34 protein-coding genes are annotated in these 40,781 nt (G+C 37.5%); 24 read left to right on the top strand and 10 right to left on the bottom strand.

The window, feature by feature from the left end:
* Positions 1 to 261 precede the first annotated feature (261 nt).
* The 8 genes from KAS42_01310 to KAS42_01275 all read left to right on the top strand — a co-directional run bounded on the left by KAS42_01310 (position 262) and on the right by KAS42_01275 (position 8,920).
* Positions 262 to 474 (top strand): hypothetical protein, encoded by a 213-nt coding sequence (locus tag KAS42_01310; protein ID MCK4904871.1) that lies wholly within the window; start codon positions 262 to 264, stop codon positions 472 to 474.
* A 132-nt stretch (positions 475 to 606) separates the two neighbouring features.
* On the top strand, positions 607 to 1,521 hold the full coding sequence (locus KAS42_01305; GenBank protein MCK4904870.1) for a hypothetical protein: 915 nt from the start codon (positions 607 to 609) through the stop codon (positions 1,519 to 1,521).
* A gap of 61 nt (positions 1,522 to 1,582) precedes the next feature.
* A complete protein-coding gene (locus KAS42_01300) occupies positions 1,583 to 2,992 on the top strand; it encodes a DUF1573 domain-containing protein (protein ID MCK4904869.1) in 1,410 nt (469 codons plus the stop codon).
* Between the two features lie 212 nt (positions 2,993 to 3,204).
* Entirely contained in the window at positions 3,205 to 4,143 is a 939-nt protein-coding gene (gene fmt, locus KAS42_01295; GenBank protein ID MCK4904868.1) for a methionyl-tRNA formyltransferase, read from the top strand.
* Entirely contained in the window at positions 4,140 to 5,162 is a 1,023-nt protein-coding gene (locus tag KAS42_01290) for an alcohol dehydrogenase catalytic domain-containing protein (protein MCK4904867.1), read from the top strand. The genes fmt and KAS42_01290 overlap by 4 nt, the downstream gene beginning before the upstream one ends.
* A gap of 330 nt (positions 5,163 to 5,492) precedes the next feature.
* Positions 5,493 to 6,377: an ATP phosphoribosyltransferase gene (locus tag KAS42_01285; GenBank protein MCK4904866.1), complete on the top strand. Its 885-nt coding sequence runs from the start codon at positions 5,493 to 5,495 to the stop codon at positions 6,375 to 6,377.
* Between the two features lie 180 nt (positions 6,378 to 6,557).
* Complete coding sequence (locus KAS42_01280) at positions 6,558 to 8,267, top strand: tetratricopeptide repeat protein (protein MCK4904865.1); 1,710 nt, start codon at positions 6,558 to 6,560, stop codon at positions 8,265 to 8,267.
* Positions 8,264 to 8,920 (top strand): HAD family phosphatase, encoded by a 657-nt coding sequence (locus KAS42_01275; protein MCK4904864.1) that lies wholly within the window; start codon positions 8,264 to 8,266, stop codon positions 8,918 to 8,920. The genes KAS42_01280 and KAS42_01275 overlap by 4 nt, the downstream gene beginning before the upstream one ends.
* 1 nt (position 8,921) lies before the next feature.
* Here KAS42_01275 and KAS42_01270 read toward each other — a convergent pair whose 3' ends face one another.
* The 10 genes from KAS42_01270 to KAS42_01225 form a co-directional block, all read right to left on the bottom strand.
* The gene (locus KAS42_01270; GenBank protein ID MCK4904863.1) at positions 8,922 to 9,260 is read right to left on the bottom strand and encodes a DUF86 domain-containing protein; all 339 of its coding nucleotides are present in this window, start codon (positions 9,258 to 9,260) and stop codon (positions 8,922 to 8,924) included.
* Positions 9,257 to 9,556, bottom strand: coding sequence for a nucleotidyltransferase domain-containing protein (locus KAS42_01265; GenBank protein MCK4904862.1), 300 nt, complete (start codon positions 9,554 to 9,556; stop codon positions 9,257 to 9,259). Before KAS42_01265 ends, KAS42_01270 begins: the two co-directional genes overlap by 4 nt.
* 1,083 nt (positions 9,557 to 10,639) lie before the next feature.
* Entirely contained in the window at positions 10,640 to 12,115 is a 1,476-nt protein-coding gene (locus tag KAS42_01260; GenBank protein MCK4904861.1) for a hypothetical protein, read from the bottom strand.
* A gap of 16 nt (positions 12,116 to 12,131) precedes the next feature.
* Positions 12,132 to 13,430: a hypothetical protein gene (locus KAS42_01255; protein MCK4904860.1), complete on the bottom strand. Its 1,299-nt coding sequence runs from the start codon at positions 13,428 to 13,430 to the stop codon at positions 12,132 to 12,134.
* Positions 13,427 to 18,340 (bottom strand): right-handed parallel beta-helix repeat-containing protein, encoded by a 4,914-nt coding sequence (locus KAS42_01250; GenBank protein MCK4904859.1) that lies wholly within the window; start codon positions 18,338 to 18,340, stop codon positions 13,427 to 13,429. The genes KAS42_01255 and KAS42_01250 overlap by 4 nt, the downstream gene beginning before the upstream one ends.
* 51 nt (positions 18,341 to 18,391) lie before the next feature.
* Entirely contained in the window at positions 18,392 to 19,258 is an 867-nt protein-coding gene (locus KAS42_01245) for a prepilin-type N-terminal cleavage/methylation domain-containing protein (GenBank protein ID MCK4904858.1), read from the bottom strand.
* 66 nt (positions 19,259 to 19,324) lie between these two features.
* Positions 19,325 to 20,077: a type III pantothenate kinase gene (locus KAS42_01240; protein MCK4904857.1), complete on the bottom strand. Its 753-nt coding sequence runs from the start codon at positions 20,075 to 20,077 to the stop codon at positions 19,325 to 19,327.
* A 39-nt stretch (positions 20,078 to 20,116) separates the two neighbouring features.
* Positions 20,117 to 20,761, bottom strand: a complete 645-nt coding sequence (locus KAS42_01235; protein MCK4904856.1) for a biotin--[acetyl-CoA-carboxylase] ligase — start codon at positions 20,759 to 20,761, stop codon at positions 20,117 to 20,119.
* Positions 20,762 to 20,935: 174 nt separating this feature from the next.
* Positions 20,936 to 21,940 carry a carboxylating nicotinate-nucleotide diphosphorylase gene (gene nadC, locus KAS42_01230; GenBank protein ID MCK4904855.1) on the bottom strand — a complete coding sequence of 335 codons (1,005 nt, stop codon included), beginning with the start codon at positions 21,938 to 21,940 and terminating at the stop codon, positions 20,936 to 20,938.
* Positions 21,941 to 21,979: 39 nt separating this feature from the next.
* On the bottom strand, positions 21,980 to 22,903 hold the full coding sequence (locus tag KAS42_01225) for a serine/threonine protein kinase (GenBank protein ID MCK4904854.1): 924 nt from the start codon (positions 22,901 to 22,903) through the stop codon (positions 21,980 to 21,982).
* 163 nt (positions 22,904 to 23,066) lie between these two features.
* Between KAS42_01225 and KAS42_01220 the strand changes: the two genes are divergently transcribed.
* The 16 genes from KAS42_01220 (at position 23,067) to KAS42_01145 (ending at position 40,642) form a co-directional block, all read left to right on the top strand.
* On the top strand, positions 23,067 to 23,213 hold the full coding sequence (locus tag KAS42_01220) for a hypothetical protein (protein MCK4904853.1): 147 nt from the start codon (positions 23,067 to 23,069) through the stop codon (positions 23,211 to 23,213).
* A 220-nt stretch (positions 23,214 to 23,433) separates the two neighbouring features.
* Positions 23,434 to 23,850 carry a MarR family transcriptional regulator gene (locus KAS42_01215; protein MCK4904852.1) on the top strand — a complete coding sequence of 139 codons (417 nt, stop codon included), beginning with the start codon at positions 23,434 to 23,436 and terminating at the stop codon, positions 23,848 to 23,850.
* Positions 23,847 to 25,121 carry a TolC family protein gene (locus KAS42_01210; protein MCK4904851.1) on the top strand — a complete coding sequence of 425 codons (1,275 nt, stop codon included), beginning with the start codon at positions 23,847 to 23,849 and terminating at the stop codon, positions 25,119 to 25,121. The genes KAS42_01215 and KAS42_01210 overlap by 4 nt, the downstream gene beginning before the upstream one ends.
* A 243-nt stretch (positions 25,122 to 25,364) precedes the next feature.
* The gene (locus tag KAS42_01205; GenBank protein MCK4904850.1) at positions 25,365 to 26,507 is read left to right on the top strand and encodes an efflux RND transporter periplasmic adaptor subunit; all 1,143 of its coding nucleotides are present in this window, start codon (positions 25,365 to 25,367) and stop codon (positions 26,505 to 26,507) included.
* A gap of 154 nt (positions 26,508 to 26,661) precedes the next feature.
* Entirely contained in the window at positions 26,662 to 28,413 is a 1,752-nt protein-coding gene (locus tag KAS42_01200; GenBank protein ID MCK4904849.1) for an efflux RND transporter permease subunit, read from the top strand.
* Between the two features lie 6 nt (positions 28,414 to 28,419).
* On the top strand, positions 28,420 to 29,724 hold the full coding sequence (locus tag KAS42_01195) for an efflux RND transporter permease subunit (GenBank protein ID MCK4904848.1): 1,305 nt from the start codon (positions 28,420 to 28,422) through the stop codon (positions 29,722 to 29,724).
* A 219-nt stretch (positions 29,725 to 29,943) separates the two neighbouring features.
* Positions 29,944 to 30,549 (top strand): TetR/AcrR family transcriptional regulator, encoded by a 606-nt coding sequence (locus KAS42_01190; protein ID MCK4904847.1) that lies wholly within the window; start codon positions 29,944 to 29,946, stop codon positions 30,547 to 30,549.
* Between the two features lie 29 nt (positions 30,550 to 30,578).
* Positions 30,579 to 32,000, top strand: coding sequence for a TolC family protein (locus tag KAS42_01185; GenBank protein MCK4904846.1), 1,422 nt, complete (start codon positions 30,579 to 30,581; stop codon positions 31,998 to 32,000).
* A gap of 2 nt (positions 32,001 to 32,002) precedes the next feature.
* Positions 32,003 to 32,926, top strand: coding sequence for an efflux RND transporter periplasmic adaptor subunit (locus tag KAS42_01180; GenBank protein MCK4904845.1), 924 nt, complete (start codon positions 32,003 to 32,005; stop codon positions 32,924 to 32,926).
* Complete coding sequence (locus tag KAS42_01175; protein ID MCK4904844.1) at positions 32,923 to 36,045, top strand: efflux RND transporter permease subunit; 3,123 nt, start codon at positions 32,923 to 32,925, stop codon at positions 36,043 to 36,045. Before KAS42_01180 ends, KAS42_01175 begins: the two co-directional genes overlap by 4 nt.
* A gap of 265 nt (positions 36,046 to 36,310) precedes the next feature.
* Positions 36,311 to 36,895 (top strand): 1-acyl-sn-glycerol-3-phosphate acyltransferase, encoded by a 585-nt coding sequence (locus tag KAS42_01170; protein ID MCK4904843.1) that lies wholly within the window; start codon positions 36,311 to 36,313, stop codon positions 36,893 to 36,895.
* Positions 36,896 to 37,579: a glycosyltransferase gene (locus tag KAS42_01165; protein MCK4904842.1), complete on the top strand. Its 684-nt coding sequence runs from the start codon at positions 36,896 to 36,898 to the stop codon at positions 37,577 to 37,579.
* Positions 37,580 to 37,697: 118 nt separating this feature from the next.
* Positions 37,698 to 37,871, top strand: coding sequence for a hypothetical protein (locus KAS42_01160; GenBank protein MCK4904841.1), 174 nt, complete (start codon positions 37,698 to 37,700; stop codon positions 37,869 to 37,871).
* Positions 37,872 to 37,881: 10 nt separating this feature from the next.
* Positions 37,882 to 39,033 carry a patatin-like phospholipase family protein gene (locus KAS42_01155; GenBank protein MCK4904840.1) on the top strand — a complete coding sequence of 384 codons (1,152 nt, stop codon included), beginning with the start codon at positions 37,882 to 37,884 and terminating at the stop codon, positions 39,031 to 39,033.
* Between the two features lie 161 nt (positions 39,034 to 39,194).
* Positions 39,195 to 39,677, top strand: a complete 483-nt coding sequence (locus tag KAS42_01150; GenBank protein MCK4904839.1) for a tetratricopeptide repeat protein — start codon at positions 39,195 to 39,197, stop codon at positions 39,675 to 39,677.
* Between the two features lie 77 nt (positions 39,678 to 39,754).
* Positions 39,755 to 40,642, top strand: coding sequence for a hypothetical protein (locus KAS42_01145; protein ID MCK4904838.1), 888 nt, complete (start codon positions 39,755 to 39,757; stop codon positions 40,640 to 40,642).
* Positions 40,643 to 40,781: the final 139 nt, after the last annotated feature.

The following is a 40,781-nucleotide window of genomic DNA, read 5'->3' as shown; positions in this document are numbered from 1 at the left end:
AGATATAGAGTAGTAGAGGCGTTAGAGAAAATAGGGGGGAGTATAATACTCCTAAATTAAGGAGGCGGAGAATGAAGAAGCTAATGATAGTTAGTTTGTTAGCCGTAGTGTTGCTTCTGGGATTGGGTTTGTATTTAAGTAAAATTACAACTCTAAACGCTGGCATTTTATCTGTTAAGGAGATGAGCCTAGTCAAAGCTGGATGCATTCAGTGTAACCCTTGGGAGGAGTGTAATATAGGCGGTACAAGGTGTCGGCCAGATGGACAAAGGTGTACATCTTCGGTCAGTGCCGAAGTGTTTTGCTCTTGGCCAGCAGTTTCAGAGTATGGGACTGCTTTGGAAAATGAAGGACAACAATGTGTCTATTGCCCAACTTCTGGCTCGGGCAGAAGTTGTGTTTTTAGTTTATCATACTGTCCAGAAGATACATGCTCGTATGGTGCCTTTATCTCATGTGGGGATAGGACAGTAGGAATGTGTGAAGGAGGTGGTTGTTCATACCCCAACTATAGCGGTAGTTGTGGTTATCTTTCTACATGCAGCTAAGACATAAAATATTGGAGAAGTTAAGGAACCATTAAAGTAACAGGAAAGACGGGATAAAATGTCAAAATTTCAGAGTATAAAGGTATCTATTTTTTGGGTGGTGGTGGTGATTCTTTTTGCTCCCAGTATAGTAGCGGAAGATGTTGTTACTGTCAATGATATTGCTATGGGGATGAAATACCATCGCTCTCTAATAAAGGACATTAAATTAAATTATAGAATTGAAACTGACCTTGGCAAAAAGCCTGAATACGGAACACAAAAAGATACTAAAGAATTTAACTGGGCGCTTAAAGGTGAGAAAGAATTTTCATGGTCGAAAACCCTATATGAAGATGATGCAACTCTTGAAGAAACATTTGCTTATGATGGGGAAGTAGCTACAAGTTGGTATCATCCAAATAAAAAGGATGACCCTGGTTCAGGAAGAATAATGCTAGGTAATGAATTCCCAAGAGGTATCCTTACTCCCAAGTGTTTGGTTTTTACTATTTCCACCGAACCGTTATATTGGGACGAAGTTCTGCTTAACGGAACTGCTGAAATATTAGGAAAAGGAAAAGTCAACGGACATGAGTGCTATGTTGTGGAAGGGGAAACCAGACCTAGCCGAACATCTGTTAAATACAAAGTTTGGATTGATACTAGTAGAGGTTTTAGCCCTCTAAAATTTGAGGTGTTTATGCCCGAAAAAGGAGTAATAGTATCCTGTGATTCAATTGAATTAAAGCAATTTGCAGATGGTATTTGGTTCCCTATAAAAGGAATTGGTCGCCCAGGAGAAATCCATCCTGTTAAAGGAGCACAGTATATTTTGATAGTCGATGAAAAGAGTGTAGAAATAAACACAGGTATTCCTGATGATTTCTTTCATCTTAAATGGAAAGAAGGCGTAACTGTTTGGGATGAAATACAAGACAAGGCAATAGAGATTGGTGGAGAACCTTGCTCTGGTGGAGAGCCTTGTCCTTAATATCCGCCGACAAAGACGCAGGGGGGGGGCTCCAGATAGTAGTTCTTCTTATATAAATATTGTGAAAATAAAATCATTTCTCTTAATAATTTTTTTGTTATTTTTAATTTCTTTCTCCTTCCTTTCAGCTCAAGCCGAAGTTAAATCAGACCTTCTCTGTGGTCCTAATAGTCTTTTAGTGGTCTGTCAAAAATTAGGAGTGGAAACTAATCTTGATGAACTGAAAAAACTATCTGACTATGACGATAAAAAAGGCACAACAATGGCTGGACTTGCTAAAGCAGCAGAAGCAAAAGGGCTCTATGCAGTAGGAATGAAGCTAAGTCTTGATGACATTGCTAAGCTAAAGATACCCATAATTGCTTATCTCCGGAACAATCATTGTCTTGTAATAGATGGGTTTGAAGGAGGTAATCTAAGAATAATAGACCCACCCAAAGAACCTCGTTTGGTATCCAAAAAAGATTTTACTGATACTTATTCCGGCTTTTCTCTTTTAATTTCCAAAGGTAAAATTCCACTTCCTAAAATAGAGACAAAAAAACCGGATATAAGATTTGATGTTTATATTTATAATTTTGATGTAATTGAACAGTCGAAGAATAATACATTAAACTATATTTTTAAATTCAAAAATGCAGGCAAGGAAGATTTAATAATTTCCAAGGTGAAAGCATGCTGTGGGGCAAATGCTACCCTTCTTTCAGAAAAAAACATTCCGCCTCAAGGGGAAGGCGAGATAAAAGCAACTGTTAATATTAGGGGTAGAACAGGCGAGCAAAATTATGGTATACATGTTTATTGTAATGACCCGGTAACTCCAGTAGTCATACTTCAAGTAAAAGGAACAATTAAGAGAGAACTTCATGTCTCACGTAAAAATATTGATTTTGGATATGTTAAAAAAGAAGCTGTGGCAATCAGGAAGTTCTATATTATCGGACCTGAAGATAGAGAACTAAAAATTATTAAAATAGAGTCCTCTTCTGATTATCTTTATACCAACTTTTATAAGAGTACAAATGAAAATTATGAAGGTTGGGAGGTGAAGGTTAATATTAGTCCTGATATTCCTATTGGTGAATTCAAGGGGAAGCTGATTATATATACTGATGATAAAAAACACCCCAAAATAGAAATTTCCGTTACGGGAAATATCAAAGGTGATATAGAACTGCGTCCTGATATGTTCTTTTTTGGGTTTGTAAAGCGAGAAGAAACATCTTCGTGCAAAGTAACTATATTCACAACAAGCAAGGAACCTTTGAAGATAGAGAAAATAGAAAGTTCTCTGCAGTTTGTTTCAGTAGCCATAAATCCTAAGGTCGAAGGCAAGGAATATGAAATAACTGCTACTCTAAAGGATAATGCACCGGTAGGTAGCATAAAAGGAAACATAACTATCTACACCAACAACCTTACTCAACCTAAAATAGAAATCCCTGTTTATGGTTTGGTAAAACCCCGCTAGAAGTAATCCCAGCACAATCGAAATGCTTGTAATCCCTTGTTAGCAGAGGTAAATGTGATACAGACTTCTAACGGAGCAAGAGAATAATTGCTGTTCTGTCACTATACCCTTAATTGCAATCTCCCTAAAAGTTTCTTAAAATGTCATAAGTGAAAGTTTTTGATATTACAAAGATATAAAAACAACAATCAGGCAGGATTTATAAAACGCCGATGAAAATAATATTTTTTGGTTCTGATAATTTTTCCCTTCCCTCGTTAAGACTGTTATCTGAAAAGAAGGAAGACATAGATATCTTAAGTGTCATTACCCAACCTGACAGAAAAAAAGGCAGGGGATTAAAGGTTATTCCGTTGGAAATAAAAACTGTCGCCTTAGAACTTGGCATTAACGTTTATCAGCCCGAAAAACTCAAAGATGAAGCGATATCTTACATAAAATCGCTTGCACCCGAATTAATAGTTGTTGTAGCTTACGGCGGAATACTGCCGAAGGCAATATTAGAAATTCCTACCCGAGGATGTGTTAACCTGCATTCTTCTTTCCTGCCGGATTTGAGAGGAGCCGGCACGGTTCCCTGCAGTATTATCCGCGGATATAAATATACGGGCGTTACCACTATGTATATGAACGAAAAAGTGGATGAGGGAGATATCATTGATCAAAAAAAAGTAGAAATAAGCCGGGAAGACACATCTGCAACACTTTCTGCGAAATTATCTAAAGAAGGTGCGGAACTATTGTATTCCACTTTGCAAAATATTAAAGAAAATAAAGTGGTTGCTACCAGACAAGACGATAGCAAAGCAACTTATGCTCCTTTGTTAAAAAAAGAAGACGGATTGATAGATTGGGATAAAAGCGCTGAAGAAATTTTTAATCTTGTCCGGGGGCTAAATCCATGGCCGTCTGCTTGCACACATTTAAACGGGAAAATGTTCAAAATACATAAAGCACAGATACTTCAACTTGGCGATGCAAAAATAAATTCAGGGGAAATAATAGAAGTTGATAAAAACAATCTTGTTGTTGCAACAGGCGAGGGAGACTTAAGTCTTTTAGAAGTACAAATTGAAGGCAAAAGGAAAATGAGCATACAGGATTTTTTACAAGGGCATAAATTAGAAAAAGGGATGAGGTTTTCAGAATGAAAGCGGCAGTTCTTTGCGGTGTAAAAGATATAAGGTTGGAAGAGGTAGAAAAACCTTCCATAAGCGATATGGAAGTTCTGGTAAAAATTAAAGTTGCCCTAACCTGCGGGACCGATGCCAAAGTATATCAAAGGGGTGGACATTCCAAAATGTTAAGTGTTCCTTCCGTATTTGGGCACGAATGGGCGGGTATCGTAGAAGAAGTAGGAAGTCATATAAAGAATTTTAAAAAAGGCGATAGAGTTGTTGCTGCAAATTCTGCTCCCTGTTTTAAATGTTATTACTGCAAAATAAATCAATTTTCTTTATGTGAACACCTAACTTTTTTAAACGGAGCTTATGCGGAATACATAAAAGTTCCCGAAGCAATTGTAGAAACGAATATGTTCAAAATTCCTGCGGATATCACATACGAAGAAGCAGCATTTTTGGAACCGCTTTCTTGTGTTGTTCACGGAGTTGAAGAAATAGGCGTAAAAAAAGGTGACAAAGTAGTTATAAGCGGAGCAGGTCCTATTGGGCTTCTTTTCCTTATTGTTTTAAAAAATATCGGGGTAAAAGTCATAGTAACGGAAAAAAATGAAAAAAGGTTGAAAGTTGCGGAAAAGTTAGGATGCGATAAGGGATTTTTGATTAAAGAAAACGATGATTTTATTACAGAGGTTAAAAGATTTTTTGACAAAGGAGCGGATATAGCGATAGAGGCAACGGGTATTCCTAAAGCGTGGGAAGATAGCGTTAAAATGGTAAGAGGAGGTGGTAGGGTTCTATTTTTTGGAGGTTGCAGACAAGTCGAGAAAATAGAATTGGATACCGAACTTGTGCATTATTCCCAAATTACGATGAAAGGTGTCTTTCATCATACTCCTGTCCATGTAAAAAAAGCGTATGATTTAATTGCAGAAAAAAAGCTAAACTTGTCGCGTTTAATTACGGATAAAATTCCGTTGGATAAAGTTTTAGATGCGTTTGAAAAAATAATAAAAGGTGAAGGCATAAAAATCGCTGTGATACCCTAATCCAGACCGAAGACCGAAGACTAAGAGAATTTCCAATATCCAATTACCAATTTCTAATGAATACCTAATTAAAAAATGCTCAATGATAAAATGCGTAAGATTTTTAAGAAATTTGACATTAGACATTTCATTAGGAATTAGATATTAGTAATTAGGAATTTAAGCAGAGTAGAGCAAAACATGTAGTTGCCGATTTATCGACGAGGTTTATTGTTATCTGTAGTGGCAGAGTTTACTCTGCAAACAAAAAAAGCAAAGCAAGCTTTGTCACTACCAAAGACTGTTGATGGTCTATAGTTAATAGTTTATGGTTTATGATAAAATATCACCATGAAATTAAAACTTGGAATACCAAAAGGTAGTTTGCAGGAAGCGACGATTAAACTTTTTGCGAAAGCCGGATTTAATATGATAGTAGGCAGGCGTTCTTATTTTCCGTCAATAGATGATGTGGAAATTGAACCTATGCTTATAAGGGCGCAGGAAATCCCGAAATATGTTGCAAGCGGCGTTATAGATGCAGGGCTTACAGGTATGGATTGGGTAAAAGAAAACAAAGCAAAAGTAGTAGAAATTTGTGAACTGATATATGCAAAAGAAGGATTCAAACCTGTGCGCTGGGTGCTTGCTGTTCCCAACGATTCAAAAATTAAAAGCGTTAAAGATTTGCAGGGTAAACGAATAGCCACCGAGCTTGTGGAAGTTACGAAAGAATATCTTAAGAAAAACAAAGTCAAGGCTGAAGTTGAATTTTCGTGGGGCGCGACCGAAGTCAAACCCCCCTATTTAGCCGATGCTATTGTGGAGCTTACCGAAACGGGAGCTTCGCTAAGAGCTAGTAACTTAAGAATAGTTGAAACTATTCTGGAATCTACCACCAGGCTTATCGCAAACAAGAAATCTTATGCTGATAAACAGAAAAAAGCCAAAATAGACAATATTGCGTTACTGCTCAAAGGCGCCCTGAATGCTGAAGACAAAGTGGGGTTAAAAATGAACATTCCTAAATCCAAGTTGAGCAATATAACCTCTATTTTTTCTAAAATGGGAATAAATCCTACTATGTCTAGACTTGCTTTAGAAGGGCCTGCTACTTTTTGGTTTGCTATCGAGGTAGTAATAGAAGAAAAGAAGGTGAGAGACCTTATCCCACAGCTTAAAAAAGTGGGTGCCACAGACATTGTAGAATATCCGTTGAATAAAGTTGTTCCTTAATCGGAACATAGTTCCGATTACCCCGCGACGTAAACCATCGGAAAAATTTCCCAAAAGGATATTTTTCCGACACTCTGCGGGGTTGATTCAATAAGGGACTTCCGTACTTTAGCACTGGGAAATTAATCTCTAACGGGGTAAACATTTAAGCAATTTTCCATTTCTTGTATAATCCGTACTATGAATAAAATAGCCCGATACTCCGTTTTTTTGTTCATTTTTTTTCTGGGTAATATCATTTTTCCGCAGCATAGCTATTCTGCTTCAAAAGGAACTTCTTGCGCTTACGCCCATTTCTTAAATGCTCAATTAGAAAGAGTAAAAGGTAATAGCGAAAAAGTTATTCAGGAATACGAAAAAGCTATCCAGTGCGATCCTTCCTCGTTTTATTTGCGAAAAAAGTTGATAACGCTATTTATCAGCCACAATAAAATGGAATCGGCAAGGGATTTATTGGAAGAAACTTTAAAACGGTTCCCGGATGAAGAAGATTTGGAATTGATTCTGGCGCAAATATATAAAAGCGAAGGCAAAAACAAAAATGCTTTTAAGATTGCAGAGAGGATTTTAAAAAGAAATCCGCAGAATCAAAAAGTCAATTATTTACTTTTTACGCTTTTTTTAAACGATAAGAAGTGGGAAACAGCCGAAAAATACGCCCAAAAAATGATAGAGCTTATAGACAGCGAAGAGGCTGATGACCTGAAAAGAATTTATCTTTTAATCGGGATGGAATATGCGAGAGTTAAAAATTTTGCGGAGGGGTTAGGGTATTTAAAGCAAGCGCAGGTTCTTTATCCTGATGATGTGGAGTTATACGCGGCGCTTGGAACTTTTTACGAAGCAGACGAACAACTTGAAGAAGCTTTAGAAGAATATAAGAAAGCGTTTGAGCTTTCGCCTCTTTCTCTTGCTCTTCATTATAAGTTGGGCGAAATATATAGCCGTTTGGACAATGTGAATGAGGCGATTTTTATATACGAGAAAGCTCTGCAAATAAATAACAGCGATTATGTAAGCGCGACAAATTTAGCCCAACTGTATTATAGGAAAGGAGAGTACTCAAAGGGGCTAAAAGTTTTGCAAGATTATCCTATTAAAGATGCCCGCATCTATTATCTTTTGGGAACGTTATTAGTACAACTTAACAGTATGGATAAAGCGGAAGAAAATTTAAAAAAATCCATTCAACTTATGCCGAATTCTTATGTTTCTTATTTTCTCCTCATTCACGTATATGGTGAGCAAGAGAAAAAAGATGAGGCGCTGGCTTTGTTAAATGATGCTTTAGAAAAATCTTTGCTTGCCAAAGACAGGATAAATCTGTTATTTGGAATAGTCCATTTGCAATTTAAAAATTATAACGAAGCAATAAATTATTTAAGAAAAGCGCACGAATTTAATCCTGATGACGATTTTATTGCATTTCAGCTTGCGGCTTCTTACGAGCAAAACAAAAATTGGTTTAGAGCGGTTTATTGTTTAAGGAAAACAATAAAAATGAACCCCGAAAACGCCGAAGCGTTAAACTATCTGGGTTATATGTTTGCTGAAAAAGGCATAAACCTTAACGAAGCTATTTTTCTAATAGAGAAAGCATTAAAAATAGAACCTGACAATGGCTATTTCGTCGATTCTCTGGGGTGGGTTTATTATCAAAAAGGGATTATTGATAAAGCGCTTTTTGAACTTAGTAGAGCCATTGAACTTTTGCAAAAATATAATACAGATGATTCCATAATAAGAGAACACCTCGGAGACGCATATTACAAAAAAGGAAATTTTGCGGAAGCAAAAAAACAATGGGAAATATCCGTTTCTCTTGATTCTACGAGGGAAGAGGTTAAAAAGAAGCTGGAAGAGTTAGAGAACAAATTGATAGTAAAATGATAAAAGCGGTTATTTTTGATATGGACGGGGTGATAGTCAATACGGAAGGTGCCACTGCTGGGGCTACTGTCGATATGTTTAGACAACTCTATGGCATAGAAGTAACGAAAAAAGATTTCCTGCCATTTGTCGGTACCGGAACCAAAAAATATATTATGGGCGTGGCTGAAAAATACAATGTATCCATTAATATGGGAAAAGCGATGAAAAAGAGAGAGGAAAATTTCCGTGAGATTGCCCTTGCTGGCGGTATAAAACCTTTCCAGGGAGTTGTTGCACTCATAAAAGAAGTGAAAAGAGTAGGACTTAAAACCGCAATCGCAACATCTTCTCATAGGTCGATTTTAGAGATAACTTTAAAGGGGGCAGGTATAGATATAAGGGATTTTGACGCAATTACTACCGCCGAAGAATGCAAAAACCTAAAGCCCGACCCTGAAATATTCTTATTAACCGCAAAAAAACTTGATGTTTTACCCGGGGAAGCTCTCGTAATAGAAGATTCGCCTGCCGGTATCCAAGCAGGAAAAAAGGGAGGATTTATTGTTGTTGGAGTTGCAAGCACTTTTGCAGAATCCAAACTCCAACAAGCCGATTTTGTGGTGGATAGTTTGAAGGGACTATCTATTGAGGATTTGACAGTTGTGAAGTAATCTACATTTTTGAGAGGACTTCCAATATTCTCTTTTTCAACTCAGGAATATCTTGTTTGGCAACTTTCCATGTCAACACTAAATCTATGCCGAAATACTCATGGACAAGTACATCGCGCATACTTGCAATCCTTTTCCATTGTATCTGTGGATATTTTTCTTTTGTCTCATCAGGAATGTGTTTAACCGCTTCACCTATGATTTCTATGCGCCGAATAATAGAATCTTGAAGTTGAACAGAAGCGAAAAAGTCTTTTTCTGTCTTATCTTTTATATATTCTTCAATCAATCCAATGCATTCCAATATGTGTTCTAATAATATTTTTACATCTTTCTTCATAGAATTACTTTCTGTTCTGCCAATATTCTTTCTCTAAGAAGAGGATGGAGAGACCTATAAGTGAGAACGTCCACTTTCTTCCCTAACAATTCTTCCAGTTCTAATTTTAACCCTACAAGGTCTAATAAACTCTTGCTTCCATTAAATTCAACAAGCAAGTCAATATCACTGCCTTCAGTTGCTTCTTCTCTTACAACAGAACCAAAAAGAGCGGCTTTTTTGACTTCATATCTCACTAATACTTGAGTAATTGTTCTCTTTATGTCTTCAATTTGTTTATTTTCTATATTTTCCATTTGTTTCATGCCAAAATTATACACTTATTTATATTTATGGACAATTAAGTAGTAATACCAAGGTTATATTTGAAAGGCGAGGAAGATATTGGGCAGTTTTAAGTTGTAAGTAATTAACGGAAACCGAAAATCATTTTTCTACTATTTTCTAATTTTCGAAAACATTAAATGGGATGTGTCCCTGATTTTAAGCAATCCTGTCATTCCCGCTCTCTTCTTTTGTCATTCCCGCAAATGCGGGAATCCAATGATAGTTTATCTTGTCAATTTTACTTGACCACCGATCTTTAGTGGTGGGGGAAACCGCATCTCTTAGAAAACAGGGAACTACCAGTTATAAGAAAGTTTAGGGTTCACAGATTGTCAGCACTGAAAGCGTTCGGTAAAAGACCTTCCTGAAAGATTTTTGTCAAATGTCAAGATTTGACCCTCTTCTCTCTCTTCTCTCTTGTTTACTGTCTAATACACCTACTTATCTTTTTTAAATCTGCCGGCATATGCCGTTTGTAACCACGCATTTACAAGCGAAATTCCCAGAGCTGTAAGACAAACAATTACGACTATTAATGAGGGAGATGCCCCATTTGGGTCGACATAATTAATAGGATTATTAAAACAGTAGTTATAAGGATTGAGAATTTATATTTTAAAGGTGTCTGTCCCCTTTCCCTTTCCGCCGTTCTTAACATCCTATCCAACAAATAGAAATCATACGAAGAGAAAATTGTTAAAAGCTTGCGAAAGGTCTTATAAAAAGACTGGCGTCGCCTCGAAAGACGACACCGATACTCCTTCTACACATGGTAGATGAGCTACTGTAGTGTATAACATACGTCAGACAAATGTCAAGCATATGTCAAATCCCTTAATTCGGTTATAAGTAGTTACTGTAAACTATTTTTAGTTAGCCGGTTAAATGATTAAACTCTTAATTGGTTAACCCGTTCACTCGCTTACCTTGAAGATAAAACAGGGGACCACCAGTTCTAAGAAAGTTTAGAGTTCACAGCTTGTCTAATTGCTCAGTTATGTCAATAAATAGGGACAGCTGTCCCTATTTTACCAATTACTTGGGTCCCCCTTCTATTTAGGTAGCAATAAGAATTTCCAATCTCCGGCAACCCACCCTATCTTTCCTTCTTCTGGACCGTGATAACAATTCCAATTTGGTGGGTTATTAACAGGCGGAATCCATTGGGTTCCTGTCCAAATAGTTCCAACTACGGGGTCTTCTGGATATTTATACCATTTATTTTCTGTATATCCGCTATTGTGAGCATCAAATACAGCATATATCGGGCCACCTTTCGTAATTTGATACCAAACTTCTGCACGATATTGATCAGGGTTATAAGCTGTTAAATCCGTATGAGGTTTGCCTCTGCCAATGACTACATAATACCGCAACGCATAATCCAGCCATCCGAAACGAACATCCACTCCCACCAGATACGTAAAGTACCAGTCATTTTTATTCCAATCTTCTTTCGCTTTGTTAAAACTATACTCTGGCGAAACAGAGTACTCTACCCTTCCCAATCGTATTTCTCTTATTAGTGTCCAATTAGGTACGATCTCCAGTCTCTTCCACATCTTTATCTCAATGTTTTTCATATTCCCCGCTTGGTCGTAGGCTAAAACATGGATGATGTATTCGCCGGGTTCAAAATCGTCAATGTCCCAGTCCGCTTTATATATGCCGCCAACTGTTGTAGGATGGTTATCTATTCCTATCCTTTTACCGCTATCATTACTTTCAAATACATCCGGGGTATCATCTGGTGCGCCAATCCAGAAATCGGTCATTCTGATTCCTGAACCATAGTCACCATCGCTTACGTTTGCTTCTATCGTCACTATGTCAGTTATTGGTCTATCGTAAACATAATATATATCATTTTCATCAGGTTCTATTGGCTCACCATTTTGAAGAACTCTTTCTAATTCTACTGTTTCTACCGAAGCCGATGTGCGTTCTGCTAAATGAGAAGACTGTATTTGCTTTAGAGGAGATATTAAGGTTTCCCATGGCCATTGAGGCCAAGCAGCATCTCTCTGCACTAAATCTACTCCCACTTGTTCATAACAGTATTCTACTAATCCGTCACAACGAAAAGAAGCTTTATCACCGTATATTTCCCTAGGTCTTTTTATCTTTATTACTGAATATTTAACTCCAAACTGATTTTTAGCGGTATCTACTATTTTGTTTCGTTGAAGATAAGTTAGATTTGCGTTCTTATAGACTCCCCAGAATGCACGTCCACGCTCTAAAAAATTAGCTATATCACGTTTGCCTACCGGAAATTCATACCCCAGAGCTTCTATAGTGGCATATTGAGAGGAATCGTGAGAATCTGCTTCTGTTATGGGCCATTCATAAAAAATACCATTATGCCCATAAGTAAAAGTAATCCCTTCCTTTCCCTGATAAGATATAATATCTCCCTTCTCAAAGACCAAAGCATGACCGTCAACCGAACCCAAGTCACCTGCATAAAGAGATAAAGATAAGAGATAAAGTCCTATCATCAGGCAAAAATTTATAATCCTTGGCATATTTTTGGCTCTCATTTTAAAAAGCTGTCCACAGAATCTTTTTAAGCATTTGGTTATCTGTTCCGTCTGTATTTACTGCATAGTAATAATAAAAACCCATTGGTGCCTCTGTGTCAAAAGACCATTTTTCATATATTATTTTAGTGTTTTCCATCCATTGCGGATTGCTTACCCTATAATCTTTTTTATTAGAGTCAATGGAAGTCAATTGTTTCTGGTTATTCCCATCTCTATCCACTATCCAAATGTTTTCTCCTTTGAAAAATAAAACTTTCTTTCCATCAGGCGAAAATAGCGGACTTGACCCTCCGTCTATTAGTTTTTTTCTCTCGCCACTTTCCAAAGATATTATCCATACTGAATTAGGTTTCCCTAGCTTTGAAAATGCAATTTCTCTACCATCAGAAGAGAACTGCGGGTCATATCCTTGTCCTAAATCTTGTTTGCTCATATTTCCCAAATCTATAATGCAAATTCTTTCTTCTTCTTGTGCATACCTATAACCACTATAACTATATTTTTTTATATCTTTTTTATCTATAATACTTAACTGTTTCAAATCATTTTCATTATTTTTTTCTATTAATGCGTATTTATCCATTTCAGAATCTCTAACCTTAAATACAAGATTATCTGCTTCTTCTGAAAAGTTTTTTGTTTCAGCGTTGTATATTTCTCTTTCTTCACCGGAAGAAGGATCTCTTATCCACATAGAGGAAATAAAACCGTTTCTAACTATTACAATTTGGTCTTTCCCTCTTTCTATATCTTCCACCGAACTTTTTGGCCCAAATAATTGATGATATTTATATACTTTTCTGAGAAGACCGCAGGCAATCTTTTTACTATCAGGGGACCAATTAAAAGAAGGCGTATTCATGTAATATTTTTTCTTGTCTTTTAGGTCAAAAACCATAGCGCCCATATAATTTTCTTCTAGGAATTTGTTTGTCCAATAGGCAAATTTTGTCATATCAGGAGACCAAGAGATTGGTCTACAAATACCTTTATCTATTACTTCTTTTTCTTTTGTTGCAATATCCATTATTATTAAACCTGTTGTTCCTGTATAGGAATGAAAAGCTATTTTTTTGCTATCAGGAGATAACAAAATAGGGTAATCTCCTCTTTCTCCTAATCTATTGTCTCTACCCGTAGCCAAATCTAAAATGTGAATTTGGTCAAACGTCCCAACATAAACGAGTTTTCCCTCAAGTCCCAACTTTTTCCAATCAGTCCAGCCGGAAAGAAAAAAACTGGAAATAAGAAAAATACTTATTATTCCAATAAATATATAGATGGCTATTTTCTTCATGGCTGATATTCCACTCCTGTCAATTGTTCGTATGCTTCTATTAATTTTTGTTTTCCCCAAGTATCTTGTTCGTTTCCTATAGCATCGGCTATTGATTGAGCGGCGCTCAAATCGCCTATTTGAGCCAATGCCTCTGCGGAGTTTATTCTAAGAAGTCCGCCTCTGTCTAAAGCGCTTATTAAAGTATCTACAGCGGAAATGTCTCCTATCATTCCTAAAGCAATAGCAGCGTTGTCGGCTACGTAAAGACTACTATCTTCATTTACAGCTTCTATTAAAGACGGGACTGCGTCTGAATGTTCAAGCGAACCGAGCCATAAAGCAGAACGTCCTCTCATTGTTTCATCTTCATCATTCTGAAGTGTATTTATAAATGTATCTAATGCTAATAAGGTGTTAAGATTAGATAACGCTTCACCGCAACGGACACGAACTATCGCTTCTTCTTCCGTATTTTCTAAAAGGATAATAAGAGGAGTAATTGCTTCTTCTCTTCCTAAGAGACCCAAACCTAAAGCAGCGGAAGATTTTATGTCTATATCGGGATTATTAAGAGCATTTAGCAAGGGAGCAAGGGCTGTATCGCTTTCTGTTGTTCCTAATATGTATGCCGCTTCTGCTCTAATGTATGTATCCTGATTTACATCTTCCAAGATTGCAATTAAAGCGTCTGCGGAATTTGGGTCTTTTATTTCTTCTATTATTTCTGCTATTATTCCGCGGAAACCAAGGTCTTTTTCTTCATCTTGAAGGACTGCTAATAGTTGAAGAGTAGCCGCTGAACCTTGTTTCATTAATTTGTCCGCATTTATGGCTATTCCTTCCAAATCTCCGGCATAATAAGCCGTTTCCAACAGGGATAAAAGGTCTTCCGGTGTGGGCGGCTGTCCTTCATCTAAAGGATCTGTAGGGTCACTTCCCTGATTTACTTCATCTCCGTCACTTACACCATCGCCGTCAGAATCAGGATTGTTGGGGTCTGTGCCATAGGCATATATTTCATATCCGTCACTTAATCCGTCCTCATCAGTGTCAGGATTATTTGGATTTGTATTGTATGTATATTCCCATAAGTTGGTGACTTCGTCTTCGTCCAGGTCATCATTTGCATCACTTGGGTCAAGCGGGTCTAAATTATATTGAACTTCCCAACCGTCAGGCATTAAATCGTCGTCGCTGTCGGGATTAAGCGGGTCAGTGTTATAAAGATTAACTTCGTCACCATCATTTAAATCATCATCATCTGTATCTGAATCATTGGGATTGGTGCCAGTTAGATATTCTTGTAAGTTAGTCAAATTGTCAATATCCGGGTCATCATTTGCATCGGGATTATAAGGATTAAGTCCATAAAAACTTTCCCATTCATCCGGCATACCGTCGGAATCAAAGTCGTGTCCTGATTCGCAGGCGCCGATATCGGCATAGTTGGGAGCGCCCGCGCCGGTATTGGGAACATTAGCAATATCTATGCGTTCAAGTCCGGTTATATCTGTTAATGGCGCAGTCTCTCCGTTTGCCGAATCAACACACGGACTGTTTGTACGAATCCTTAATCCGTCATCTATAGTGGCAAAAATTCCATCCACACCCGCGGGATTACTTGCATTCACAAATAACGGGTCGCTGTCTATGTTGCTTTCACCTGTGTAGCCGCCTTGTATATCACAGTAAGTGACGGTTGGATTTGATGTACCGTCATTATATATTTCTTCTCCGCTATCCCATAATATACAGTTTATTATTGTTGGGTTGCTGTCAACATTATATATACCATTACCATAAGCAGTGGCAGAGTTTCCGTAAAAAGTGCAGTTAGTTATTTTTGAAAGTTCAGGTTCGTTGCAGCCATCAATTGCTACTGCTCCGCCATAACCGGCAAAGTTTCCGCTGAATATGCAATTTATGAGTTCTATAGAAGAAAACGAACTAAACACACCACCTCCATAGGAAGCGGAATTGCCGTCAAAGATGCAGTTTGTGAAAATTGGAGATGACTGTTCGTTTGTTATTGTAGTAACTTCACATACATCATTTTGCCAGATACATTCAAGCTCGTCGCAATCGTCGGGGTATTCATTAAACTCTGCTCCGAAGCCGATATATTTTGTAGAATAGCTTACTCCATAAGCATTGACATCGCGGTTGTTGGAGGCAGGAGTGCCATACTGATTATCTCTGTAAAGATAAATGTCTTTGTAATTATTACTGAAATATTGGTCGCATTTTAGGAGTGTATGATTTGTGCCGTAAAGAACAATTCCGTATTTGTTGCCGTAAACTTTGTTGTTGTTAAATTGGTGTCCTTCTCCTGTCCAAACTGCCATTCCCCAGCCTTGGCTTCTTGTGTTGTTTTTTACCAAGTTGTTTTTGATAATATTATTGGCGCAGTTATTCCCCATCAGATGCAGCGCCTTGATATTGTTTTCTAAGATGTTATTATCAATAATATTCCCGTTGCCGGATTGAATATCAAGCCCTGTGCCAAAACCACTGATTTTGTTGTTTTGGATTATACCGCTTGCTTCACCCTTAAACTTAATTCCTTGGGAAGTGCCGTAAGAACCGGATGAAGGCCCTTGAAGAATACAGTCTTTGATTGTGGTGTTTGCTTTTGTTGAATAGATGACGGGTTCTTGTAATGAAGTTCGGATTGTATGGCTTCCTCCATCAAAGGTAACTCCTTCTGCGATGATATTTATACATTTGGCGCAGACTTCTTCTCCTAATAGGTCTACAGCAAGACGGTATGTTGTATTTGGCTGGTCAAGCGCCTGGCAGGAATCTACTATTATACAGTCAATGTCATCACAATTATCATCAGTAGTTACATTTTGCGTATTTGAATAATAATAAATATTCTGTCTTGTATTCTCATATATATTGTTGCATTTTAGTAGAGTATAGTCTGCGTCATATAGAACAAGCCCATATTTGTTGCCGTAAACTTTGTTATTGATGAATTGATTGGACTGTCCTACCCAGACGCCTAAACCCCAGCTCTGATGTTTATTATTATTTCTTGCGAGGTTGTTTTTGACGATATTGTTATCGCCTGATAAATGAATTCCCTTTGCGTTTGCTTCTACGGTGTTGTTTTGGATGATATTATTATCGCCGCTGACTGCAATTCCCCAGAAAGTATCTGTAACGGTATTGTTCTCAACCGTGTTGTTGTCAGCGGTTATATGGATTCCTTTGCCATAGCCGTTATTAGCAGAAGAGAAATATTGCGAGGATGCAGTTAAATCGAAATTTCTGATTGTTACGTTGTTTGCGCTGGAATGGATTACAGGAGCTTCTAAATTCGGATTTGTGATTGAGTGTCCCTGCCCGTCAAAGATTATACCCTCTGCAGTGATATGGATTGTGGTGACTTCTTCTCCGATTAGGTCTTGGGTCAAATAGTATGTTGTATATGGCTGGTCAAGAGTTTGGCAGGAGTCTATATAGACAATATCTTGTTCTGTAGTTGCGCCGGAGAAAACCGCTCCGCCCAAAATGGCTGAATTTTCTGTAAATCTGCAGTTGGTTACTACAGGACTGTCTCCAGCGTTATACATTCCGCCGCCAGAGTTATAGGGGGCTGAACCGTTGGCATTCCCGGCTGTAACGGTAAAACTGTCGAAAACTGCAATCGTATCTGTTCCACTGCTTTCGACAACATGGTAACTATTATCAGCCTCATTATCTGGTATTCCAATATCACCGCTCAAGATGGTTTGGTAATTTGCTCTATCTCTTTCGTCAGGATTTGAGGGGTTAGCAAGTCCTGCATAGCCGCCTTTGAGAGTTACACCGTTGATTAGCTGGAAGGTGGCGGTACGATCACCAAGTATTATACTGTCTCCTTGGTCGGGTTTATAAGTGCCTTGCGCTACCCATATTTCTTCGCCGGGTAGAATTCCAGTATCGTTCAAGGCATCTTTCAAATATTTAAAAGCGTCTTCCCAGGATGTTCCGGTTCCCGTATCAGGGGCATCATCGTCGACATACCATACAGGCGAACCGGATAATGGTATTATTTGAAAAACTTTATCGGTAGTTTCAGGGATTTCAGGTAATGGTTCGTTTGGTGTTGGTGTAGATGTAGGTTGTGTGGATGGGGTTTCAGCAGTAGAACTTGGTATTTGGACGGCTATCTCTTCGGTCGTATTGTCCACCAATCCTTGTCCGTTAATCCAAGATTGGGTAATTTGTGGTGTTCCGCCAAAAACCTGCCCTGAACCGAACTTGTTCTGGTTTAGGGCTTGCGCTGATTCGTGTGTGCCACTTGAATCTTTGTTTCTTGAAATTATGCAGTTTATTATTTTTGGCTTGGATTTCTTTGTGGAGTATATTCCGCCGCCAAGTTCGGTGGTTTGGTTATCGATAATTGTACAGTTTTCTATTATAGGAGAAGCATTTTTACAGTATATGCCTCTGCAATTTGAAGATGTGCTCGTAATCGTGAATCCTTTTAGCGTTGAATTAGTGTCTATTGTAATAACACTGCCGGGATGAGTACCTTCTATAATAGTTCTGGCTACTACATCGGGATTAAGCGAGTCGGTGCTTGTTAAGGTAATTGTTTTGCCGTTGAAATTTATATTACCTTGATATTTGCCTTGGGCAACTACAATAGTGTCGCCGTCTATTGCTATATTTATTGCTCCTTGAATTGTTTTTATATCCGAAGGGACATTGATTGTGATATTTTCTTTAGGTGTACTTTCTTTATCCTGTGGGTCTGATTTATGTAAAGACTCGCATAAATTACTATAACCGTCTTTATCGGAATCGCTTGGAATTGCTACGGAAGATTTTAGTTCTGTCGGAGTAGGGGAAACTTCTGCGGAATTTATAGTGGTAATACCAATGAATCCGATTAAACCTAAAATCAAAAGGCAAGTTAAAAATTTAATTTTCATCAATTTTTGGTTTCTATTATATCTTGCATGTCAAGTTGTTCTTTTTATTTCTTATTGATATGAGTCTGCGCCGCCAATTAATATACCACCGCCGCTCACATGTCGGAAAAGGGTATTTATGTTTACTGTTCCTGTCAACATATCTTCTCCGCCGAGAGTTAATTGTCCATCTTTATTGGGCTCCGTATCATCTTTATTTTCCACTCCCTTAACATTCCCGTTTCTGAAGAGGATATTTACATATTTTCCTTTGTGGTTGTATTTTTTATCATTAGAATCTGTTATATCATTGTAGTCCATAACTATTGCCGGTTTTGAATCCGCGAGCATTAAACCCTCGTTACTTCCCGATTCTGCTCTGTAAATGTAACTGGAATAAGTATCATTATCTGCGTCCCAAAGTTGTTTAATGGCTTTGGGGTCTCTTAAGTAATCACTTGAAGGGCATACAAAGACGGTAAAATCTTCTATATATTTATCGTAAAAATAACCCATTCCTATGGGAACTATTGATGTTCCAGCATCCCCAATTTTATCGGTTGCATCGTTGTTAGGGAGACCAACAGGAGGGATATCCTCTGTAGTAGGCATTTCTCCAATATCTATATTATACATATTGAATGCTTCGCCTATGACTTTTAGATTTCCTATACAAACGGCTCTTCTTCCTCTTTCTCTTGTGTTATTTAATGTGGGCATCAAAATTGCCGCAAGCATACCGATAATTGCGATAACGACAAGAAGTTCAATGAGGGTGAACCCCGTTAGAGATAGGTCGCCATTGTATCTTTGGCGACCGTAACTAACCGGAAATATCTTTGTCTCCTCATTAGCTTTTGCAATCTTATTTGAAACTAAAGTTTCTATTGGGTTAATCTCTAACGGGGTGAATCCATTGCGGATTTTATATTTATTCATACTTATTCCTCCTGTTTTTATATGAACTTAACATTTTTATCGGCGGTATTCAACTGTCAACCTCGTTTATTTTCGGACATTTTCCTCATATATGATTCTTATTCCTTCTAAAGTTAGGTATGGATTGACTATATGAGAAAATTTTACCATTTTACTTATTTTTTTTGCATCCCCGCCTGTAAGTATTATAAGCGGTTTAAAATTCAATTTCTTTTTGAATTTATTGAGCATTCCCTCTATCATATAAGCAAATCCGTGCAGTATCCCTATTTGCAGGTTTTCGTTTGTATTTTTGCCTATTGTAAATTTCGTATTGTTCAGGTTTTGTATATTAGGCAGGCTTGTATTTGAAAAAAGCGCCTTTGAGGAAATGCCTATACCTGGCGCTATTGCTCCGCCTAAATATACGCCTTTGGGAGAAACTATGTCGAAGGTTATGGCTGTGCCGGTATCTATTATTATGCAGCCCTTTTTGTATAGGCAGTAAGCTCCCACTGTATTTGCTATTCTGTCGGCGCCCAACTGCTTTTTTTTATAATTTAATCTTATCCCGAGATTTAAATCTTCTTTTACGATAATTGATTTCAACTTTAAGTGTTTCTTTAATAATTTTTGAAACGGGTTAGTTAATGATGCAACAACAGAACAGATTGCAATCGCTTCAATGTTTTTGAATGGTGAAAGATTTTTTAAAACGGCTTTATAATAATTAGCGGTTGGTTTTTTTTGAGTTTGGATTTGCACGCAGGAAACCAATTTTTTGTTTGCAAATAATCCCATATTTATATTGGTGTTGCCAATGTTTATAGCCAAAAGCATACGTGTTTATTCTCCATTTTGTTTATTTTGTAATCGGAACTATGTTCCGTTTAAAGAAAATTTTTCCCATTTTGTCTGAATGATTTTAGATTTTTCTTCTTTCAGCATAATATAATATTCTTCTATTTTTTCTAAAAGTAACGTTAAAAATATGTCTAATTTTATTTCTTTTCCGGTCTCATTTTTAAGGGATGTGGCTGTATTTCTCAGCTTGGGCGGAAAATCTTTTATTTCAGCGTTTAGATTTATACCTACGCCTACTAAAGCATATTCTATGTCTTTCCCGCTTTTCGTCTGTGTTAGTATCCCACATATTTTTTTACCGTTTATCAATATGTCGTTGGGCCATTTAATTGTGGGTTTAGATATTTTAAAAGAATGCAAAACTTCTGCGCAGGCAGTGGTAAAAATTACATTTATAATGTTTGTTTGTTCTAAGGAAAAAGAAGGCCTTAAAATTACAGTGAACCAAACTCCTCCTTTGGGAGAAAACCATTTTTTCCCGTTTCTTCCCGTTCCTTTTTTTTGAGAATATGCAAGGATAGTGGCGCCTTCTTTTGCGCCGTTTTCCGCTAAAATTTTTGCAGTTGTTTGTGTGGAATCAAGTTGGGTGTAAAGGTAAAGAGGATGACCGATAATCTTCGTCTTGAGTGTAGCTTCAAAGTTTTTCGGGAGTATATCCATAACACGTCTCATTTTATTTGGCTAATATCAAAAACAAGAAGTTCTTGTCATTGCGAGCCCGAATATTATGAGGGCGTGGCAATCTCAAACGTGAGTAACAAGATTGCTTCGTCGTCCCGCTTTCAGCGGGGCTTCTCGCAATGACACCCGGTGTCAATTTGAAAAATTTGAACATTATAATTTTGAATTTGTTTCCCCTCTGGAATTCGAAGAATTCCGAGGACTTAGTCCCTGAAATTGCTTAGCAATTTCTAGGGGGTATTTCGAGATTCGTATTTCGGATTTTATATTTATTATTTCAAGGCTTACATCAAGCGCAGGCGCTGAATGTGTTATTTCTCCTATGGAAATTAAATCTACGCCTGTTTTTGCAATTTCTTTTATATTTGAAAGGTTAATTCCTCCTGAAGCTTCGAGAATTATTTTTTTAGATTTTGCTAGTGCTTTTTGTTTTTTCATCCATTGGACTGCTTTTTTCATCTTGTCGGGGCTCATATTGTCAAGCATGATTATATCTACTTTGCAATCATATATTTTCTTAAAAGAGTCTAATGTATCAACTTCCACTTCTATTTTGACGCTCTTTGAGATTCTCTTTTTAACCGAATCTATAACCTTTTTTATTTCACAATAGGATATAAGTTTAAGATGATTATCTTTTATAAGCACCATATCATAAAGCCCTTTGCGATGGTTATGTCCGCCTCCCATTTTTACTGCGTATTTTTCCATTTCCCTCAAAAGGGGAGTTGTTTTCCGGGTGTCAAGGAGTTTGCATTCGTAGGGCTTGATCTTTTCTGTATATTTTGAAGTCAATGTTGCAATTCCGCTTAAATGGCTCAAAAAATTTAAAGCAGTTCTTTCGGCAATCAGTATTTTTTTTGCTTTACCGTCTAAAATTGCAAGAATTTGGTTTTTATGAACTTTATCGCCATCTTTTACTAGTTTCTTGAATTTTGTGTTTTTTGATACCAGTTGAAATGCGGTATTTGCAATATCTAAACCAGCTATTACGCCTTCGTTTTTACTGATGATTACGGCTTTGACTTTAATATCTCCGATAATAGTTTCTGTAGTAATATCCTTTTTGCCTGCCTCGAACTGAGAACCCTCTGATTCGGGGCCGAAATCTTCTATTAAAGCAGATTTAATAATGCTTTTTAATTTTTCAGTATTCATTAGAAATTGGGAATTAGGTATTAGAAATTATTTAGAAAACTATCTTATCTGGTCTAATTTGACATAGACGCTGCCAATCGTGGGGAATCTGTCTTGTTTATCAAACATCAAACATCCCAGAATTATTTCTTGTAATGAAAACGGGAGATGAAGAAGCTGGCTTTTTACTGTCATTGAATTGCGGTCTCTTTTTCTAGCCATATAATATCCTCTTATAATGCTTTTTCTGTTGTTGGAAAACGCATAAGGAGAATAAGGCAAAGTGCCCGTAAACAACTCAAATAAAAGCACTCCCAAAGCGTAGATATCAACGCCTTTGTCGGGTTTTGCACCTTTAAGTTGTTCGGGGCTCATATAGGCAGGAGTTCCGCCTTTTAAATCTTTCTTAAGTAAAAGCCCAACCAAAAACAGGCGAGACAGGATATGGAAAAATGTATTGGAAGAAAAATGTGATAAACCAAAATCGGTTATCCTTACGCGTCCTTCTTCATTGAATAGAATATTGGACGGTTTAACGTCTCCATGGATTATGTCGTAAGCATGTAAATATGCAAGCCCATATGCTATATCTCTTGCAATTCTTACTTTTTCCGTGAAAGGGAACTTTTCCCCTGTAGTCTTTTCCCTATTTATTACTCTTTCTATAAGGTTGCCGCCCTGCAGATACGGCATAATCAGACAATATCCATCCTTTAGTTTCAACATATCATATATCTTTACTATGTTGTAACTTTCAGGGTCGGGTATCTTATTTATAATATTAAATTCTTCTCTTAACGCTTTGATTCTTCTCTTGTCGCTCTCCATACTAGGAGGGAGGAATTTGACTGCTATATAGTGTGTTTCTGCATTGTCATTAGTTTTTTTGTAAGCGGTGTATACTTGGCTCATTCCTCCTTGACCTACAAGTTTGTCAAAAACGTAAGTTTCGCCGCCTATTTGAAATTCGGTTCCTTTTTCCATTTTTTGTCTTTGGTAATATTAACAATGCAATCTATCATATAATCTAATATCAATTCAAGTTTGACCCTGTTAGAGATTTAATAGATTGCTTATTGGATATAAGATAGTGTATTGTCAAATTAGTTATCGGTCAGACTTCGTCTGCCCAGACGAGTTGGCAGTTTTGTCATGCCCGAATGCTTTAGTCGGGCATCCAATATGCTCATTTTTGCCTGCAGGAGGTAGAGATTCCCGCTTAAAGATTGCGGGAATGACACACTATCAGAACAGCACAATAGTGATTGATGAGCAGGAAGCCCGTATCGGTTAGAGTAACGTAAGTATTTAAAATTTGAAGCACGAAATACTTGCCTGCCAAGATTTGGCAGGCGGGTCTCTAACGGGGTTGACCCTCCACTACAAACTGGCGAGGTCAATCTCGCCCGCCATTGCTTCAGTGGCGGGCGGATTGACTGTAAATGTTTTTATGATATACTTAACGTTCTTAATTATTAAGAATGTTAAGTTTTTAGAGGGATTACGGGGGTATTATGCAGGAAATAGAAAAAATAGCAGAAAGTATTTCTCGGCTACAGAGAAAAATGAGAGCAAAACTATCTAACGAATTGAGCCAGGGAGAAATAACAATTCCCCAATATCATATTCTTGAGCATCTTAATGATAGAGGTGAAACTACTATGCGTGAAATTGCTGATTATCTTTTTGTAACTCCTCCGGCTGTAACCGGTTTAGTTGATAAACTCGTAAAAATGCAATTAGTGAAGAGGGATTTTTCTTCTTCCGACAGAAGGATAATAATAATCTCTCTTACGCCTAAAGGTAACACAGTCATATCAAAAATTAAAAACCAATCCAACGAACTGTTTATTTCCATTTTTAAAGGGTTTTCTGCCCAAGATAGGAAAAATTTCATGGAGGTAACCAAAAAAATGGAGAAACTGCTGTGAAAAAATCCATTTTTTTGGTTATATTTAGTTTGCCGTTTTTTGTCTTTGCGCAGGGGGACGTGCTTACTCTCAAACAAAGTGTATCTATTGCGTTGGAGAATAACGCATCCATAAAATTAGCCAATGAAAAAATAAAAGAAGCGCAAGCGGAAAAAAACCAGGCGTTAAGCTATTTCTTTCCTAAAATTTACAGTTCTTCTTCTTATACGCGTTTAGATGAAAAAAGCGAAATGGCATCAGTGGTTTTAAGCGATGATGAGATTTACGATTACAATCTGAATTTAGTACAGCCTATTTTTCACGGGGGTCTTTTGCCTGCATATAATTTGCAAAATGAAAACCTTAAAGTGAGTCAAAGCTACTTAGAATCGACCCAAAATAATCTGATTTTGGAGGTTAAAAAGGCGTATTTCCAAGTTTTGGGCACGGGGAAAATTAAGCAAGTAGCACAAGAGTCAGTAACTTTAACAAAGGCTCATCTTAATACCGTAGAAGCATATTTTAAAGAGGGGCTTGTTTCCGAAGTTGAAGTTTTAAGAGCAAAAGTTGCTTTAGCAAACGCTCGGCAGAGCCTAATAGATGCAAATAATGCCTTAGAATTGTCAAAATCTTATTTTAACAGTCTTTTGAATAGAAACCTCGGGCAAGAGGTAATGATAGAAGATGTACTATATTTAGATGATTATAATATTGACCTTTCTTTGGCTATGCGCCAAGCAATTAATTCAAGACCTGAAATAAAAGAAGCCAACAGCAGGATGAAAATTTCACAAAGCGGAGTAAGCATTTCACGTTCTTCTTTTCTGCCTCAAGTTTCGCTTATCGGAAAGTGGGATAAAATTAAAGGAGCGGAGGTTCCTATAGATGAGTGGAAAGAATCCTGGAGCGCAATTGTATCGGTAGAAATGGATATATGGGACTGGGGAGAAAATTTAAACGAAGTTAGAAAGGTAAAAGCTCAATTTGAGCAAGCGCGTAGCAGTTTAGAACTTCTTGTAAATAATATAGAACTTGAAGTAAGACAAGCGTATTTCACATTGCTATCGGAAAAAGAAAAGATAAAAGTGCAGGAGATAGCAGTAAAAGAAGCCGAGAAAAATTTCCGCGATACTTCATTGCGATTCAAAGAGGGGCTTTCGACAAATACGGACGTTTTGGATGCGCAGGTTTTACTTAGTCAGGCAAGAACAAGTTATTATCAAGCTCTTTATGGATATAATATTGCCTTTTCGCAACTTGAAAGAGCGATGGGAGCAAAAATTAAAGATTAAAAATTGAAAATGAAAAAATATTAAGGATATCTTAGGAATTTTCACTCTGTTGAGTGGTTTTGCAGGAACACTGTTTATTACTGAGTGCTACTCAGCTTAGTCCATTTGTGCAACATGGGCTGGAATCCGGATGTATGGCTCATAGTGTGGTAATTTCTCGATTCGCTTGGGAATAGTTTGCATAATACTTGCTTTTGTTTCAGGTATTGCAAAATTTATAGTTACTAAAATAGGAGAGAATAGATGAGAAAAATAACAGTCATAATATCAGTACTTTTGTTGGGAGTAATTGCTTTAATAATAATTCAAAAATTTAACGCGAAATTACCTCTAAGTATTACTCAAATTCAAGAAAAAGAAGGGATTCCCGTAGAAGCAGTTGAAATTAGACCTGATTCTTTGCTCGAATTTCTTAATGTAACAGGCAGAGTAGGCAGTGAGGAGGATGCATATCTTTCGAGTAAAGCTGGGGGCAGAATATTAGAATTTCATAAAGATGCAGGTGATGTTGTTATAGACGGGGAAAAACTAGTTGAAATAGATACTTCTTCTTTAGAAATTCAAAAAACCCAAGCGCAAAATCAGGTAAAAATTGCTGAAAATAATCTAAATCAGTCTCAAGCGCAGTTTGAAGATGTAAAGCGAAACTTAGATAGGATGCGTAATTTGTTCAAAGATGGCACGATTTCTAAAAGAGAATTGGAGCAATTTGAACTGAATTTTAAAACTGCAAAGCAAACTCTTGAATCCGCTTATGCTCAACTTGAAGTTGCAAAAGATAATTTAAGAATAGTAGATGTGAATATCCAAGACCACGGCATATTTGCTCCTTTTGACGGAGTTGTGGGGATAAGAAGAGCCGATGTCGGTGAAATTATTAGCCCAGGGCAATCTATAATCAGCCTATATAACCCTCAAAAGTTAAATGCTCAAGTAAAAGTTGCCGAAAAGGATATTTCCGGTTTACAAATCGGTCAGCGCGCAATACTAACACTTGATGTGTCGACCATTAAACAATTAAAAGGGCAAGTTACAAGAATTTCCGGCGCTCCGGACGCAAATACGAGGTTGTTTGACGTATATATAAACTTTGAAGACATGTCCAACAATATAATTCCCGGAATTTTTTTGCAGGGTAAAATCTTGGTCGACACAAAGGAAAATATTATGACCTTATCAAACAAGGCGCTGATAAAAGAAGGTATGGAATATTTTGTGTTTGCTGTCGAAGATAACCATGCAGTAAAAAAGCAGGTAAAATTGGGCAATAGGTCTGAGGATAAGTTTGAAATTATATCGGGGATAGATTTTGGAACTAAAATTATAACCTTCGGGAAAGAGAATGTTAAAGAAGGTTCACTTGTAAAGGTTATAGAAGGAAACTAATTTGAAGTTTATACTTTAAGCAGTGTGCAAGGAGACAATTAAATCCACAGTGGATATACATAGAAATACGGTAGAAATATGATAGAAATGCGTTGTAACAAGGCAATATATTTCCATATATTTCTATTCATTTTTTGATAACGAGGATTATTTTATGAATTTACCCAGAATAGCTATAAATAAACCGGTTTTTATTTCCGTCTTTTTCTTGGCATTGGCGGTTATAGGCGTATATTCGGCATTCAAGTTAAATGTTACGCTTATGCCCAATGTCGACCTTCCTTACGTTACGGTTAAAACTTTGTATCCGGGCGCAGGTCCCGACCAGGTAGAAACGTTGATATCAAAACCTCTCGAGGATGCAATTAGCACAACAAATAATTTGAAAAATATTCAATCCGTATCGTCGGAAGGAGTTTCAATTATTATCTGTGAATTTACTATGGATGTTTCTGCAGATGTGGCTGCTTCGGATGTCAGAGAAAAAGTTTCTTCCATAAGAGAGCAATTACCTGACGATGTGAAAGAACCCGAAATTCTTAAACTCGACATTAACGCAAGCCCTATTCTTTATATAGCTTTTTCAGGCCCTGATTTGCAAAGTGTTTATCAGCAGGCAAAAGATAACATAAAACCAATTCTTCAAACGGTCAAGGGGGTCGGCAATATTGACATCGTAGGCGGATTAAGGCGGGAAATAAGAGTGGAAGCGGTGCCGGATAAACTCAAATTTTATGGGATAACTTTACTTGATATATCTAATAGGTTGAAATCTGAAAACGTAAATTTGCCCGCAGGTCATTTTTCCAGCGGGGATTTAGAAATATCCGGCAGAACAGATGCCGAATTTACTGATATATCGCAGATAAGTTCTCTTGAAATCCCTTTGATGGACCAGAGAACCAGACAGACGAGAAAAGTGAATCTTTCAAGTTTAGCCGAAGTAAAAGATACCTATGCTGAAGTCAGAGATACTGCAAGGATAGACGGAAAAGACGCAGTTTCATTGACTATCCAGAAACAACCGGATTCAAATACAATTGAAGTTGTGGATAATGTAAGGTCGGAAATTGCTCGACTTAATGAAGTTTTGCCGGAGGGTTATGAATTAAAAGTGGTCGTTGACGATTCTTTATTTATAAGAAACGCTGTTGCGGATGTCAGGAGCAATTTGTTTTTAGGGGTTATTATTACGGGTATTGTTCTGTTTTTATTCTTGCACGGAGTAGGAAGCACATTGATTGTCAGCATAACAATACCGGTCTCGCTTATAGGGACTATGTTTTTTATGTATATGACGGGTTTTAGTTTTAATATTCTTACACTTACAAGTTTAGCTTTATGCGTAGGAGTTCTTATCGATAGTTCCATAGTTATTCTGGAAAATATTCACAGGCATACGAAAGAATTGGGTAAAAATTTAAAACAGGCGGCTGAAGAAGCTACTATGGAGGTTGCCCCTGCTGTGATTGCTTCTATTTGCACCAATATTGTGGTCTTTTTGCCTATTGTGTTTATGGCGGGACTGATGGGGCAGTTCTTCAAAGAATTCGGTCTGGTGCAAATTTTTGCCACAATCATTGCTTTTTGTGTCGGATTTACATTAATTCCCATGTTATCAAGCAAATTTTTACATGTTACCAGAGAAACTTGGTTATCAAGACAGTGGGAAAAGGGGTTTTTACTTTTAAAAGCCAAATATAAAGATTTTTTGCCCATTGTATTAAAACGGCCTAAATTAGTTTTTGGAATCGTTATTGGACTCCTAATTGCAAGTATTGCGCTTCTTCCTATGATCGGGTCGGAATTTGCCACCCAAACGGACCAAGGCGTTTCTTCCATAACGATAAGAATGCCGGCCGGGACAAATTTAGAAAAAACACAATCTATGGTAAAGCAAATTTAAGAAAAGTTGAGAACAATTCCGGAACTGGACAGCACTTTTACCACTATCGGCGCAGTTTCAGGCGGAGAGGTTAGTGTCGGCTCTCAGGGACCCGAATATGCGCAAATAGTAATCAATTGGAAAGATGATAGAAGCCTCTCGGCGGTAGAATTGTTAAAGGATACAAAACATTTTCTTGCGTCTTTGCCGGGAGCCACTATTAATGTTCAAGAAATAAGCTCAAGTGTTGGCGGCGGCGGCGCGCCAATTACATATTATGTTACCGGACCAGACCATGAAATTGTTACAAGCGCGGCAAAGGACATTCTAAAAGTTTTACAAAATACGCCCGGTATTTTGGATGCGGATTATTCTTATCATCCCGGAAAACCCGAAATAAATTTTACAATCAATCGCGCAAAATTAGCAGATGTTGATATGGATGTTAATTCTGTGGCGTTAAATGTGCGCGCGGCTTTGGAAGGTATTGTGCCTACAACGTTTCGCGAGGGTGAAAACGAATATGATATACGCGTCACTATACCCGAAAAATTGAAAAAACAAAGACAGGTTTTAGAGAATATTCCTTTATCCAACAGAATGAACGACATATTTTTATTAAAACAAATTTCCGACATACAGGAAACATCAGGTCCTACTCAAAGACAAAGATATAATCGTCAACCAAGCATTACTCTCACCGCTAATACCAATAAACCTGTGGGAACTGTAGCAAATGAATTTATGAGAAAACTGACAGAAATAAATGTTCCTCGTGAGGTCAATTTAAATACGGGTGGAAATATAAAGATGATGCAGGAGGCTTTTCGCGATATAGGAACTGCCATACTTATCGCCATTATTCTCGTTTATTTGGTAATGGCAGCCCAATTCGAAAGTTGGTTCGAACCGTTCATTATAATCTCAGCTTTACCATTGGCAATGATTGGAATACTTTTCGGTCTTTTTATTTTTGGCAAGACCATTAATATGTTTAGTCTTCTTGGAGTTATGATTCTAACCGGTATAGGTGTGAACAATGGCATCCTTATTATTAATTTCGCAAAGACGCTTATTGAGCAGGGTAAGAAACCGCTTGATGCCATTGTGGAAGCAAGTTCCGTAAGATTAAGGCCGTGTCTTATGACGACCTTTACTACGATTACCGCAATGATCCCCCTTGCTTTTGGTGTTGGCAAAGCTACTGCTTTTAAATCGCCTATGGGTGTTACAGTTATATCGGGAGCATTCAGCGCCTTGATGCTCACTCTTTTTGTTATCCCGCTGCTTTATTTTCTGTATGAAAAAAGAAGACAACGCAAGTCAGGTTAAAAAAATAACATTCTGGCTTTCCTTCCTGCTGTCCTTTTAGTATTTTCTTTTCCACTTTTAGAAAAGTTTCCTCAAAAATTTTTGCAGCATGCGAAAGGAACATAGAAAAATTGGGGAGTTTTAATCCAACAACCTATTGACACGATTTTTATTATAGTGTATATTATGACTGACTGGTCGGTCAACTAAATTGGGAGGACAAGGAAATGGAAGTTTGGGATGTATAGTAAAAAAGAAGGGCTTATAGACAGAAGAAAGAAGCAGATATTGGATGCAGCCACTAATGTTTTTTCTAAAAAGGGATTCTCCAAGACCCTTATGGAGAAGGTAGCACATCTGGCAAAGATAGGAAAGGGGACAATATACCAGTATTTTGAAAGTAAGCAGAACCTTTTCCTCTCCGCAGTCGAGAGGGGGCTCGACAATTTAAAGGACTCAGTGCTAAGGGAGATTGGAAAAGGGAAGAGTCCTTTAGGGCAAATAGAAAATGCAGTAAGAGCTTATTTAAGATTTTTTGAGAGTAATCCGGAGATGATTGGAATTCTGCTTCGTTCGCCAATTGAGCTTCAGGAAAGAATGTATAAGAGATATTTTCAGCATTACTATACCTATATTGGCAAGATGGAGGAGATTTTTCGGGAAGGGCAAATATCGGGTCAGATTAAAAAGTTAGACATTAAGGGTGCAATCGGTGTCTTGAGTAATATGCTCAACGGGTTAATCTATATGTGGCAGGTTGAAGGCAAGAAGTATCCCCTTTCGGAAAGGGCACCCATAATCCTAAAGATTTACTTTGAAGGCATAGTTTCTACTCCAAGGCTCTAACGTGAATAAAGAAAAATGAGGAAGATATAATGATGAATTTATTTGGAATAAAATATATGGTAATTTCTGCTCTAATTTCTTTTATGTTTTTGACTGCAAATTCTTTTGCTCAAGAATACCAAAAGCAAGATAAGGATATGCCTAAATTCCTCACTTTAGAAAAAAGTATCGATATAGCATTAGAGAATAATCACGGGTTAAAAGCTGCTTCGGAAAAAATAACCGGCGCCAAAGAAAAAAGCTGGGAGACAAAAACCTTATTTCTGCCTAAGCTGAAAGTAGAATCTTCCTATACCCATTTAAACGAATCGCCGAGTTTGGATTTGGAAGCAGGCGTTTTTACACCCGATGCCCTATCAATAGAAGTTGGTGACGACGATATGTATAATGCCCAGGCTGTAGTTCAGCAGCCACTCTTTACGGGAGGGAAAATTCTTTCCTTAAATAAGCAGGCAAGAAACAATTTAGAAGCTACAAAATATAATTATGAAGAGGTAAGGCAAAATCTAATTTTACAGGTTAAGGAGGCCTATTTTGGGATATTAGTAGCCCAGAAGTATAAGAAGGTCTGTCAGGATGCAGTAGAGCAGATGAAGGCTCATCTTGAGACCGTAAGAGGTCTCTATAATGCCGGCACTGTTCCAAATATAGACCTTTTGAGGACCGAAGTGCAATTGGCAAATGTAGAGCAGGCACTCATCAAAGCCGAAAATGGTGTTGAGTTAGCAAAATCTTTATTTAATACCATATTGGGCAGAAATCTAAATTCGTCAATAGAAGTAGTTGATATATTAAGGGTTATAGAACAGGACTATAGTCTAGAGCAATTACTTAAAGAGGCTCAGGAGCACCGGCCTGAAATCTATAAAATGAGACACAACATTGAGATGGCAAAGGCTGGTATTGGAATAGCTCAAAGTAATTATTGGCCCCAAGTGGGGCTTTTCGGAAACTATAAATATCACAAAGGCGATGAGCCTATTATAAAATGGAAAGAAGATTGGATGGTGGGAGTAAACGCTAGTGTAAACATCTGGAATTGGGGTGAGACTAAAGCACAGGTAGGCCAGGCAAAAGCCGCTTTAAGAGAATTAGGGCACCTTGAAACTCAGCTTAGGGATGGGATTGCTTTAGAGGTGAAAAGGGCTCTATTGAATTTAGAAGAGGCTAAAAAGAGGATCAAGGTATCAGAGAAAGCAGTAATCCAGGCCAAAGAAAGTCTGAACAGTACACGAATCGGATACAGAAACGGCCGGGTAGATAATGTAGAAGTATTGGCTACTCAATTGGCTTTAACTGAAAGCCAGACAAATCATCTTGAAGCAATATATAATTGTATTTTGAGTCAGGCAAGGTTAGAAAAAGCAATAGGCCTGCCTGCTGACCTATCCTCCAAAGCTTTGGCGAAAGAGCAAGCTTTGGCGAAGGCAGAAAAATTAGGAGGCGAATAATTATGAAGAAACCTGTAATTTTGATATTGATAGCTTTCTTAGTGCTACTTGGTAGCTTTAGGATTATCGGGAGCATAAAAAGTAATAATGATGGGCGTCAAACAGAGGCGAGAATTTCCACTGTTAAAGTAGCTCAGGTTATAAAAGGTGAAATCGAAGCTCAAATATCTTGCGTAGGCAATATTGCCGGCCAGGAAATGGTGACCTTGATGAGTAAGATTCCGGGAAAGATCGATAGCTTTCTTATTAAGGAAGGAGATAAAGTAAAAAAAGATGATGTTCTGGTATTGATTGATAGGGATATAGAAGGTATGAAATACGAGAAGGCATTGATTAAATCACCAATTGACGGAACGGTAATAAAGAAATTTTTAGATGAAGGTTCTCAAGTCGAGCCGAGTGTAAGTCCGATGATGAGAGTTCCGGTAATTATGGTAGCTAATATTGATACAGTAAAGGTGTTGGTAAACGTCTCTGAAAAATATTTAGGCAAATTAAAAGAAAGCGCTGAGGCAAAAGTTAGGGTAGATGCATATCCCGACGAGGTTTTTCTTGGCAAGATTACAAGGATTGCCCCTATGGTTGACCTTGCCACTCGGACATCAGAAGTGGAAGTAAAGGTTCTCAATAAAGACTATCGGCTTAAGCCGGGAATGTTTGCCAGGGTGAATATTATATTAGAGAAAAAAGAAAATTCTCTTATTGTACCCATTAAGGCAGTCCTTAGCGAAAATAGCCGCAAATTTGTTTTTATTGTTAATAGTTCTGTTGCTCACAAGAAGAAAGTAGAAACGGGAATATATCAAAAAGATTTTGTAGAGATTATAGAAGGGCTAAGTGTTGGCGAAGATATAATTATAGAGGGAAATTATGGCCTTAAGGACGGCGCAAATGTCCTTATAGAAACTAAGGGAAATGTCCAATGAATCTGCCTGAATTTTCTGTAAATCGTTCTATTACGGTTTTGATGTTAATTGGTATTATTGTCGTCTTGGGGATAATATCTTTATCCAAGTTAACTGTAGAGGTTATGCCTGATTTGACCTATCCTACAGCCTCGGTTATTACCACTTATGAAGGCGCTGCCTCAGAAGATATAGAGACTCTTGTTACAAAGCCCATTGAAGCAGCAGTAAGCAAAGTTAAGAATGTCAAGACAGTAGATTCTGTCTCCCAGGAAGAAATCTCTATTATAATGGTGGAGTTTGAGTGGGGCACTAATGTTGATTTTGCTGCCCAGGATATGCGCGATGCCATTGGAGTAGTTGAAGACTTTCTCCCTGAAGGCATAGATAAACCTATTGTTATCAAGTTTGACCCGTCGATTATTCCCATTCTCGCTTTGGGAATTACCGGAGAAAGAGATTTAAGAGATTTAAGAACATTAGTTAAAGACCAGATAAAAGACCGCCTTGAGATGGTTGATGGTGTTGCCACTTGTATGATTATGGGTGGGCGGGAAAGGGAGATTCAGGTAAGGATTGATAAAGAAAAACTTGAAGCGCTTAATATTCCTATTCTGCGGGTAATATCTACTTTGAGATATGAGAATCTCGATCTTTCCGGTGGACATATTACCAGGGGTTATACAGAGTATCTTTTGCGCACACTGGGAGAATTTGAAAATTTAGACCAGATAAGAAATACAGTAATTACTGTCAGAGAGCAGAAGCCGGTATATCTAAAGGATTTTGCCGAAGTCTATGATACCCATACTGAGGTCCGAAACTATAGCCGCACCAATAAAAAGAACGGCCTTATATTAGCCGTTACTAAGGAATCGGGAGCAAATGACTTGGAGGTAGCAAACGGCATAAAGGAAAAATTAAAAGAGGTAAGAAAAGATCTTCCCGCTGATATTAAGATATATACTGCCTTGGATCAAGGGAGGATTACTCAACTGATGATTTCTACTACTGCCAGTGATGCTATCTGGGGTGGACTTTTAGCGGTTATAATTCTTTTTTTATTTTTGCGTAATTGGCGGCCGACTTTTGCCATTGCTTTATCTATTCCGTTATCGATTTTGGCTACCTTTATCGCTGTCTATTTCGCGGGTTTTAGCCTGAATATAATGACGATGAGCGGTCTTGCCTTGGGGGTAGGTATGCTTGTTTCTAATGCCATTATCGTTATTGAAAATATCTTCCGGCATTTAGAGGAAGGTAAGAATAAAAGGCAAGCAGCCATTGTAGGCACAAGTGAAGTGGGTACGGCTATTACTGCCTCTACTCTTACTACTATCGCTGTCTTTTTACCTTTAATCTATGCCACGGGCATCGCGGGAAAACTTTCCCAGGGATTGGCTCTCACTGTTACCTTTGCGCTTATCGGTTCTTTATTTACCGCCCTTACTTTAATCCCGATGATGGCCTCTAAGATATTTAAAAAGGAGAAATCAAAAAAAGATTACGAAAAGGATTTTGGTGAAAGAGGATTCAATTTCTTAAAAGATTGGTATAAGAAAACTCTTGTCATTGCTCTTCGCCACCGTGTTAAGGTTTCTGTAGCAGCCGTAGTGATATTTGCTCTGAGTATGTGTTTTTTGCCTTTTGTGGGTAAAGAATTTATGCCGGTAATTGACCCCGGGTTAGTTATAGTTAAAGTTAAGACACCTGTTGGCACAAGTTTGGATGAAACCGACCGGGTGGTTAAACAAGTAGAAGATATTATGATGCGGCAGAAAGAAGCAGATGTTTTAGGAACTTTTACCGGGTTAATGGAAGGGTCAAAGGTGGATATTGCCTTTAGTGGCAGTGGGATAGGTAATACCGGCGTAAATGAGGCAATGATATTTGCTCATTTAGTGGATAAGAGCAAACGAAAGCGTTCAAGTATGCAAATACAAAATGCTATTCGTAAGCAATTTCCTCAAATTGAAGGAACCAAAATCGAGTTTCTTGATCTGGCCAGATTTATTACCTCAGGAGGCACGGGACAGATTCCTATTGAGATAAAAATATTTGGCAAGGATTTGGTTAAATTAGAGCAGATAGCAAATGAGATCGTGACCAAAATAAAGCCGATACAAGGTCTTTATGATATAGATACAACTCTTCGAAGCGGCAAGCCAGAGTTACGGTTCGTGATAGATAGAGATAAAGCATCTCAATTAGGATTAAATGTTGGTCAGATAGCTTCTGTTATGCGGGCTAACTTTGAAGGTCAGGTTGCTACCCGCTACCGGACAGCTGGTGATGAATTTGACCTGCGAGTACAATATCGAGACGAAGATAGTCAAACCTTTGATGATGTAAAACGCGCGGTTATTTTTTCAAGTCTTGGTTCTCAACATCATTTAGAGGATGTTGCAAAGATTATGGAAGGGAAAGGCCCTGTTAAGCTTTACCGGGAAAATCAAAAGAGGAAAACATCTATTACCGCTAACTTCTCTGATAGGGATTTAGGAAGCATATTAAATGATATAAAAGCCAAGATAAAAGAGACAAATTTGCCCTCAGAGTATTTCGTAGAATATGGCGGGGAGGCAAAACGAATGCGTGAGACATTTGTTGCCTTAGGCACTGTATTTATTTTAGCAATATTATTGGTATATATGATTATGGCTGCCCAGTTTGAATCGTTGGTACATCCCTTTACAGTGATGTTTACCGTTCCATTTGGAATAACTGGTGTAATTTTGATACTGTTATTAACCGGCAATAGTCTTTCTATGGTTTCTCTTCTCGGCGTCATTATTCTTACCGGTATTGTAGTTAATAATGGGATAGTCCTTGTGGATTACGTTAATCAGCTTAGATCTAAGGGTATGAGTAAAAATGACGCGCTTATTCAGGGGGGAGTAACTAAATTAAGAGCAGTTTTATTAACGGCAGCTACGGCTACATTTGGAATGCTTCCTATGGCTATAAGCAACTCAGAAGGCTCAGAGTTGAGAGCTCCTATGGCTTTAGCAGTTATTGGAGGGCTGGTAGTTTCTACTTTCTTAACTCTAATAATTGTTCCTACAGTTTACAGCATCTTAGACGATATCGCTCATCGAACAAGAAAAGAAGTAAGTAGAAGAGTGATTGGAGATGAATGAGAAAGAAATATGAAGAGATGAAAAGAAAGCAGTATCCTTTAACAGAGAAGCTAAAAGGTAAGAAAGTCGAATCAAAAAAGAGAGATTATGCCTTGTCTATATCTGAAGACTGACAAAACGTGCTTTTATTGAAAATAATCAGCTATCTGATTATAACAGAAAGTATCGGAAGTTATCTGAGATAGTATGGAATAGAGAATATTTGAAGGGAGATGTCAGCTCCAAGATTTGATAGAAAATAGAAAAAGCAAAAAAATTACTATCTATGCGTAGTTTAAGAGATTCTTACAAATATGCGACGAAAATTGGGAAGGTTCTTTTTAAGATACTATTTTTAATGAGAATAAAAGGCTTAAAAAATCTTTCAGAAGAAGGTATGGTAGTAATTGCAGAACATAAGTCTTTTTTGGATGGGCCTATCCTTGCCTGTGCTCTTCCGCGACCACCGAGATTCACTTCTGCCGAATTTATGTTTCATCATCCCTTCTATTCTCTTATCCCGAGGTGGATTGGTTCAATTCCTGTGCAGGATAAATCGTCTATAAGTGGATTACGGAGGATAATAGGGCTATTAAAAGGAGGAGAAATTGTAGTGATTTTTCCTCAAGGTGGGATAAACAAGAAAACTTTTTATAAAGGAGCATTTTTTGCTGCAACAAAGGCAGAAGTGCCCGTTATTCTTGCGATGATAGAAGGAGTTGAAAAAGTTCTTCCCGCATCTAATAAAAAAATAGGATGGAGTAAGATTAAAGTGGAATTTTCTGAGCCTTTTTATCTATCTTCTACCAAGGATAATGATTCGATAAAATTCTTTAAGAAAGAAGTCCTTAGGAAATTTCAAACAAGCTAAATGGAACTGAGTATAATTATTCCAGTTTTTAATGAAGAAAAATATCTTGAGGATGCCCTTATGTCTATCTGCAGTCAAAATGTAAGTTTCGATTACGAAGTAATAGTTAGTGATGCCGGGAGTAAAGACAATTCACTAAAGATAGCAAGAAGATATACAAATCTTGTAGTTCACAGTCTATCCAAAGCTGTAGGAGCAGTGCGTAATTATGGCGCTAAATCCGCAAAAGGTAAATACTTACTTTTTGTTGATGCAGATACTATTTTGCCTCAAGGATACCTACAAAAAGCATATAAAGTATTTGCAAGTAATAAAGACTTATCTGCCTTTTGCGGTTGGTTCAGATTTAAAGAAAGAGAACCCAAGTTGCTCTTTTCTGAAGTTGTTGCCAACTTCTACTTCGTAATAAAAGACAAAATTGGACAGCCTACTCTTCCTGGCTGCTGTGGAATTGCCATAAGAAAGGAAATCTTTGAAGAAGTGGGAGGGTTCCCTGTATATTTTCTTGAAGATACAGAATTTTCCTCTATCTTGAGAAAAATTCATAAAATTCGTTATTTATGCAATTTACATGCGGTTACTTCAGGACGTAGAATTATTAAAATGGGCTTGTTGAATACCATTAGGTATTATATGTGGCCAAAGACTGGAGAGTTTGAAAAAGATTATGTTAGTTGTCCTTGATAAATTATGAGTTGTCCATATCTTAAGAAGTCTAATCGGTCCGGAAAAGTTTTCTATATGTGTAAGATTCTTGGAAAAGGTATCCATTTAGATAAAAAAGGGAGAGAGGATTGGTGTAATGACAAGAAAAAATACTTTAGCTGTCCGTATTTTGTTTGTGGTGAAAAAAATTCACTTAAATCTGAACACAAAAGCAACAAGTTCACACTATTTAAGAAAGGTTAGCCCTGCTACAATAGGAGAGTTTAATGTATATGTGCCTAAAGATAAAAAAGCGATCATGTTTGTTTAGTATAATCATTTTGTTTATTCCCTTGTTTATTTCCGGCTGCGCAAGAGTGCGTCACGCTGTCCCAGAAAATTTATTAAATGATGTCCGAGTTTTCGGCATGCAAGACATCAGGGCGTTCAGTGGAAGCCCAAATGATTTTTTTAAGAAAGATTTTGTTAAGTTGTTGGAACAAGAAGAAAAAAGGGAACCTTCTTTCTTTAATTTTAAAACTAAACAGACTTATTACCTACTTGCTCTTTCGGGTGGAGCTGCCAACGGTGCTTATGGCGCAGGATTACTTAACGGATGGTCACAGTCCGGGACACGGCCGGTTTTTAAGGTTGTTACTGGAATAAGTACCGGAGCGATAATTGCGCCGCTTGCCTTTTTAGGAAGCGGGCATGACGATACATTAAAGGAATTATATACTAAGTATTCAACAAAGGATATTTTACGGATACATCCATCTCGTAATGCCTTTGCCAGCACCAAGCCTTTGGAATATCTTATTGAACGATACTTTGATACAGAATTACTAAAAGAGATAACTATTGAATATAACAAAGGCCGCAGGCTTTATGTGGGAACTACTAATTTGGATGCGCAACAGCTTGTTATTTGGGATATGGGCAAAATTGCGTCCATAGGCGGTGGTAATGCTTTAAAGTTGTTTCGCAAAGTCATATTAGCGTCAGCGTCCATTCCAATTGCACTCCCTCCAGTTTATTTAGAGGCGGAGGCTAATGACGAAAAGTATGATGAGATGCATGTTGACGGCGGGGTAATAAAGCAGGTGTTTTTTCTTTATGATGTTATCCAGGGTATTGAGAAAGCCGCCGAAGAAAAAGGAGTAGATATTTATAAGATACAGTACAAAATTTATGTTATTAGAAATGGTTATACAGATGCTGTTTGGGAAGAGATTCCGGATAAAATACCTGCTATAGCGGAACGCACCATTGAAACGATGCTCAATACCCAAAGCGTAGGCGACATCATTTACTTATATGTTTTTACAAGAGCAAGGAACGGTGATTTTAATCTTGCCTCTATCCCGGTAACCCATGTATCTAAAGCAAAAGAGCTTTTTGACCCTGTTGAAATGCAGGCGCTTTTTGATTTGGGTTTTGAAGAGACTTTGCAAGGATATCCTTGGAGAAAATCGCCTCCTGGGATGGAGTAAGCTGAAAGTAAGTGAGTAAAAAATTGATTGGGAAAAGCAGACGGTTCTATTTTTATTAGTTTTTTGACAGAGAAAGAGTAGAATAGGATAAGTTGGCAATATTTGTCAGATTATTATTTAGTCCGTATAATACATGTTAAGCATAAAAAAATGAACTAATAATGACAAAAGATATAAAATTAAAACAACCTACAATACCGACCAATAAAGTAGTAGAGGGAGCAGAAAATTCCTTGAATTACTGTTTACTTGCTTCCTATGTCATAATAATTATTTTGTTATTCTTAAATATAAACAATATTGAATATGTCCTTCATCTTTTTCTATTTGTTTTTATTTCAAGTGGTCTAGTCGTCGCAGGAAACATATGCTCATTAAAAAAAATCAAAGAAAATCTTCAAAAAGCTGAAGCTAACAGCGAAATCGAACAATTAACAAATATAATTTCTTCAGAGTCAGAAAATGCAGATGCCTATTACCTAAGAGGTTGCGCTTATAAATCATTAAAGAAATATAGATCAGCAATTTATGATTTTCAAAATGCAAAAAAATTTATAAACAATCTTTCAGATTATTTACAAGAAACACTAAATAAAGATGTCCTAGAATGCAAAGAAAAGATTGAGACTAAAAAAAACTCATAACAATGCGCTTCACCTGACCGCTATTTAGTTGCATTCCATAGCAATAGGTGAGTTTTGATGTTGGGCAATATGGGATAATGAATATCTTTGAAAAATATCCGAATAGCATTTTCCTCAAAGGGTTACCTAAAGATTCAGAGTTCTTTCCGCTCCGTAAAAGAATTGTTGAGCTTTTTTCATCTATTGATGGATTAGAAGATTCCCATTTCGAGCAGGAACTCGACCGAGACACAAACGCACGATTATGGGAAATGATGATGGCAAAGATGTTGAAGTTTGAAGGGTATGAGCCAAAGAGCACCGATTATGGACCAGATTTTGTCGTCGAAAAAGACAGGAAGAGGGTTTTCATTGAAGCCATTTGTCCCGGACATGGAGATGAGCATAAGCCTAATTCGGTTCCGCCGATAGTTTGTGGGGCTTCCATAGCTCGGAAAGTTCCTGTAGCACAAATTGTTTTACGTATCCGCAGTGCACTCGAGGATAAAAAGCAAAAGTATACGCAGTATCTCGAAAAAGGAATAGTGTCAGCGAACGACGTCTGTATTATCGCTGTTAGCTCATCGAAGCTCAGTCCGAGGGCTACCTTGTGGCCGCCGACAATCATGAGAGCAACGCATGGTTTAGGGAACCCTTATGTAATAGTTGACCAAGGTAAAGGAGTTGTCGGTGAAGGTGTCGAATCTTGTGGGAGCATTCCGAAAGTCAATGGACCGGATATCGACACAAAGTTTTTTCTATCTGAGGACAATAGTTTGATTTCAGCGGTGCTGTATTCCGACTGTTCATTTTTTTCTTTGGCCTTCAATTTGTTTGAGGAATCAATGATTATCCACAATCCAAAAGCACGTGTGCCTCTCCCTAAGGGATTCATTAAACGAATAAAAGAGATTTGGACAATTTGCTGTCACGATAGCTCAAAGTGGCGAGCATACAGAATAAAAGATGCCCAACAAAATGGCTGAAGGCACCTGTGAAAATGCTGTGCATCAGCTCTATTGTTATACTTCCTTTTTTGTAGAAGGTAATTGACCCGTCTTATAAATCAGATAGGCGCCTTGATGCTCACTCTTTTTGTTATCCCGCTGCTTTATTTTCTGTATG

The sequence above is a fragment of the bacterium genome (assembly GCA_023135785.1).
Lineage (GTDB): Bacteria > CAIJMQ01 > CAIJMQ01 > CAIJMQ01 > CAIJMQ01 > CAZNJA01.
Note: the sequence above shows the minus strand (reverse complement) of the source record. Positions and strands in the feature narration are given on the sequence as shown.

Bases quoted from the DNA above. Each gene is read 5' to 3' on its own strand.
- KAS42_01245 (MCK4904858.1), bottom strand. From the start codon at position 19,258: ATGAATAAATATAAAATCCGCAATGGATTCACCCCGTTAGAGATTAAC.
- KAS42_01165 (MCK4904842.1), top strand. From the start codon at position 36,896: ATGGAACTGAGTATAATTATTCCAGTTTTTAATGAAGAAAAATATCTT.
- KAS42_01275 (MCK4904864.1), top strand. From the start codon at position 8,264: ATGATAAAAGCGGTTATTTTTGATATGGACGGGGTGATAGTCAATACG.
- KAS42_01265 (MCK4904862.1), bottom strand. From the start codon at position 9,556: ATGGAAAATATAGAAAATAAACAAATTGAAGACATAAAGAGAACAATT.
- KAS42_01205 (MCK4904850.1), top strand. From the start codon at position 25,365: ATGAGAAAAATAACAGTCATAATATCAGTACTTTTGTTGGGAGTAATT.
- KAS42_01290 (MCK4904867.1), top strand. From the start codon at position 4,140: ATGAAAGCGGCAGTTCTTTGCGGTGTAAAAGATATAAGGTTGGAAGAG.
- fmt (MCK4904868.1), top strand. From the start codon at position 3,205: ATGAAAATAATATTTTTTGGTTCTGATAATTTTTCCCTTCCCTCGTTA.
- KAS42_01310 (MCK4904871.1), top strand. From the start codon at position 262: ATGGACAAAGGTGTACATCTTCGGTCAGTGCCGAAGTGTTTTGCTCTT.
- KAS42_01160 (MCK4904841.1), top strand. From the start codon at position 37,698: ATGACAAGAAAAAATACTTTAGCTGTCCGTATTTTGTTTGTGGTGAAA.
- KAS42_01215 (MCK4904852.1), top strand. From the start codon at position 23,434: ATGCAGGAAATAGAAAAAATAGCAGAAAGTATTTCTCGGCTACAGAGA.
- KAS42_01190 (MCK4904847.1), top strand. From the start codon at position 29,944: ATGTATAGTAAAAAAGAAGGGCTTATAGACAGAAGAAAGAAGCAGATA.
- KAS42_01200 (MCK4904849.1), top strand. From the start codon at position 26,662: ATGAATTTACCCAGAATAGCTATAAATAAACCGGTTTTTATTTCCGTC.
- KAS42_01225 (MCK4904854.1), bottom strand. From the start codon at position 22,903: ATGGAAAAAGGAACCGAATTTCAAATAGGCGGCGAAACTTACGTTTTT.
- KAS42_01250 (MCK4904859.1), bottom strand. From the start codon at position 18,340: ATGAAAATTAAATTTTTAACTTGCCTTTTGATTTTAGGTTTAATCGGA.
- KAS42_01240 (MCK4904857.1), bottom strand. From the start codon at position 20,077: ATGCTTTTGGCTATAAACATTGGCAACACCAATATAAATATGGGATTA.
- KAS42_01305 (MCK4904870.1), top strand. From the start codon at position 607: ATGTCAAAATTTCAGAGTATAAAGGTATCTATTTTTTGGGTGGTGGTG.
- KAS42_01175 (MCK4904844.1), top strand. From the start codon at position 32,923: ATGAATCTGCCTGAATTTTCTGTAAATCGTTCTATTACGGTTTTGATG.
- KAS42_01150 (MCK4904839.1), top strand. From the start codon at position 39,195: ATGACAAAAGATATAAAATTAAAACAACCTACAATACCGACCAATAAA.
- KAS42_01185 (MCK4904846.1), top strand. From the start codon at position 30,579: ATGATGAATTTATTTGGAATAAAATATATGGTAATTTCTGCTCTAATT.
- KAS42_01180 (MCK4904845.1), top strand. From the start codon at position 32,003: ATGAAGAAACCTGTAATTTTGATATTGATAGCTTTCTTAGTGCTACTT.
- KAS42_01145 (MCK4904838.1), top strand. From the start codon at position 39,755: ATGAATATCTTTGAAAAATATCCGAATAGCATTTTCCTCAAAGGGTTA.
- KAS42_01280 (MCK4904865.1), top strand. From the start codon at position 6,558: ATGAATAAAATAGCCCGATACTCCGTTTTTTTGTTCATTTTTTTTCTG.
- nadC (MCK4904855.1), bottom strand. From the start codon at position 21,940: ATGAATACTGAAAAATTAAAAAGCATTATTAAATCTGCTTTAATAGAA.
- KAS42_01255 (MCK4904860.1), bottom strand. From the start codon at position 13,430: ATGAAGAAAATAGCCATCTATATATTTATTGGAATAATAAGTATTTTT.
- KAS42_01285 (MCK4904866.1), top strand. From the start codon at position 5,493: ATGAAATTAAAACTTGGAATACCAAAAGGTAGTTTGCAGGAAGCGACG.
- KAS42_01270 (MCK4904863.1), bottom strand. From the start codon at position 9,260: ATGAAGAAAGATGTAAAAATATTATTAGAACACATATTGGAATGCATT.
- KAS42_01235 (MCK4904856.1), bottom strand. From the start codon at position 20,761: ATGGATATACTCCCGAAAAACTTTGAAGCTACACTCAAGACGAAGATT.
- KAS42_01170 (MCK4904843.1), top strand. From the start codon at position 36,311: ATGCGTAGTTTAAGAGATTCTTACAAATATGCGACGAAAATTGGGAAG.
- KAS42_01260 (MCK4904861.1), bottom strand. From the start codon at position 12,115: ATGCCAAGGATTATAAATTTTTGCCTGATGATAGGACTTTATCTCTTA.